At 33.5% G+C, this 40920-nt stretch carries 46 protein-coding genes, 1 tRNA gene and 2 pseudogenes; 30 read left to right on the forward strand and 19 right to left on the reverse strand.

Annotated features, from left to right (window positions below; translation table 11 throughout):
• Position 1: 1 nt before the first annotated feature.
• From CBE70_RS12545 to CBE70_RS12575, 7 genes and pseudogenes are all read left to right on the forward strand, one after another.
• Positions 2-89, forward strand: a tRNA-Ser gene (locus CBE70_RS12545).
• Between the two features lie 149 nt (positions 90-238).
• A pseudogene (locus tag CBE70_RS18760) lies at positions 239-372 on the forward strand (integrase arm-type DNA-binding domain-containing protein); the annotation flags it as partial.
• Positions 373-724: 352 nt separating this feature from the next.
• Positions 725-1081 (forward strand): MmcQ/YjbR family DNA-binding protein, encoded by a 357-nt coding sequence (locus CBE70_RS12555; RefSeq protein ID WP_100159607.1) that lies wholly within the window; start codon positions 725-727, stop codon positions 1079-1081.
• 400 nt (positions 1082-1481) lie between these two features.
• Positions 1482-2681 carry a ribokinase gene (locus tag CBE70_RS12560; RefSeq protein WP_100159608.1) on the forward strand — a complete coding sequence of 400 codons (1200 nt, stop codon included), beginning with the start codon at positions 1482-1484 and terminating at the stop codon, positions 2679-2681.
• 53 nt (positions 2682-2734) lie between these two features.
• Positions 2735-3922 (forward strand): nucleoside transporter C-terminal domain-containing protein, encoded by a 1188-nt coding sequence (locus CBE70_RS12565; protein WP_100159609.1) that lies wholly within the window; start codon positions 2735-2737, stop codon positions 3920-3922.
• Between the two features lie 75 nt (positions 3923-3997).
• Entirely contained in the window at positions 3998-4930 is a 933-nt protein-coding gene (locus CBE70_RS12570) for a nucleoside hydrolase (RefSeq protein ID WP_100159610.1), read from the forward strand.
• A gap of 261 nt (positions 4931-5191) precedes the next feature.
• Complete coding sequence (locus CBE70_RS12575) at positions 5192-6319, forward strand: ABC transporter substrate-binding protein (protein ID WP_100159611.1); 1128 nt, start codon at positions 5192-5194, stop codon at positions 6317-6319.
• Between the two features lie 345 nt (positions 6320-6664).
• Here CBE70_RS12575 and CBE70_RS18710 read toward each other — a convergent pair whose 3' ends face one another.
• Both CBE70_RS18710 and CBE70_RS12585 read right to left on the reverse strand, forming a co-directional pair.
• Positions 6665-7129 carry a DUF4303 domain-containing protein gene (locus CBE70_RS18710; RefSeq protein ID WP_100159650.1) on the reverse strand — a complete coding sequence of 155 codons (465 nt, stop codon included), beginning with the start codon at positions 7127-7129 and terminating at the stop codon, positions 6665-6667.
• A 27-nt stretch (positions 7130-7156) separates the two neighbouring features.
• Positions 7157-7609: a multidrug/biocide efflux PACE transporter gene (locus CBE70_RS12585; protein WP_100159612.1), complete on the reverse strand. Its 453-nt coding sequence runs from the start codon at positions 7607-7609 to the stop codon at positions 7157-7159.
• 99 nt (positions 7610-7708) lie between these two features.
• Between CBE70_RS12585 and CBE70_RS12590 the strand changes: the two genes are divergently transcribed.
• The 4 genes from CBE70_RS12590 to CBE70_RS12605 all read left to right on the forward strand — a co-directional run bounded on the left by CBE70_RS12590 (position 7709) and on the right by CBE70_RS12605 (position 11921).
• Positions 7709-8581: a LysR family transcriptional regulator gene (locus tag CBE70_RS12590; RefSeq protein ID WP_100159613.1), complete on the forward strand. Its 873-nt coding sequence runs from the start codon at positions 7709-7711 to the stop codon at positions 8579-8581.
• A gap of 101 nt (positions 8582-8682) precedes the next feature.
• A complete protein-coding gene (cbpA, locus tag CBE70_RS12595; RefSeq protein ID WP_100159614.1) occupies positions 8683-9624 on the forward strand; it encodes a curved DNA-binding protein in 942 nt (313 codons plus the stop codon).
• On the forward strand, positions 9624-9929 hold the full coding sequence (gene cbpM, locus CBE70_RS12600) for a chaperone modulator CbpM (RefSeq protein WP_100159615.1): 306 nt from the start codon (positions 9624-9626) through the stop codon (positions 9927-9929). The genes cbpA and cbpM overlap by 1 nt, the downstream gene beginning before the upstream one ends.
• 495 nt (positions 9930-10424) lie before the next feature.
• Positions 10425-11921: a C69 family dipeptidase gene (locus CBE70_RS12605; RefSeq protein ID WP_100159616.1), complete on the forward strand. Its 1497-nt coding sequence runs from the start codon at positions 10425-10427 to the stop codon at positions 11919-11921.
• Positions 11922-12000: 79 nt separating this feature from the next.
• Here CBE70_RS12605 and CBE70_RS12610 read toward each other — a convergent pair whose 3' ends face one another.
• Entirely contained in the window at positions 12001-12897 is an 897-nt protein-coding gene (locus CBE70_RS12610; protein ID WP_100159617.1) for an AraC family transcriptional regulator, read from the reverse strand.
• A gap of 372 nt (positions 12898-13269) precedes the next feature.
• Here CBE70_RS12610 and CBE70_RS12615 point away from each other — a divergent pair, with 372 nt between their 5' ends.
• The 5 genes from CBE70_RS12615 (at position 13270) to lpxL (ending at position 17470) form a co-directional block, all read left to right on the forward strand.
• Entirely contained in the window at positions 13270-13602 is a 333-nt protein-coding gene (locus CBE70_RS12615) for an MliC family protein (protein WP_100159618.1), read from the forward strand.
• A 209-nt stretch (positions 13603-13811) separates the two neighbouring features.
• The gene (locus tag CBE70_RS12620; protein WP_100159619.1) at positions 13812-14348 is read left to right on the forward strand and encodes a GNAT family N-acetyltransferase; all 537 of its coding nucleotides are present in this window, start codon (positions 13812-13814) and stop codon (positions 14346-14348) included.
• Positions 14349-14609: 261 nt separating this feature from the next.
• On the forward strand, positions 14610-15467 hold the full coding sequence (locus tag CBE70_RS12625) for an alpha/beta fold hydrolase (RefSeq protein ID WP_100159651.1): 858 nt from the start codon (positions 14610-14612) through the stop codon (positions 15465-15467).
• 395 nt (positions 15468-15862) lie between these two features.
• Positions 15863-16075, forward strand: a complete 213-nt coding sequence (cspE, locus tag CBE70_RS12630) for a transcription antiterminator/RNA stability regulator CspE (RefSeq protein ID WP_006537332.1) — start codon at positions 15863-15865, stop codon at positions 16073-16075.
• 465 nt (positions 16076-16540) lie between these two features.
• The gene (lpxL, locus tag CBE70_RS12635) at positions 16541-17470 is read left to right on the forward strand and encodes an LpxL/LpxP family Kdo(2)-lipid IV(A) lauroyl/palmitoleoyl acyltransferase (RefSeq protein ID WP_100159620.1); all 930 of its coding nucleotides are present in this window, start codon (positions 16541-16543) and stop codon (positions 17468-17470) included.
• A gap of 464 nt (positions 17471-17934) precedes the next feature.
• Here lpxL and CBE70_RS12640 read toward each other — a convergent pair whose 3' ends face one another.
• The 6 genes from CBE70_RS12640 to CBE70_RS18380 form a co-directional block, all read right to left on the reverse strand.
• A complete protein-coding gene (locus tag CBE70_RS12640) occupies positions 17935-18246 on the reverse strand; it encodes a hypothetical protein (RefSeq protein ID WP_100159621.1) in 312 nt (103 codons plus the stop codon).
• A gap of 668 nt (positions 18247-18914) precedes the next feature.
• The gene (locus tag CBE70_RS12645) at positions 18915-19400 is read right to left on the reverse strand and encodes an NmrA family NAD(P)-binding protein (protein WP_456300075.1); all 486 of its coding nucleotides are present in this window, start codon (positions 19398-19400) and stop codon (positions 18915-18917) included.
• A gap of 6 nt (positions 19401-19406) precedes the next feature.
• Positions 19407-19742 (reverse strand): NAD(P)H-binding protein, encoded by a 336-nt coding sequence (locus tag CBE70_RS12650; RefSeq protein ID WP_100159623.1) that lies wholly within the window; start codon positions 19740-19742, stop codon positions 19407-19409.
• Between the two features lie 112 nt (positions 19743-19854).
• Positions 19855-20019: a hypothetical protein gene (locus CBE70_RS18290; protein ID WP_157926009.1), complete on the reverse strand. Its 165-nt coding sequence runs from the start codon at positions 20017-20019 to the stop codon at positions 19855-19857.
• Between the two features lie 560 nt (positions 20020-20579).
• The gene (locus tag CBE70_RS12655; protein ID WP_100159624.1) at positions 20580-22001 is read right to left on the reverse strand and encodes an SMI1/KNR4 family protein; all 1422 of its coding nucleotides are present in this window, start codon (positions 21999-22001) and stop codon (positions 20580-20582) included.
• 388 nt (positions 22002-22389) lie between these two features.
• Positions 22390-22551 (reverse strand): hypothetical protein, encoded by a 162-nt coding sequence (locus CBE70_RS18380; RefSeq protein WP_198585719.1) that lies wholly within the window; start codon positions 22549-22551, stop codon positions 22390-22392.
• A gap of 222 nt (positions 22552-22773) precedes the next feature.
• Here CBE70_RS18380 and CBE70_RS12660 point away from each other — a divergent pair, with 222 nt between their 5' ends.
• The gene (locus tag CBE70_RS12660) at positions 22774-23709 is read left to right on the forward strand and encodes a 5'-nucleotidase (protein ID WP_100159625.1); all 936 of its coding nucleotides are present in this window, start codon (positions 22774-22776) and stop codon (positions 23707-23709) included.
• A gap of 299 nt (positions 23710-24008) precedes the next feature.
• Here the strand turns inward: CBE70_RS12660 and CBE70_RS12665 are convergent, their stop codons facing one another.
• From CBE70_RS12665 to CBE70_RS12710, 10 genes are all read right to left on the reverse strand, one after another.
• Positions 24009-24440, reverse strand: a complete 432-nt coding sequence (locus CBE70_RS12665; protein ID WP_100159626.1) for a hypothetical protein — start codon at positions 24438-24440, stop codon at positions 24009-24011.
• A gap of 978 nt (positions 24441-25418) precedes the next feature.
• Positions 25419-26822 (reverse strand): MBL fold metallo-hydrolase, encoded by a 1404-nt coding sequence (locus CBE70_RS12670; protein ID WP_100159627.1) that lies wholly within the window; start codon positions 26820-26822, stop codon positions 25419-25421.
• Between the two features lie 4 nt (positions 26823-26826).
• The gene (locus CBE70_RS12675) at positions 26827-28002 is read right to left on the reverse strand and encodes a tyrosine-type recombinase/integrase (RefSeq protein ID WP_100159628.1); all 1176 of its coding nucleotides are present in this window, start codon (positions 28000-28002) and stop codon (positions 26827-26829) included.
• A gap of 1 nt (position 28003) precedes the next feature.
• Positions 28004-28216, reverse strand: coding sequence for a hypothetical protein (locus CBE70_RS12680; protein ID WP_060555085.1), 213 nt, complete (start codon positions 28214-28216; stop codon positions 28004-28006).
• Between the two features lie 414 nt (positions 28217-28630).
• Entirely contained in the window at positions 28631-28801 is a 171-nt protein-coding gene (locus CBE70_RS18385) for a hypothetical protein (RefSeq protein ID WP_004250514.1), read from the reverse strand.
• Positions 28802-28829: 28 nt separating this feature from the next.
• Complete coding sequence (locus CBE70_RS12690) at positions 28830-29009, reverse strand: hypothetical protein (RefSeq protein ID WP_049199463.1); 180 nt, start codon at positions 29007-29009, stop codon at positions 28830-28832.
• Positions 29010-29056: 47 nt separating this feature from the next.
• On the reverse strand, positions 29057-29557 hold the full coding sequence (locus tag CBE70_RS12695; RefSeq protein ID WP_100159630.1) for a siphovirus Gp157 family protein: 501 nt from the start codon (positions 29555-29557) through the stop codon (positions 29057-29059).
• Positions 29557-31521: a hypothetical protein gene (locus CBE70_RS12700; RefSeq protein ID WP_100159631.1), complete on the reverse strand. Its 1965-nt coding sequence runs from the start codon at positions 31519-31521 to the stop codon at positions 29557-29559. The genes CBE70_RS12695 and CBE70_RS12700 overlap by 1 nt, the downstream gene beginning before the upstream one ends.
• Positions 31522-31533: 12 nt before the next feature.
• Entirely contained in the window at positions 31534-31866 is a 333-nt protein-coding gene (locus tag CBE70_RS12705) for a hypothetical protein (RefSeq protein ID WP_100159632.1), read from the reverse strand.
• Between the two features lie 401 nt (positions 31867-32267).
• On the reverse strand, positions 32268-32960 hold the full coding sequence (locus CBE70_RS12710) for a S24 family peptidase (protein ID WP_100159633.1): 693 nt from the start codon (positions 32958-32960) through the stop codon (positions 32268-32270).
• A 105-nt stretch (positions 32961-33065) separates the two neighbouring features.
• Between CBE70_RS12710 and CBE70_RS12715 the strand changes: the two genes are divergently transcribed.
• The 13 genes and pseudogenes from CBE70_RS12715 (at position 33066) to CBE70_RS12775 (ending at position 40623) form a co-directional block, all read left to right on the forward strand.
• Positions 33066-33311, forward strand: a complete 246-nt coding sequence (locus CBE70_RS12715) for a transcriptional regulator (protein ID WP_100159634.1) — start codon at positions 33066-33068, stop codon at positions 33309-33311.
• Positions 33312-33359: 48 nt separating this feature from the next.
• Positions 33360-33815 carry a toxin YdaT family protein gene (locus CBE70_RS12720; protein WP_020945464.1) on the forward strand — a complete coding sequence of 152 codons (456 nt, stop codon included), beginning with the start codon at positions 33360-33362 and terminating at the stop codon, positions 33813-33815.
• Between the two features lie 17 nt (positions 33816-33832).
• Positions 33833-34057, forward strand: a complete 225-nt coding sequence (locus CBE70_RS12725) for a hypothetical protein (RefSeq protein ID WP_100159635.1) — start codon at positions 33833-33835, stop codon at positions 34055-34057.
• A gap of 1 nt (position 34058) precedes the next feature.
• Positions 34059-34910 carry a helix-turn-helix domain-containing protein gene (locus tag CBE70_RS12730; protein WP_100159636.1) on the forward strand — a complete coding sequence of 284 codons (852 nt, stop codon included), beginning with the start codon at positions 34059-34061 and terminating at the stop codon, positions 34908-34910.
• Positions 34903-35496: an ATP-binding protein gene (locus CBE70_RS12735; protein ID WP_100159637.1), complete on the forward strand. Its 594-nt coding sequence runs from the start codon at positions 34903-34905 to the stop codon at positions 35494-35496. Before CBE70_RS12730 ends, CBE70_RS12735 begins: the two co-directional genes overlap by 8 nt.
• Positions 35489-36862, forward strand: a complete 1374-nt coding sequence (locus CBE70_RS12740; protein ID WP_100159638.1) for a replicative DNA helicase — start codon at positions 35489-35491, stop codon at positions 36860-36862. Before CBE70_RS12735 ends, CBE70_RS12740 begins: the two co-directional genes overlap by 8 nt.
• A 6-nt stretch (positions 36863-36868) precedes the next feature.
• Positions 36869-37138 (forward strand): annotated as a pseudogene (locus CBE70_RS18530) (hypothetical protein); the annotation flags it as partial.
• A 21-nt stretch (positions 37139-37159) separates the two neighbouring features.
• Positions 37160-38047 (forward strand): AbiTii domain-containing protein, encoded by an 888-nt coding sequence (locus CBE70_RS12750; protein ID WP_100159639.1) that lies wholly within the window; start codon positions 37160-37162, stop codon positions 38045-38047.
• A 113-nt stretch (positions 38048-38160) separates the two neighbouring features.
• Positions 38161-38754, forward strand: coding sequence for a DUF1367 family protein (locus CBE70_RS12755; protein ID WP_100159640.1), 594 nt, complete (start codon positions 38161-38163; stop codon positions 38752-38754).
• 11 nt (positions 38755-38765) lie between these two features.
• Positions 38766-39077 carry a Ref family recombination enhancement nuclease gene (locus CBE70_RS12760; protein ID WP_100159641.1) on the forward strand — a complete coding sequence of 104 codons (312 nt, stop codon included), beginning with the start codon at positions 38766-38768 and terminating at the stop codon, positions 39075-39077.
• On the forward strand, positions 39065-39595 hold the full coding sequence (locus CBE70_RS12765) for an antiterminator Q family protein (RefSeq protein ID WP_049210189.1): 531 nt from the start codon (positions 39065-39067) through the stop codon (positions 39593-39595). Before CBE70_RS12760 ends, CBE70_RS12765 begins: the two co-directional genes overlap by 13 nt.
• Positions 39596-39740: 145 nt before the next feature.
• The gene (locus CBE70_RS12770) at positions 39741-40352 is read left to right on the forward strand and encodes a hypothetical protein (protein WP_100159642.1); all 612 of its coding nucleotides are present in this window, start codon (positions 39741-39743) and stop codon (positions 40350-40352) included.
• Between the two features lie 73 nt (positions 40353-40425).
• On the forward strand, positions 40426-40623 hold the full coding sequence (locus CBE70_RS12775) for a TrmB family transcriptional regulator (protein ID WP_100159643.1): 198 nt from the start codon (positions 40426-40428) through the stop codon (positions 40621-40623).
• Positions 40624-40920 lie beyond the last annotated feature (297 nt).

Consider the following 40920-nt stretch of genomic DNA (forward strand, 5'->3'; position numbering starts at 1 on the left):
CGGAGGGGTGGCCGAGCGGCTGAAGGCAGCGGTCTTGAAAACCGCCGATGGGAAACCATCCGAGAGTTCGAATCTCTCCTCCTCCGCCATCTCAACATCTCCTAGCGTCTCCTGAAGTCTTCTAACCTCAAGTAAATTAAGCATTCCAGCAAAATCTAACTCCACCGAAGTCTACTAACGTCTTTCTAAATCTCTACAATTTGTTGTATAGAAATTCCCTATACAATATTGGTGATTTATGAAGCTAACAGACATAGCAATCAAGCGAGCCAAGCCAAAAGAAAAATCATACACACTGCGGATGGTAGTGGGCTATCTTTGTTAGTTGAAACTAATAATTCCAAAGGCTGGCGTATTTGTTTTTTGTTTAGTTTCGCTTAGCTCATTTGCTGATACCAAAAATACGAGCATTAGTCAGTATCCTGAAATTACAGAGGATGATGTAGTGCCAGACATAGTAGTTACTATTAATCGCCAAAAAATGATTCATTAACTCATTGATTTATATGATAACGCACTTTGATTTCCAATTATAGCAGTCTGAATTAATAGGAAATGGACAAGAGCAACTAATCTATAATGTGAGAATGCGTGAGATGAAAAAAGCGCAGAAAATGGAAGAGGAGCTTAGAAGTAGAGAAAGGGAGGATAGTAAAGATTAATGGAATCTAACATCGCATAGAGCTATATTTCTATATATCTGCTCTATCAACTTGGAGGAGTGATGAATAGAAAAGAATTAATTGAATATATTCAACAGAATTATAATGCAGCTTCTGAGTACCTATGGGCTAAGTATCCTAATTATGCAATTTTTAGACATAAAAGTAATTCAAAATGGTTTGCTACCATAATGGATGTGCCAGAAAACAAACTATTTGATAGTGGTAGTATTAATAAAATCGATATAATTAATTTAAAAGTAAGACCTAATCTTGTCGGATCTTTACGATTAAAAAAAGGCGTTTACCCTGCTTATCATATGAACAAGGAGTATTGGATTTCCATCCAGCTAAACTCCGAATTTGATGATAGTGAGTTAAAGTCATTAATTTTTGAAAGCTATGAGCTAACCCAATAAATGGTTGTTGAAGTAATGGATATTAACCTTGCATGGTTCTTTCCTTTTTCGCTATTTCAACATCTCCTAGCGTATCCTGAAGTCTTCTAATCTCAGTAATATCAAGTACTCTAACTAAATTCCATTATTCCAACATATACTATTATTTGTTGAAAACCTTCTTGTTTTTATATTAAACGTACAAATGAATGAACAAAAATTGCTGGTTCGTCCTTATCAAAGCCTATTTATCTATTTTTCTATAATCAGCAAGACCACATAATTTTCTTAAAATTCAGACAAACGGACAGATAATTGTCCAATTACGACTAGAAAACGTGACTATACTTGCAGAATAAACTCAATTAAACACTATCATCTTAACAGTGTGTAAAACATTATTTAACAAACAAGGGGTGATATGAAAAAAAAGAGCAGTATTGCATTTATCAGAAAAAAATTAGTTAAAGATAATTCTATCTACGTAAAAGAGCTCAGTGCGTTACTTCATGTTTCAGAAAGAACAATAAGAAGATACATAGATGAATTAGAGTTATTAGGTATTGCAACTAAATTTCATGGTGGTGTGAGATTACAAAAAGTTGAACTGGAACCAATAATAAATAAGGCTATTGATGAAACTCGAGTGCTTCAAATTAATAGTGAAAAACAAAATAGCGATAAAAGAAATGAAGACAAATGCTCATTATATATTTTCGGATCTTTCAATTTAGATGTTGTTACAGAAATTGAAAGATTTCCTTTTGTAGGAGAGACAATTAAAGCAATTTCTACGAAATTTTTCCCTGGTGGAAAGGGGGCGAATCAAGCAGTTGCCGCTGCTGAATTAAACGATCATGTTCATTTTTTCGTAAAAGTAGGCGATGACTCATTTGGTGCTACGGCAGAAAAATATTTCAGTACAACAAAAATAAATTCATATACCTTAATAAAAGATGCCAATGCAAAAACGGGAAATGCATTAGTAATGGTTGAGAATGCTTCTGGAAATAATAGCATTATTATTGATCCTGGGGCTAATGCAACAATAACTAAAGATGAAATTCTTTCAGATATAAATAATCTGCAATCGGCAAAGATTTTTCTTACGCAATTAGAAAATAATATAGAAGCCACCAAGTTTGCTATTGAGATAGCAAAGAAATTGGGATGCTTTGTTATTCTAAATCCAGCGCCTTATTCAGATAAAATTGTCTCACATTTGCCATCTATTGATTTATTAATACCAAATGGAACAGAAGCAGAACTAATATCAAATATTAAAATTGATAATGTGATTTCTGCTCAGCAAGCAATAAAAGCGATACATAATTTAGGTGTTAAAGAAATTGTGATGACACTAGGTGACAGTGGTGCACTTTATTTCAATGGTAAAATAATGAAGTATTACAAAGCAATGAATGCGTCTGTTATAGATACAAGCGGTGCTGGTGATGCATTTACTGGTGCATTGGCCGCAAAATTAATAGAAGGTGAAAATATGGATGAAGCTATTAAATTTTCTATTGCTTATGCGTCATTGGCTGTTGAAAAAAAAGGTGCGTCATCCATGCCATCTCGAACAAGTGTTGATGCCAGACTAAAAAAAGAGTGTATGTAAGGGAAGCGTAGAAATAACTCACCCCGTTAATAAATTATATCATCGAGGTTGTTATGAAATATTTAATTTTTATCATTAGCCTTCTCATAATATTTATAGTGGCATCGGCTATTAGTTTTAAAACTCGTGAAATAAAAAGAAAAGCGATACCCATTGTTGTTCTTTTATTAATAGAAGCTATTGTTGCTTTTATATTTTTACATACATCTGTTGGCACTACTATTCTGAATACAACAAGTATGGGTCTAGAATATTTAATACGTCACGCAAATAAAGGAATAGATTTTGTATTTGGAGATATAAGTCATAAAACACCTGTTGTATTTGTTATTGTTGCTTTAATGCCATTAGTCTTTATTTGTTCGATTATTGGGATATTAAAATATTTTGGTATTCTTCGATTAATTATTCTGATTCTCGGATCCCTGATTAATAAGGTAGCCAAAGTTGGTAAATTAGAGTCTTTTTCAGCTATGAGTGCGGTTGTCGTTGGTATGATGGCGGTTTATGTCTCAATTAAAGAATATATACCCAATTTAACCAAGCCTCAGATGTATACAATCGCAGCATGTTCATTATCTACCGTCGATATTGCAATACTCGGTGCATATACTCAGATGTTATCGCCTCAATTTGTCTTTATTGGTGTGTGTTTAAACTTTTTTAGTACTTTCGTTATTATTTCTATTATTAATCCTAATGATCCTGTTGAAGTACCTAGCCATTTTTCGAGTTTTAAAGATGAACACCACAGCTTTTTTGAAGTATTAACAGATCATATGCTGGATGGCTTTAAGCTAATTCTAGCTATAATTCCGATGCTTCTAGGTTTTATTGCCTTAATCAGTATGTTGAATGATATTTTTTCATACATTATAGGAATTAGTTTCCAAGGTCTTCTTGGTTATATCTTCTCACCTCTTGCATTTGTACTTGGTGTTCCTTGGCAAGACAGTATTCAATTTGGGCAAATTATTGCTACTAAAATTTTGACAAATGAATTTGTTGCGATGGTTGATTATATCAAGCTAGAGAATTTAAGCCCAAGAACTGAAGCTATTATGTCGGTCTTTCTTATCTCATTCGCAAACTTTGGATCTATCGGAATAATCATTGCTTGCATTGCCAGTATTAGTAAAGAGCATGGAAAAATAATAGCAGCAAATAGCTTTCGATTGATTATTGGTTCGACATTGGTCAGTTGTTTATCTGCAACTATGGTCGGTATTTTTGTAAGTTAATTCTTATTGTTCAGCCTTTTTTTAGTTCGACACATTATTTATGTGTGTTATATGGGTTATTAAAGGAGAAGTTATATGACTAAAATCATTATAGATTGTGATCCAGGTGTTGATGATGCGATTGCCATTTTACTGGCATTGGCATCGCCCGAAATTAAAGTGATGGGAATAACGACAGTCGCTGGAAACGTTGAATTGGATAAAGTCCATGATAACGCGCGTAACATTCTTTCGTTTGTGTCGCGACCTGATATACCTCTAGCCAGAGGATGTGAACGCCCATTCATTGCTCGTAGAGGAAGTAAAACGCAAGTGCATGGTAATAATGGTCTTGCAGGGGTTACGCTGCCAAAATCCAATTATGTATATCCTGATCAACATGCTGTCGATTTTATTATTGATACAGTTATGTCTCACCCTAAAGAAATTACTCTTTGTCCTACGGCACCATTGACTAATATTGCGATGGCTATGCTCAAAGAGCCAAGACTTAAAGATAATGTAAAAGATATTGTTTTGATGGGAGGTGCTGCATTTTGTAATGGGAATATAACACCTGCTGCTGAATTCAATTTTTATGTCGATCCTCATGCTGCACATATTGTTTTCGATACAGCCGAACATATCACTATGTTGGGATTGGATGTAACCCATAAAGCGGATATTCGAGCAGGTCTATGTCAATCATTAGAACAAGGTAGCGTTATTGCCAGAACAGCAGCTAAAATGTCTCGTGGATATGCTGCATTTGATCCTTATTTACATGATCCTTGTGTAATTGGTTATCTTATTCGCCCTGACATTTTTACAGGTGTTAATGGTCATGTTGATATTGAATATGAATCGCGTAAGCTTTTTGGTTTCAGTTTTGCCACAGTTCAAGATAACACTGCAACATCTAAAAAAGATGATCATCTTAATGAACGCCGCATGAATACGATGATAATTACTGATGTACAGTCAGAAAAATTAATGGCATTAATTTCTGAGCGAATTTTATCTTTATAGATAAAATTCATTTTCATCAAATAAGAACAACTAAAATGGCGTCTGACTCATAAAGGTACTGTTGTAAAATTTCTGATATAAATTGACACATTTTTAGGTATAAAACGCTCAATAAAGGTATTGAGCGTTTTATTGTTGTTTAGTGTTCTGCACAGCAGAATCAAAAATAATGTATAGATAAACAAAGGAGAAAGATCATTTTTTTATTGATGATGCTAATGATAATTGTTAGCATTAACTCTCTATTATGGAGAGTATACTATGAAAAATAAATATCACCTGCTAGCAATATCTCTTTCTGCATTACTTCCTTTTACTGCATCAGCTACAACATATCCAGTTACAATTACGGATACCGATGGGCAAAAAATAACGTTAAAGCATGAACCCAAACGCATTATATTACAAGATGGTAGAGATATTTTAACGCTGGCTTTGCTTGATAGAAATAATCCGTTTGAAAGGGTTGTAGCATGGAATAATAATCTAAAAAAATCGGATCCTCAGACAGTTTCTTTATTAGAACAGAAATGGAAATCTAATATAAATGCGATCCCTGATATGGGATTTAATGACAAAGGTGAAGTTAATGCAGAGCAAGTTATTGCACAACAACCTGATATTTTGATAGCTCAGCTAAGAGCAAAACCTGCATTAGAAGGATCGGGTGTTGCCAGTATTTTAAAAGAGGCCAATATTCCTATTATTTATGTTGATACTTTTTTAGAGCCAGTCAAAAATACAAAGGATAGTGTTGAACTTCTTGGTATCATTTTAAATAAAGAGAATGAAGCTAAAGAATATACAGATTTTTATCAACAACACCTAGATAATATTAAAAATAAAACTCAAGAAATTAAAAATAAACCAAGTGTATTTGTAGAAGCAAAAGCTGGAGCTAATGGTGATGGATGTTGCTTTACACATAATAATGCGGGTTGGGGTGGTTTGATTCAAGCTGTTGGAGGTGACAATATTGGCAGTCATTTCTTACCAGGAGCTTCGGGTGTTATTTCTTTAGAGCAAGTTATTAGCACTAAACCTGATGTCTATATTGTAACGGGATCTCGCTGGATTAATAAAAATAGTATTGCTGCACCATTTGGTTATGGGGTATCTAGCAAAGAGACTCAAGAAGGTTTCAAACGATTGAAGAGTCGAATTGGATTTAATCAGATTGCAGCAGTCGAAAATGAGCGATTATATGGTATATATCATAATTTCTATAATCATCCATATAATATCGTTGGCTTAGAATATTTAGCAACCTTCATTTATCCTGAACAATTTGCAGAATTAAAGCCAGAAAACACTTATAAAGAGATAATAGAAAAATATACCAACCTACCTAAAGCTGAATTTATTTGGGCTGCAAAAGCAGATAAATAGAAATTTATTATAGCCCTTTTTTAAGGGCTTTCTATATTCATTTACATTTCGATCAATCAGAGTATCTGACTTAATAAAGCTAAAATAAGACTAATAACTATAATAATAAGCAATACCCCCAGACACGTTCTTACTAAAAGGCAAGAAAGTGTTGTTGGCGGTGCTTTAGGAAAAAGTGCAGAGAAACACCAATAGGCTAATATAGAGGTCGAAAAAATCGCAAAAAGTATATAACTAATAAAAAAGTTCATTTATTGATACTCTTTTGGTGTTAATAATAAATAACAGTTCGGTTATCACTTTATTTTTGAACATCTACGATATTTATTGTTCTACTCAGTTTTATTAATATTTTTCAATACGTATTAAAGCATCTTCAACTTCTTCGTCATGGTCAATTGTAAAAGCAATAAAATCCTCAGTTTTTGGGATTTTTTTGTAAGTCTCTGTTTGCTTAAACAGGGTTAGAGATTCTGAAAATATTTGAATAACTTTTGTTAAAACGTGAGAGTAAGAACCATCTTCATAAGACGTTTGATAAAGTTGTTCTAAGGATGTTTCATCAATAGGATAAATAGTACTAAAGCATTGGTATTCCCAATCACCTGTATTGTACTTTAAGCTTTTTATCTCTTCATTTGAATGATAAGTGTAACTATTAGATTGATTTTGATAGTATTTTAATGTTTTTTGAAAATGCTCTTCAGTGTTAAGGAAAAGGTTTATTTCTCCATATGCGGCATTTAAATCGAACGCAAAGGCATAAAAGACTTCGCCACTTTTTATTTGTGATAAAAAACACCTAATGATAGTTCAAAAGGTGTTTTTTGCTAGCAGTTATTGGCGTGCAATAATGCGCCTTTCTTTATGGTTAGACCAATTTTCGCGCAATTTATCGTAACTAAGATTAAATGCATAAGTATAGAAAAGGAAAAATACGAAAAATCCCATTTCCAATAAAAAAGCCTCCCACAATGACATATTTAATAAAAATGCTAAAACAGGTAACCCTATAATAATAAAGGTAAGCTCAAAACCTAAAGTATGGATTACACGCACTTTAGTTGTTTTTAAACCTTTAGATAAGGGCCAAAAAAGATCAAAAATCATGTTATAAAATAAGTTCAACAACATCGCTAATGTTGATAAAACAATCGCTACTGTCCCCATTTGAAAAATTGAACGACTTAAAAGCCATGCACTAAGTGGCGCTGTGATCAATATTGCAATTACTTCAAATGAAACTGCATGAAAAACGCGCTCAGTGAATGTTTTTTGATATTTATTCATATACCACCTTAGATTTATTTTCAGCAAAAAACGAGTGCAATTATTGGTGAGATTTTGTATATATACAAAATAGGAGCCATCGAAAAAGCCGATACCATAATGAATTATTCCATAGAGACTTTGCGTATATTTGTTGAAGCCGCATCATTAAAATCATTTTCTGCCACTGCACGAAAATTCAATAAAAGTCAATCAACAGTCAGCAATGCAATTACTGGCTTTGAAGATGATATGGGATTTGAATTATTTGACCGTAAAGGTCGAGAATCCACATTAACATTTGCAGGACAGAAAGTATTGAGTCTTGTTGAAGATATTTTAGCGGCAGATGAGCGATTACAAGCACTAAGAATAGATCTGTCGCCTGAAATGGAGCCACGGTTGAGTTGTGTTTTTTCAGATATGTATCAACCGCCTTATTCTGAATATCTTTTAAAAATGCTAGATAAAGAGTTTCCGCATATTGAGTTTGAATTTTTGATTGCCGAAAATGATGATGTAATTAATATGCTACAGAATAATAAAACTCATATGGGCATGATGGAGTCTAGAATAGAATATCCACCAGATATTGCTTTTGCCAGATTACCTATGCAAGGTGAGCTAGGATTGTATGCACATAAATCCCATCCTTTAGCGAAAGAAAAAACGATCACCTATCAACATTTAACGATGAATCGTCAATTAAGGCTAAGTAGTCGTGCTCAATTTATTATTAATAGTGAAAAGAATTGGTTGGCACCTAACTATTTGTTACTGCTTGAAATGGCGGAACAAGAAATGGGATGGGCAATATTACCTACTTGGCTTGTCGAGCAATTTGGGCATGAGTTATTAGTTAGCTTAAATTACGATCAGTTTCCGAAAAAAATAGATATTGATTTAGTGTGGTCAAGAAATAATCCACCAGGAAAAGCGGGATATTGGATGATAGATAAACTGTTGAAAAACAACATTCTGCATTCTATTTAGGTCTGGAAAATAAATAACTCAACATAATTTCCGTGTTCTATAATTAATAAGGTCAGGGTATTAATATTTAATTCATTATTTAACATAATTGAGATATCACTATGGAATTAAAGGATTACTACGCCATAATGGGTGTCACACCCACTGATGATACTAAAACGATTAAAACAGCTTATCGTCGTTTAGCAAAAAAATATCATCCAGATGTAAGTAAAGAGCCAAATGCAGAAGAGCGTTTTAAAGAAATTGCTCAAGCATGGGAAATATTAGGCGATGAACAACGTAGAGCCGAATATGATGAACTTTGGGCCCATCGCAACGATCCTAAATTTAGGCAATTTACACAACAACATTCAAATAAAGATCAAGAAAACTTTAGCCAAGAAGATTTTGATGATTTTTACTCTTCATTTTTCGGTCAACACTCCCCATTTGAAGGGCATCGAGCTCAACAGGCGACTAAACAGCGTGGACATGATTTAGAAATAGAATTAGCTGTTTTTCTGGAAGAATCACAGGAAGAGCATAAGCGTACGATTAGTTATCACTTACCTGTTTATAATGTTTTCGGCATTTTGGAAAAAGAAATCCCTAAAACTTTGAATGTTAAAATTCCAGCTGGTGTGATTGATGGGCAACGTATTCGTTTAAAAGGTCAGGGAACAATAGGTGAAAATGGAGGAGAGAATGGTGATTTATGGCTAACAATTCGTATTGCACCTCATCCTCTATTTGATATTAAAGGCCATGATTTAGAAATAGTTGTCCCAGTAGCTCCTTGGGAAGCTGCATTAGGTGCAAAAATTCCTATACCTACAATAAAAGAAAAAATATTGTTAACTATTCCAGCGGGAAGTCAGGCAGGACAAAAGCTACGTATTAAAGGAAAAGGGTTAATTAGCAAAAATGTCAGCGGTGATTTATATGTAATTTTAAAAATTGTGATGCCGCCTAAACCTGATGAAAAGATACGCGAATTATGGCAACAAATTGCAGATAGCCAGACCGATTATAATCCACGTAAAGACTGGGAGAATAAATAATGGGTCAATTAACAACAACAGTTTTCACTGTTACTGAGTTTTGTCATCACACGGGAATATCAAATGATGAGCTTAAAGAGTTTGTAGCTCTTGGTGTAATCGAACCGCTAGAAATTGAAACTCAGGAGTGGTTTTTTGATGATAACGCTATTGTGGTGACACATCGTGCATTAAAACTTCATAAAGAACTTGCACTAGATTGGCATGGTATTGCCATAGCACTGACTTTATTAGATGAAAATGAACAGTTAAGACAAGAAAATAAGCAATTACGTCAGCAGTTAATGCGTTTTATAAATGAATAAAGATTAATAAAATAGCCACTAAAACAGTAAACAACTTTAGTGGCTATTTGAATTTATAAAAGAAAAAATCAACTAATAATTTCTAATAAAAGAGTTACAGCAAATAAGGTGTTAGCTCTTTTTTAGGCCGCCATAACAAAATTAACATAAAATATTATCAGATTTAATGTATTGTTATTATCTTTAATATCAATTGTTATTTATATAAATAACATCGTTATTAATTACATGATCGTAATATTAATAACAAATTACATCTGGATTTATTTGTATTTGAAATATGTTTTTCTATAAATCTAACTAATATTAATATGATGCGTGTAATTAATGTTTTTATTTCGAAATATAATGATCATTGAGATATAAATCACGGAAACCCATACTTTTTCATTGTTAATATTTCGCATCAAATTATCTATCTGGTTTTTTATTTTGATTCTAAAAAGATACTTAATTGAACTACAAATTATAAATAACAAGCAAATGGGGAGTTTTATGTCTTTATTCAAAAAGGGTATTATTGCCTTATCCGTTAATATTGCATTAGTTTCTTCAGCTTTAGCCTGTACAACACTGTTAGCGGGAAGTGAAGCAACAAATGATGGTTCGTTGATTATTGCTCGCAGCGCAGATAGCGATGCATTAAAAGCACAACATTTTGTTATTCATCCTGCTAAAACGAATCAAACGGGTATTTACAGTACCAAAGAACATAATGGTGCTAATAATTTTACGTATCCATTACCTAAAAATTCATTACGCTATACCACTGTACCGAATTGGAAAACGCAACTCCATGGTGCAACAGGATTTAATGAACTGGGTGTGGGAGTCAGTGGTACTGAATCTATTTTTGCTTCACCTAAAGCACTCTCTTTTGATCCCTATGTTGAAGAGACAGGGATAACTGAAGATGATATTCCAGACGTCCTACTTTCTAGAGCTAAAACAGCTCGTGAAGCAGTGGAATTATTAGGGAGTATTATTGAAAAACAAGGCGCTGGTGAAGGATTTGGTGTTGCTGTTGTTGATAAAAATGAGCTTTGGTATTTAGAAACTGGAACAGGACATCATTGGATCGCACAAAAATTACCTAAAGATAAATACTTTGCGACAGGAAACCAAGGGCGATTACAACATTATGATATTAACAGTGATGATGTTTTAGGCTCTAAAAATCTAGTGGAATTTGCTGTTGAGAAAGGGCTTTATAATCCAGAAAAAGAAGGGGCGTTTAATTTTTCAAAAGCTTATACTCGAGATGACGAGCGAGATCGTACTTATAACGATCCGCGAGTATGGGTTATTCAGCAACAATTTAATCCATCATTAAAACAAGCTGTGGACGATGGTCGTAATTTCGCGCCTTTATTAACGCCAGAGAAAAAAGTATCTGTTGAAGAGGCTAAAGCGATGTTACGTAATCACTTTGAAGGAACAGAGCACGACCCATATACTAATGGATTAAATGGTAAAGAACCATGGCGCCCAATTAGTGTATTTAGAACTTATGAAGCGCATGTTATGCAAGTCCGTCCAGAACTTCCTCAAGAAATAGGTGAAGTGACCTATGTTGGTTTAGGCATGGCGGATTTAACTGCATTTGTTCCGTATTACAGTGGATTAAAAGCTTATCCGCAACATTATGGAATAGGAAGCAATCAAGCAGACAGTAATTCTATTTACTGGAAATATCGTAAGTTACAAACATTAGTAATGACAGACTATCCAAAACTCGCACCAATAGTGAAAAAAGCTTATCAAGAGTGGGAAGCAAAAACTGCATTAGAGCAAAAAGAAATGGAAGCTAAATATCTCACTATGGTGAAAACAGATAAAGCCGGTGCAGATAAAATGCTTAATGAATTTAATCTACGAGTTATGGCAGATGCTGAAAAATTAACTGAAAACTTAATGAACGAATTGTTTACAGTAAGAACAAAAGATATTCAGGACGATATTTTCTTTGCTAATAAGTCTAAGAAAGATTGATAGAAGACAAGTATTTTAGGTATCTATTTTAATAGAAAGATCCCAGTTAAATTGGGATCTTTTTTGTAGATGAAGCTCATTAAAGAACAGGAATATAGTAGCTAATCTTTTGTACGTAATGATCACTTTGACTAAGTAATTTATCGTAACCTACTGACTCTTTTAATGTATATCGTTCAATGTCTGGGCCGGGTCTACGTAATAAATTCATTTTAGGAAGTACTTTGGTATAGACGGTATAAATAATGTCATCATAGCCAGTTAATGAATCTAAGATTTCATTCATATGAAATGTAATGGCCAGATAGTTGCCACTCGGCAATTCTAGTTGTGACATGGCAGAAACATTTGATGTTTTTGCTAAATTTTCTTTATCAACGGCAGTGCTATAGATATACATAGTATCTTCTAATGTACTTGCAGATGCTCGATGCATTGCATATAGCTCTGTGGGTATTGTATGTACATCTTTTAAAAATTTACGCCAAAATTCTTTTCTGAATTTTTTCTTGTCTGAATCCCATGTTGAAATAGGCTTATTATAATGATGCGACATACCAACTAATTTTTGAGATGGGAATGTAACTACCTCATATTTAGCGCTCAGTTCAACGGTTTCTAATGCAGGGAATATCAGTTCACTAATATCCCACCCTGGTTTTTTTCTATATTCCGAAGGCGTAATATTAAATTGTTTTTTAAAGGCTCGGCAAAAAGTTTGTTGGGAATCAAAGCGATACTTTAATGAAATATCTAACAGGCTACAACGTGTTACTCTTAACGCGTAGGCGCCACAAGATAAACGGCGAGCGAGTATGTATTTTCCTAAAGATATTCCTGTATACGCTTTAAATAAGCGCTGAAAATGCCATTTTGTATAGCCTGATTTTTCAGCAACAATATCTAACGATAAACGTGAATCGAGGTTTTGCTCAATCCAAACGATGATATCTTTAACAACATTCTCTTGTAGCATGAATATTCCTATTATTTTCTCTATCGATATATTTCAACAGGATCGACTTAATTTATTGAACTACAATAAATTTATAGGTGTTAGGATAATAGCATATCGTATAATGATAGTTACATTGAATAAAGTAAAATAGGCGGGCAATAATGTAAAGTTATGTATTGCAATTTATTTGAATTAAAATTGACTTTAATTAAAAAATTGTATTTTAACTAACTCATCAATGATTGATGATTTTTTATTAAAATTAATCTTAAATTAAAATATTAATATATATTTTAATAAAATGCGGAGATATCTTATTTCATCTTTAAAAGATAATGCCTAATCTAATTTTATTAGTAAAACCTTACTTGGTTATTTTAGGAGATGTAAATGAACAAGTTGCTTTCTATTTCTGCTATTGCTTTAGTTTCTTCATTAATAACAGCTCCTGCTTTTGCAGCTAAAACGGATACTTATAACTGTGAAGGTCAAAAAATTAGAGTTTCTTTCCCTACTGAACAGCTAGCTGTTATGTACTACAGCGATGAAATTATTGTTTTAAAAGAAGCTATTGCGGCTAGTGGTGCTCGTTATGTTGGTGAGAATTTCCAAATTTGGGGTAAAGGCAAAGGTGAATTTAATTTAGCAACGATTTCAGAAGATGATGCAGTTAATGGACGTGTTGCTGAAGATAAAGGACGTACTTGTAAATTAGTAAAATAACGTAGACATCAGTCATAAATAAAAAAGAGGACAATTTTATTGTCTTCTTTTTTATAAGAAAAAGATTAAGCAAATATAATAAAATTTGAAAATAAAAACGATTAGGATCGACAAAGTAATAACGCATTTTTTATCACACAAATAAGTTGGTCATAAAAAATAAATCAGTTATAAAGATAGTCTTATTGTGATTTATAAATGGTTTTTTTATGATTATTGAATACACATCTAAACATACTTTTCACTTATCTAAAATAGAAAAAGAGATACTGTATTCCTTGTTAACCGAAAGCTTTGGTGATGATTTTTCATTAGACGATTTTCAACATGCATTAGGTGGCATGCATATTTTGGCTTACTATCAAGACAAGATGGTAGGGCATGTTGCTGTAGTCCAAAGAAATATGGCGATTAATAATAATCCTATTTCGGTGGGATATGTTGAGGCAATGGCTGTTTTAAAGGATTATCGTCGACAAGGCGTGGGGAAAGAATTATTGATTCAAGCAAATGGTATTATTAAGTCTTGTTATCAACTTGGCCTACTCTCTGCTTCAGAAAAGGGCGTGCCACTCTATTCTCTGTTAGGTTGGCGTAAATGGGAAGGTAAACTCTTTGAATTAAACCAAGGTGTTTACAAACAAACAGAGGGAGATGATGAAGGAATTATGGCATTGAGCATCATAAATGAAATAGATTTAACTTCGTCGTTATATTGTGATTTTCGCAATGGAGATCAATGGTAGCTCTCTTACCTATTACGGCTTATTCGGTTATACTAATAGAGCGTAGTATTAAATTTACTTATTTTTATTTTTAAAAAAACGAAAAATAAATCTCGGTTTATCCATTTATCTGCAACAAAACAAAATTTATTGCGAGTTTATATGAAGTCTTACCCTTAGCTAGTCTCAACATTAATTTTTAAAAGCCAAACTTAAAAAAATACATTGCTATCTAAATTGGCAGGTAATGTGTTATCAAAAATTAATAAAAGACAAAATCTAATGAAAATTAAAAACTCAAGAAAATATAATGTATCATTACCAGATAATAGGATTTTAACGTGGTATGAATCAGGCTCAGTACAAGGTAAGCCAGTGTTATTTTGTACTGGTGCAGGTATGAGTGGTTTATTAGGAGTAGACGTTAACATTTTAAATAAGCTTAATATTCGATTGATCACACCCACTCGGCCAGGATTAGGCGATTCCACTTTTGATCCTCAAAAGTCGTTAAAATCTTTTTCTAAAGATATTTCATTTTTATTAGACCATCTTCGTATTAAAAGTATTAATGTAATGGGATTTTCACAAGGTGCTGTTTTTGCTATGGCTCTTTGTGTTTATTGTCATGTTGATAAACTACTTATTGTCGCAGGACAAGATCAATTTGATTATCCTGATACACAAAATAAGCTAACAGATGATGTTGTTAATATGCAGTGTCAAGCTGTTGGATCACCCAATTCGTTAACCAGCTGGGTTAAGCAAAATATTACAGCCAAGTGGTTAATGGATTTTATTCTAAATAATAGTGCCGATGTTGATTTGGCTGTTTATAAATCAAATGATTTTCTCCCAGTTTATCAAGAATGTATGACAGAAGCCTTTAAACAAGGCAATGACGGATATACGCAAGATTTGCTGATTGCTATGCAACCTTGGGGATTTTCACCTGAAGAAATAAAGACGCCAACCACCTTATGGTATGGAATGAAAGATACCAGTACAGTTCATTCTCCAGACTTTGGAGATTTATTATTTCAACGTTTTCCTAATACTGAGCGGCATTTATGGCCAGAAGAAGGTGGTTCACTTCTATGGACAAAAACAGAAGAAATTTTATTAGAATTCGCTGATTAAAATGATGTAGTACATTAATGATAGAGTAGATACTGGTTATCTTAAAAAATAACAGTATCTACTTTTTTATTCATGTTCTTAAATTAAAATAATGAGATAGGTAAAATAGATAATTATTTTTATCTTATAATTATTTTCTAATTTTGCGTGAGAAAAGTTTTTTTAAAATAAAGATGAAAATAATTTGCTATAAACCGAATTATATGACTTAATAGCGCCACTGGTTTGGAAGTACAGACCTATTTATGTTAGTGCAGTTTTAAGTAGTTCACCGTTTAGCGTTATCCCTGATACCTCTTCGTTGCGAATTCCTTCAAATAGTGACCATAAGTAAAAATCCGAAATCAAACCGCAAACAATGCCTTATGGCAAAATAATTAATTAAAGGAAATCTTATGTCTAATACAATGACTGGTACAGTAAAATGGTTTAACGATGATAAAGGTTTTGGCTTTATCACTCCTAAAGACGGTAGCAAAGACGTATTCGTACACTTTTCAGCGATCCAAAGCGATAGCTTCAAATCTCTGAAAGAAGGCCAAGAAGTTTCATTTTCTATCGAAAATGGCGCTAAAGGTCCAGCAGCAGCGAACGTAATCGCTCTGTAATCTATTGAGCCGTTATTACTGTATATATTGCCTAATGCAATATTGATACAAGTAAGATCTAAAAACCTCACTTCGGTGGGGTTTTTTTATATCAATTTCTAGTATTATTTAAATTTGATGTGTATTTAATAAAGCGTATAAAAAATAGCATTATTAAAGTTATGTAAGTGTTTAATGTAAATTATTTGAATTTTTAGAAAGTTATTTACTTTAATACCTAATGATTTTTACAAAGAAATAAACTAGTAGATAAATAAATTCTTATAATGGCAAAGTAAAGGCATTAAGATATTGTCTTCTCAATCAAAAGAAAGAAAAAAATTTTATTAAAATAAAAATATATCAGATAAATCATAAAAAATAATTTAAGATAAAATTTAAATTAATATTTAATGACTTATCTTAAAAAATTGCTGTCTAATTCAATGTGGCTTAAATGCTTTTTAGTTCCTAAAGGACAAACTTGTGTACGCTAAAAATGTTTTTTCATTACATCTATTACATCCAAAATATTTCTTAACTTGGTTTGGTGTCTTTATTCTTTTTTTATTAGTACAACTTCCTTATTCTTGGTTACTTTTTTTAGGTAAACATCTTGGGTTGTTATCTCGTTTCTTTGTGAAAAGAAGAGTCTCTATCATAAAGAAAAATTTAGAATTATGTTTCCCTAATAAAGATAAAAATGAAATTAACAAGCTTGTTATGGATAATTTATCGTCACTAGGTGTCGCATTATTTGAAACGGGCATGGCGTGGTTTTGGAGTGATCGCCGATTAAAAAATCTCTTTGAAGTACAAGGGATCTCTAATTTTACTGATGCAAATGATAAAAAAGCTGGAATTCTATTAATTGGTATACATTCTATGTCACTAGAGCTGGGAGGGCGCATTATGGGGCTTTGTTTTCCTGTGAATGCAATGTATAGACCACATAATAATAAAGCGATGGAATTTATCCAAACTAAAGCAAGATGCCGTTCAGATAAGGGCATGATAGATAGACGTAACTTAAAGTTTATGGTTATGGAGTTAAAAAAAGGGAAAGCAATTTGGTTTGCTCCTGACCAAGATTTTGGTTTAAAAGGTACAACATTTTCTCCATTCTTTTCTGTTGAAAAAACATCAACCTCAAAAGGAGTTGCTATATTAGCAAAATTATCAGGGGCACCTTCTTTAACTGTTACTTTGGTCAGAAATGAAAATCAAAAAGGCAAAAAATACAGCTTAATCATTGGTAAAGAACTGATTAATTATCCTTCTGAAGATATTCAAAATGACACAGATAGAATGAATAAGTTGATTGAAACAGAAATTATGCGAGCACCAGATCAATATTTATGGGCTCACCGTCGTTTTAAAACTCGACCAGCAGGTGAAGCCAGTTTTTATAATTGATTATTAATATATTATATAAAAAAAGACCAACACATTATGTGTTGGTTACAGTAAATACTGGAAGCAATGTGAGCAATGTCGTTGTGAAAAACCAAGTAAAATACTCAACTATTCACAATGTAAAAGATAATCATTATCACTTGTGTAGTCAACCCTAAGATTTGTATGGATTTAGAAGATAAAGATAGAGTACAAAATAAAGATAAGAAGATAAGAAGATAAGAAGATAAGAAGATAAGAAGATAAGAAGATAAGAAATTTTATAAATAAGTTAAAATAGAGTAAGCAGATATAGAAATAAGCTATATCTGCCTAATATATTATAACCATAATAGAAAATACCATTTATATAGTAATAAATTCTAATTCTTGGAAAATATATACTCGTTATTTAATAATAAATATTACTTCTATTTGATAGAGATTAATGTTTATTAAAAATATAGGGTTTTTAATTTGCTATATTAATTGTATACGATATCCATTATTCCTACATTTTCTTTTATCCAATTTATGCTCATTGAACCTTTATTTTCACCTAATTGAGCATTAAACATTTTATTTGGTTCGATTTTATGTAAAGTTTCTTCCATTTCAGTTCCATTCCAACAATTTGCTTTAAAAGTATTTCCTACTGAATCGGTCATACAATTTCCTTCTACAATTGAACCTGTGAACGTAATTGTTCCTGAACCGATTACTTTATTATTATTTGCCATAGTTGGAGATGATAATAAAAGTGCTAAACAAGTTCCGATAATAAAATTCTTTTTCATTTTATATTCCTCAAATATTCTTTCTTTGGTTAATTTTTTTGATTTATTTTTCTGTGTACGATGAATAAATATTTTTTCGTACCGAGTTGATGGAAGGAATATTAGAGGAAAAAAATATATCAATCTGTAAAAAATCTTGATGGTTAATGACAGGTAGATAAAGATTTGTGAATGAATTTATGACTTCTTTAGTACTGAATTATTAATTTAAATGGACTATTTTTTGTTTAATTGCTTGAAATTAAACAATTAAATTTATTTTTGATTATTTTTGATTATTTTTGTTAATAAGTTAACTTTTTTTATTATTAGTTAAATTGCTTAGTTTTTTAGTGATACATTTTGTCGTTAAAATTGAAAACTTATAAAATGAGTAATTTCAGAGTTCAAAAAAATTTGTCAAAGTATTACAAATAAATAATTATTAAGAATAAAAATTCATCTTTATTTGATGATTTTTAGATTGATAAGATAGAGACTGACATTGAAGAAAACCAAATTACAGACAAGGTACTTTATATCTATACATGAAATCTGAAAAGTTATGAATGCCTGCAAAATAAGAACACTAAAATAATTTACAAGCATTGGATATAGAGTAATGAGCGAGTGGAATAATAAAAAGGCCATAATATGGAATGGCAAATTTAATAATACATTTTACATGACTAATTGAAGTGTTTTTTGTTATTGAGAATAAATTGTTTCAGTGTCGTCGCAGGTTTTCCTGTTATCTTTTCAAAGTTATCAAATATTTCACCATTTCTAGATAATTTTCCAGAGGTAAAATCAATATAGTGATCGTAAATGCTCTTCATATAAGCAAGCTCAAGCTTACTTTCTTGTGCATATTTCCAAAATTCATCAGGAGGATCTGCTTGATATTGAAAATGAACTCCTAATATTTCTGTAATTAATTGAGCGATTTGTTGATAACTTTTGTTCTCGTATCCTAAGCGGTAGGTATTACCAGTATGTTTATTTGGTGATAACAAACAATGAACCGCTATTTCAGCAACGTCTGTACAGTCAACCCAACTCAAAATAGCATCACCAAAATAAGAGCGAAGTATATTTTTATTTAAATTATTATCTCCTTGATAACCTAATATATTTTGCATATATGACTCGGGGCGAAGATGAGTGAACCTAATGCCAGATCACTCAATATATCTTTCAATAAGCTGATGCCACGCCCAATGTGAAACTTGAGCATTATCATCGCCACAAGCACCTAAATGAACGATATAATCCACACAATGCTGTTTGGCAATATCAACAAAAACTTTGCTTTGTTGTAGCATATTAATTGTATAACCCGTCATCATAAAGACAGAGTTAATACCAGTTAAGGCCTGCTTTATTGTTTCCGGTTTATCATAGTCCATTAATACAGTGGGATAGGGGAGATGAGTATTCTCCGCAGGTTTTCTAACAGCCAATACCACATTATTATATCCTTTCTCTTGTAATGACTTTACAAGTAATCCACCCACTTACCCCGTTGCACCTGTAATTAAAATTTTATTTTCCACAATAAATTACCTATGGTAAGTCAACTAAACCAATTTAGTCATAATAGATTCTGTGCTTTGTTATGTAGTACTTTTAAAAGTAAATTCTTTTATGATTTCCATACTCATTGTTTAAATATTCTTCTAATTCTTTATCTTGATGCCAAAGATTAGCAAAATGATAGCGATAACTTTCATTCCCCATTTTATGAAGGCATTGTACATCTTGCTCTGTCACTAATCTTAGTGTTATTGCCATATACCCTCCCGTCGATTACAAAAGATATAACAGGCATAATATGTTTGCGCTATGGGAAAAAACAGGAAAGCACGTTTAGTTTGAAAATAGTGAGAGTTTAGCGATTGAGCATCTTAAGAGGATAATTTAGATAAAAAAATCCCCGCATGAGGCGGGGGGAAATTAAATATCTATCAGTGATGAAATACTGAAACCAATAGTAAGGGAAAAAAAGATATCAATCTGTAACAAACTTTAAAAAGAAATAATAAGAATAAGTGCAAAATTAGAGTGATTTTCTAAAGAAATAAATTATTTTTTAAGATTTTCATTTTAACTATTTGATTTTATTTAACTTTAATTTCACTTAATAGTGGGGCTAAATGATATAAACTAAAAATCATCTTGGTTTAACTATAAAGTTTGCATACATTTAGTTGAAAGTCTTGATAATTTATTTCGTGGATTGGAATAACAATGTGTTTATTTATAATGATATTGGAGTTAAAAATAGACAATAATAAGATCTAATTATTGTCTATTTAAAATAAATAAAAGAAAAATATCTATTTATCTGTTAGTTACCATTTTGTTACATCAATTTCATTGTTCTGATATACCTTCGCAATGTAAGAAGAGATATTGTTGCGTATATAAGGATTTTTTTCTTTGGGATACATTTTCCAAGATTGTTGTAAATAAGGCAACAACTCACTATCTATGTAATTTGATCTCGATAATGCCTGAATTGCACCTAAGCTGATCTCTTCATTTTCAGAGATTGCGAGCTCATAAAACGCTGATGTTTTATCTTTTAAATTAATGTCATGAGAAGCTGCATAAATTGCACTTCTTATTATTTCTACGTTTGGGTGAGTAAAGAATGGTTGAAAATCTTCAACTAAAATGGCTTTTAATTCGGCTAAAGAATAACCGATAAAACGCAATGTATCTTCGTTATTCGTTACTTTAAGAATTGGGAAAAGGTTATCTTTGAAAAGAGAACATTGATCTCTATATTTAAAGTAAATAATAGGAATAACAATATCTGTTTTTTCATCAAATGGAGCTGCTAAAGCTTGCTGAATATAAGATAAGGCTTGTTCTTTAAAATAAGTGGCTAAAACATTTAATGAAACTTTATATAATTCAATATCTTCAGTTTGTAGTTGTTGCTCTAAAAAATATAAACTGCTGTTGGATAATTCAGGTAACTTAGTTAATGAGTTGATAGCACTAATTTTTTTCGAAATATCTTCATTATTTTTGGCAAAATGAAGTAACGTTTCTTCATTACCTCCCATTCGATGACCAAACCAGCTTGTGTCATAACCTAAAATTACTTCATCTAACCAACGTTCGTACCATTGTGTAAATGAAGTTTCATAGGAAAATGTGTAAGGAGTATCTGAATTAACCCAATCAGATGTATATAAAATATGACCCTTATATTTACCATTGACCACTAATAAAAGATCGTACTCACATCCACAAGTACCTAAATAAATTGTACCTTGATGAACTCTATCACAAATAATATCAAAGTCTTTATCACTACAGTCTTCGGGTACATGACAAAGTGCTTTCCACTCATCGATATCCATTTGAGGACTAAGTAAGCAGGGTAATGCACAATTTTGTACGCCATTTCTATCTATTGCGTCATCAAAAGCATATAGACCATAGTAAGGTCCCGCACCACCATAAGAGCCTGTACCACCGTTGCCAATTTGAGTTACAAAGGCGATATAATCTTCGGGAAATTCACATCCTGTCTTTGCTTGTAGTTGATTAACTTTCTCTATTGAGAGTGGAGAATTTAGTTGATATTTATGATTATCTGCACCAAATTCTTTATATTCATGATCAATACTAGCAACTAGTGCTAATTTCTCACGGATACGCTTGATAGGATTATCTGCATATTTTTTATTAAGTTGTTTCCATTGTTGCTCGGGTGTTCGCTTTTTATCTTTTCCAATGATGGTGGAAATAAAATCCATAATTTAAAATCCCTATTGATGATATGGTTTAGTTATAACGTGGTTATTTCATGATTCTTTTTAGATAGCGATAACTAAATACAATATTATTATCTTGCGTTAAATTCACTATAAACTATTTTGACTTTAACAAGATAATAGTATTTTGAAGGAAAGCATCTCCTTCATTTAGGGTTAAGTAGAATATGGCGTAATACAGATAAAAAAAGACCAACGCTAGGAGAGTTGGTCAATAAATACTAGAAGCAATGTGAGCAATGTCGTTGTGAAAAAACCAAGTAAAATACTCAACTATTCACGAGTTAAAAGATAATCATTATCATTTACCTTGTCAACCCTATGAAGACTGCGGTTATTATTTATTCACACTAAAAGCCAATAAATTATCTTACTTTATAGAAACTAAAGTTGAAATTTTATTATTAATAACAACAAGATCACTATTTTCTGATTTAGTGTTTATTGTATTTTTAACTGCATTCATTTTTTTCATTTTATTGACTAAATCTTTAAAGTGCTGGGAGCGTAAATGTATCGTTTTTTTAACCATGAGTTTTCTCCTTATGAATTGTAGTCATAACAATAGTAAGGATATCATTTAAATGCAAATGATAATCAATATCGTTTATTGGCGTGTGATTTGATGATAAAGTGCTTATGCTTAGGTAAATACTACGATTTTACCTGCTTTTTTGTATAATTTTTCTTATCTTCACTCTCTTAAAAGAGTGATATTATGAATAATAAAAGGAACTAATAGGAAATTTTTGCGATGGCATATGATTTAACGAAGAGATTAGTCATAGGGCTTTCCTCTAGTGCATTATTTGATTTAGAAGAGTCAGATAATATTTTTCGTACACAAGGAGAGGAAGCTTATCGAAAATATCAACATAAAATGCAGGATGTATCTTTGAATAAAGGTGTTGCATTTCCTTTTATTAGCCGGCTTTTGAAACTAAATAATATTAGACCTGACGATCCATTAGTTGAAGTTATTTTGTTATCTAGAAATGATCCCGATACTGGATTAAGAGTAATGAATTCTATTGAACATTATAAACTAGGGATCACCCGAGCTGTATTTCTTCAAGGAAAATCGCCTCATATTTATATACCAGCATTTGATATTGAGTTATTTTTGTCTGCTGATCATAACGATGTTTTACAAGCAATTAATGCAAATTATCCAGCAGGGCAGATATTAGCAGGCCATGTTAATGATGATGATGCTGATGAATTAAGAATTGCGTTCGACTTTGACGGTGTGATCGCTGATGATGAAGCTGAAGCTATTTATAAAACTTCAGGTGAGTTGTCTCAATTTCATAATCATGAAGCTAAAATGGTTGATGTACCTCATAATCCAGGGCCATTAAAAAAATTCTTACTGCGTATTTCTGATATTCAAAAATTAGAATTAGAAAAAGTAAAACAGGATCCTGCATATATTCCATTACTTAAGATCTCTATTGTGACTGCGCGCAACGCACCATCTCATAAACGTGTTATTAACACGATGAGAGCATGGGGAATTTCTATTAATGAAGCCTTTTTTATGGGGGGAGTAGAGAAAGCCAATGTTCTGAGAATTCTAAGACCTCATATATTCTTTGATGATCAAAAACTGCATTTAAAATCATCATCTGAATTACCTTCTGTACATATTCCTTTTGGAATAGCGAATAGAAACATAGAGAATAAATAAAATATTGTTAATTGCGGTGCCTGATATTTATATCATACACCTTTTTTATTTTGTCTAATATGGTCTTTATTTAATATATTTTTATTTATTATTGATGACTCTTTTGGCGGGGTATTTGCCGATTGTATGGCGAAATTTTAAAAATTTATCGTGTGCGGAATAAAAATAAATAAGATGAAGGTGATATTGTTATCGTAAAAGGTGAGTTATTTATATAGAAAACTCACCTACTCAATATGAAAATTTATATAATATGAAGCTACCTTGTTAGTTTTATCATATTATTTTGATGTGATTTATTATCGGTGCTCCCAGCATCCTGAATAATTCCAATCTGTAATGGTTCCTTTTTTATTAGCAACAAAATTATTTGTGCAAATCGTTGATTGCCCCCATCCATTATTTTGTGTCCATTGCCATGTGTATTGTGTGCCACCATCTGTTCTTTTATGTGTGTTACTAGGGCTACCCCAAGACATAACGAGGTCATCCACTGACTTGCCAACCCAATACGACCTACGTGCTTTGAACTCTTCTATCTGTTTTAATCTCTCTAGTCTTTCTTTACTTGGCGCTGACTCTTGGTTTTGTAAAGCTTGTTTATGTTTTGCCCCTGGTACTCCAGTAAGAGCATAAGTTAAGTCTGAGATAGCATCACGATCTTTTTGGGTACAACCGCTTAGCATGATTAATGAGGAGAAAAAAATTGCGAAACTTAATTTATTAATCATAATAGTCCTTTATTGTATTAGGAATTTGTGTGATATATTTAATAATCATATATTAATTTTTATAATAAAACATTTAATAAGTTTGTTTATATTAAATAAATGCTTGTGTAATGATAATTAACTGAATCTGATGCTCTTAATAAGACAATTATTTAATGAGAGTTTAAATTAGAAAATCTTATTTAGAATGTGTGAGTTTTTATTTATAAGAATGAACATAAAAGTGAATTTCTTCCAGAATATACTATTTTTTATCTTCTATTAACTAAGTAAAAATTTTCCTGCTAATAATAATGAATGTTCCACTAGAAAATTCAATAAAGAATAATAAATAAGTAAAATGCCAAGTTGTCATTATCCATAAATAATAAAATTATATGAGACATAATTATTCGTTTAACGGTAACTATCATATTCTTTTAAAGGCTTAGCATATCATTAATACAATAGTTAGGATCTTAATTTTACAAGCCTAATCAATGAATTTAAGCGAGATTATCGCATAGGAATAGGGCGAGAATTGGGTTATTTTAGCCAAGTACCCTTTATCGAATACGCCTAAAATTGGTGACTATGAAGTTAGCAAAGAGGCGATGCTTAAAATGAGAGCTTCTTTGCCGTCATCATCTCAGCCGGTTTCGCCACGCTCACCGAGCTCAAAACGTCAATAGATTTAGAAGAGGCATTTGATTTTGAGAGATGATTTGTCGTCGTTTTACCACAGTTTTACCACAGTTTTACCAGTAGCAAATTTCAGATATAAAAAAACCAACCATAAGCGGTTGGTTTTTCTAAGGAATTTTGGTCGGCATGATAGGATTTGAACCTACGACCCCTGACACCCCATGAAACCGATTTTAATTTTACTAACACTTTGATTATAAATACAAATAATACATTTACATGTAATTGCATACAGTGCTAGATATACAAAATATGCATTATAAGAATCAATGAGTTAAGGGGAGTTTTACCATATCATTTAGTGCTTATTGCTATTTTAATAACTGAACATTGCTTATCATGTATTACTTTAAATCCTTTTTCCTCGTGACCTTGTATAGATTCTTTTCTCGGATGATTATATCCTAAATGAGTTCCAGCAGAAAAATATGCTTGTGAATTATCATCTAAAGGAGTTGGTATTTTTTCTGAGCTAGCTTCATCTCCATGATGAGGAACAATGATGATATTAAATTTTTCAGTAGGGATCGATTTTATATTATCGTTATTATCTTTATTCATTTCTTTATAGACATAATCACCAGGAATTAAAATCGTATTATTATTGAAATTAATTTTAATAATAATGCAATCATTATTTTTTTTAACTTCATTTGGATTGCTTCTATATATGTTCATTTCAATTAAATTGTTTTTTATGAAAATATCCTTATCTATTTCTATGACTTTTTTTATTATTTCTTTATTTTTAAAAGATAAACTTTTTTGCATGTGAGGTATGAATATATTTATTATTTTTTCTTGAAAATCTTTATCTTTACCTAAAGATATTTCCCACTCCATTAACCTCGAATGATCAGAATCTAAATGTGATAAAAAAACATATACAGCATTTAATTTACTCAATAATACATTGGCAAGCTCATTCGTAATTAATGTAGTGTAGTTCTTTCTAAGTATGGGTTTACCTGCACCCATATCAAAAAGTATTCCTTTATCACCACTAGTTAGGAGTGAACACATCCCTTGTCCTACATGGAATGAATAAAATTTTATATCTATATTTTCCATGAAAACTTTTAACTTATTTTCCTCTTGTATAGAAATACTTTCACTTCTATTTAGTTCTTCTCCAAGGATAAACTCTATACTTGTTATTGCTATATATTTTATTTCTTTTTCATCAGAATTAAATGTTTCATAGAAGTATGAATCTCCATTATTATCTAAATTAGCTTTTATTTTCATCCAAATATGTTTTTTTTGTTCTTCTACTAATATTAAGTCTGATTTTAAAAAAACCATTCTTTTTTTCATGATAATATAATTTATTAAAATAATTGCATTAAGACTTCTAATGGATGGGGTGATGGCTTCTAATTTACTTATATCAATCTTATCTTTAGGTTCATTTTTTTCAAATATTGAAATTAATTTTTTAATAAGATTTAAATTAATTTTGTCATAACTAAAAATAATGGATCTATACATTATATCTTTATTTTTATCACTGATGTTTATATCTATATTTTGAGTATTACAGCCATCTACTTTATTAAAACTATTATTTAAATAATTATCTTTTATAATTGTTGTAAGTTTAAGGCTTTTTTCATGGGGGAAATAATCTTGGTAACCGATTTCTAAAAGTTCATCAACATAAGCATATAAAGTAATTTCTTTTGATTTATCATTCATATTATCAACCAATCTCACAATGAGGCACTTCAACCCATTGTACATGGTTTTCTGTATAAATCTTGGTTGACTCTGCATCACTGTGAGCCATTCGAGCTTGTGGATCAAAACCACGCTGTTTAAACATAAAGGCCGCCAATGCTCTTATTTCATGAAAGGTTGGTCTTTCATCTAAAGGCAAATGACTAGCAACGCCAACCCGATCACGTAACGTGGAAAATGCACGGCTAAGGTAATCAGGTGCAACTTGTGTTGGATGATTAACTTCTTTACTCACCTTATTTGGAATACGAGTAGGTAGTCTATGCACAATATAAGGGCTTGCCACATTGTCACGGCTATTATCGATGATTTCCTTAAGTGCTTTGCCTATGGGGATCGCAATATGAGATGCCTCTTTATGTTGCACTTTTTGTCTGTGAATATAAATCATCCCGTATATTCCATTTAAGGGTTCCTCATACCATAAACATCCACAGATGCCTTCTTTTGGGGCTTTGATATTGTATTTTATGCGTGATACTTCAAGCCTTGCTTGTGTTGTTTGTAACGCCAGATCCATTGCTGTTCTTAACCAAGGTTCTGCAGATGCTCGAATTTTAAGAAAATCATCATAAGATAATCTTCTACGTTTTTTCCCATCGACTCTTTTCATTTTCTTACGTTCAGCGGGATTATCAAACATAAGAGATTCATCCATTGCGTAACTAAAAATTTTCTTTAGAAAACTGACCTTGCGATTTTGTACATTAGCGGAAGCATCGGCATGATATTCATTAATATAGCCATTTACATGTTCTAGTGAGATTTCATTCGCGGGGATATCTTTAAAAAAGATCTTAATTCTTTCTAAGTCATTAACCCAGTTACTAAGTGTACTGTCTGATGGTTTCTCATCATTAGTGATCCGCAAAAATAACTTATCTAAATGTTCTGAGAGAGGGAGGGCCTCTCCATATTGCCCTCCCGAGTCAATAATTAATGAGTTAACAGAAACGCATTTTTCTGGTCGCATAATATGGTTGTATTCTCTGGCTATTGCGATAGCTTTTGCTTTATCAGCACCAATGCATTTTCTTAAACCATTAGTTAATGTAAGGCGATATTGTTTGACTGATTTATCAAAATAAAGAAAGTCAGGTAGATGCCTAAATTCCTTTCTTCTCGGTCTACTGGCCATATCACGAAGCCCTTATTAACTCATCGACACATGAAGAAATAACGGACTCGATACCCCAACGTTCGGATGAATATATCCAAACAGAACAATCAACGATTTTGCCTTTTAATAAGCCAGCTTCTACCCATTTTTTTATGGTTCTATTATCTGGAATAGAACCTATTTCAAATTCTCGTTTAGCCCACGCACTAGCTTTCATCAGTTTTCCGCTCATTTTGGTCTTGCCTCATCATTAATAAAATAAGCCGGTCTGCTGTATCACAGGAGTGTTTGATTTCAGCATCAGTGCATGGTCTATTTCTTACACTGAACGCTAACCGACCTAATTTAATATCAAAATTTGTTAATAATTGGTTCCCTGGTTTCCAAGGTGTTAATAATTTCATGATGGTTACCCATTGGTCTTGAATAAACCACCATGCTAATAACAACGAAAAGTAAAAACTGATTATGCTTAATCAACTTTTTACCCGAATAATTCCCTCCACTGGATAGCACTCTGCAATTTTCCCTTTGATCGCGAGTAATTCCTTATCAATTAAACAATTTTGTTCATTGGGATAAATATAACCGTAGGGTTCAAACTGACAATTTACCGAACTACATATCAAAAGGAATAAACCAAACATTATTGTTCACTCCTTTGTTGCTCAGCGGGAGAGGGTTGAAGTTCAATTTTGACGTGTGCTGGAAAGTCGTATGAAACATGGCAACGTCTATCTGTTGAAACAAAGCCATGTGTACCATCAGGTAATGTGATCTTTACGGCTTGGTCTTTCTGTTGAGAGTGTCTAAGCATTGGTCTTGCCTCTTTGTGACATGTCACGCTAATGAATGATAGCTGTATTAATGGGATGCCCCAGTTGTAGCAATAACGCTTTTTGCATCGATGAAAGGGCTTGCTGTTCTTGCTCTGTGACATTTTTTGTTGATGCCGTAGACCATTCGATACTGCATTTATTTGTTGTTTCATCATGAGTGATGACAACTTCTAACTTCATGGCCATAACGTTTATCTCCTGATAATGCGCCCGATAAAGGGCGCTATTATGAATTAACGAACCATTAATGAACGTTCACCAACTTCAAGATGTGCTCCGGGAATTTCAAGGCCATTTTCAATCGCTTCTTTAATGCCTTTTTTATCTGGCGCGGTGATGGTTTGAACATCAACCAACTCATCTGGCAACAAAGCTTCATTGTCGATAATGACTCGAACAACACCAGCTCTAGCTGTGAATGTGTTTTTTGTTGTTTTTAATTTATCTAATCCTGAAGCTAATAAGCAGTTAAGAGCATATTTCTTTAGGTTTTTAGCTTGGTTTTCGAATGATTTCTTACGATCAGATAAACGTTTAGATTCTTCATCCAGTGTTTTAGCTTGACCTTCGATATTGCGAACGTGGTGCATAATTGCATCCAATTTATCACCTAACTCGCCCTCGATACCTTCTAAAGTATCTGCGATATCTTCAGGAGAAAATTCTCCTGTTTCAACGAGTTGTTGTAATTTTTCGTAATTGGTCGCCAGTGCGATAGCAGTAGTATTGGTCATTAGATTGCCTCTTCTTTCTGTTTCAGTTGGTCTAAACACTCTTTTTCGATTTGGTTTAATCGACGTAAACGGCCGGACAAATATTTCTCGTAATCGTTGTCACGACGTTCTTGAGCTGATTTGATATGTGCAGAAATTTCTCGCGTTAATGTGGATGCAATGCCTCGCAATTCATTCTCAGTAACAGCACTACGCATAACTTCCGTATGTTTAGTAAATTTCTCGTCTAACTCTTTACGAATGCGAGTAATATCTTCAGCTTTCTCGCTCGCATTTTTAATTTCAAACTCAAGCTTATTACTCGCTAAGTATTCAGGGTTATCATGCATACCCATAAAGACATCAGAGCTAAAGCCAAGCATTGACAGGGCTTTTTTGATTGCATCAGTTAGTGATTTTTTAATAGCTTCACCGTCAACCTTAATGCCATAGTTAGTTTGATAGCGGTATGGTGTTGCACCATAACTTTCAAACTCACCGCGGGTTTCACATTCGATGATGTACCAAAAACGGATCTTAATTGAGTGGTTTTGTTCGCAGAATAACGCTCCATCACCATCACGTAAAAAACGGGTTGCAACTTGTTTATTACGTTCATCGAGAACAGGTTCTACAAGAGGCTTTCCATCAATAAATTTTTCTTCAAGGACTTCATAACCCCAACCTTCACCAATAGGGCCGAATATTTCAGTAGCGCGCATAAACATGTAGGTACTGTTTATGCTAGTTCCTACAAATCCCATACCTTCTAATGGTTTAGTAAAGCGAGGGTCTGTACGTTGTACTCTTTTCCAAATATTAAGATTATTTGCATCACCTAAGTTAAGAACTTCCTCAAGCACACTCGCGCGTTGCTCAAAATTATCGTGTTGTACTGATGGTGTTTCTGGTTCTTTAGGTTTTTCAGTTTGCTCAATCACTTGAGCTGTTTCTGCCTTAGGCGCTACTTCTTGCTTTTTACGCGAACGTTTAGGCTTAGTTTCTTTCTCAACTGTATTTTCTTTGGATACTAAAGAGGCATTATCTGTTTGAGTTAACTTAGTAGTAATTTCTTCTTTTTTAGTGTTGTTAGATTTGCTAATACCCAAATGTAGATCAATAAGTTCTTTTCGCGCGTTGGGATTATCTAATAGCTCAGGCTGTTTTTTACTTTCAGCTATTAACGAGAAAATCTTTTCACGAGGTATATCCAAGATGCCAGCTGTTGTGCGTAAATCCATTGACCAGCGTTTCCATGCTTTGTCGTCATCATCTATCAGCTCTTTGGCTTTCTTTACTTGAGAGGGAAGAACATTATTAGGATCAAAATCATCTAACAGTGCTAAGGCGATTTCAGTATCTATGGTTGAATAGTTACGCTTGATAGAAGATATCTCTTCTTGTCGTTGCTCTGGTTCTTCTGTTAGCCAGCTTTCACCTAGCGATTTAGCTTCTTCAACGGTGACATCTTCATTAGCAAACTCATAGATAGCCTGTGCTATTTCCATCGTTTGCTCAGCATCCATCAAAGATAACTTTGTTATTTCAGCAAGGCCTGTGGCGATATTACGAATTTTAGGATTTTCTTGGTCTGCCAAATATTCCAGAGCAGTTGAAAATTCATTGTTCGTTATTTGAGTTTTTCCAAATAAAAGTAAACACGCAATACGAGGTTTTGTTCCTAATTTTTTGAAATTTTTATATTCAATAGGTTTCCATTGAGTACCGTCATACTCATTTTCAACAGCAAATTTTTCATCGAAAGCATCTAAAGTAGGGCATGCAGAACCGTCAATATGTTCGCTAATTAACGGCTCATCAGTATTAAAGTTATCCATAGCTTCTGGATATGCTTCAGACAATTTCACTACTGCAGTTGCTGTTGCCAGCTTTGCATTAGCAGTGCTTAACGCTATGGCTAAAGGTACAGCACCGTTGGTACGAGCCTCGGTCGTAGGCTCAAATACACAGATAAAAGTTTTCATTGGTCTTGCCTCTTAATAAGGGATTTCTTCGTCAGTTTTCGAAATGGGTTTGCCTTCCAAGCAAAGTAACATTTGGATTTGATCTTCTAACAAGCTTGATTTCACTTGGGCATCAGAAAGAATTTTATCTTGCTCATTGCGTAGAAAATCAATTTCAGCGTGAACGAGATCAGTTTGAGTTGGCTCTTTAAAAGGAACATCAACAGTGTGTTCTGCAATAACGAAACCTAGTCCATCATTAGGATCTGCTTTAAATGCGTAGGCGTTATATTGATAAGAACCATCGAACTGTTTTTGAGCGTGAATATAGAGTGTGACGGTTAGGCTTTCAGGTTGTGCTTTCATAGCAACTCCTTTAAAATAACTGCGATCAGTGATTTATCATTGGTCTTGCCTCTTCTAGCGTTTGGTCGCGCTAGTAGAACTCTCGGTTAGCTTTGGTCGGCGACCCGAGGTAAAGGAACCCACTTCGGTGGGTTTTTTTACGTCTGTAACTTATTGCTCGTCTTTCCGAGCTGTCATGGTCATGTCTTTGTAGCTTTGGTCTGAAATATTCCCTAGTGCTGAATAAGAAGGTCTGAACACTTACCTAAACACTTGCTGTGTTGTTTTTGTTGTTAGTAAATCTACAAGTTAAAATTGAATATTGCAAGTCTATTTTACAAATAATTCTTGTAATTATGTGTGTAAAAAATTACAAGAGCTATTAAGCCCCTGTAATTTAGTTTGAATTTTATGAAAGGATTTTAAGCGTAACGCTTGTATGTTCTAGATTGACTGAGGAGGACTTTACCAAAAATGAAGAATTGGTCTTCATCTTCTTTATCAATATCCCAATCTCTGTAATTGGGATTATCAGAGATAACGGTTAATTTATTCTTTATCATTTGAAGTCTTTTAATGTGCAATGTTTGACCAAAAATGAAAACGTAAATGCCATCACCATCAAAATAATCTATGTGAACATCTATGAAAACCTGATCTCCTGGTTCAATAGTATTTTGCATACTATCACCAACTACAGTGATCATTTTTATATTAGCACTAGGTCTGTTGCCAAATAAGCGGAGTGCTTCATCAGATGTATATTCAATAGCTCTAATTGTTTCAATAAATTCACTTTTATTAATAATGCCAGGGCCTGCGCTTGCTTCTATATCAAGTAGTTCAACAAGATAAGAATCATTCTTACGGACAACTGGCTTATTCATTACTTCAGTTGAAACATCACTCATAAAAAACCAATGTTCTGGATATCCTGAGAGACTAGACAATGCTGTTAAATTATTACCTCTAGGTGCTGTTTTACCGCTCACCCAAAATTGCACTGATTGAGGGCTAACACCGAGCCTACGAGCTAATTCTGATTGAGACCAGTTTCGCTCGGTTAGTATTTGGCTAATACGTGTAGCTGATACTTCATTCGGATTCTTTTTCATAAAATTATATTACAAGCTTTCCTTGTAGGGATCACTTCAAGAAAAACTTGATATTGTTGTGTGTTTGATTGTAAGATTAACTTGTAATTCAAAAAGGAGAAAACAATGACACCTTGTATAAAAAACAAAATTATCAATCTAGCGAGCCAATCAGAGATTGCTCGACGATTAAATACGAAGCCTCAAACAGTGCATTTATGGTTCAAAAATGGCGTTCCTGCTCTAAAGGTTTTAAGCCTGTGTGAATGCTTAAATTGGCAAGTAACACCTCATGAGGTTGCGCCAGAAATTTATCCAAATCAGTTTGATGGGCTTCCTAAATCATCATCAGTATTACAGGTATCAAATTAAAAAACTGATTATGCGTAATCAATTTTTCTAGCGACAGGAGACGCAAAAATGAATTTTGATATCAACATTATCAGAGCTGAAATTGAGGACTGGGCTGTAGAACAAGGGCAAGAACATGTTGCTATTGAGATTAGCCGAGCTTACTTACGATTAGTGATTAATCAAGAACATGGTCGATTACATGCCATTGAGGATCAAACGGGTAAGGCAGACTGGAAAGCAATAAACAATAACCGGCAACAGATATTCCGTTGGTTACGTGGTGATTCTCGCGCATCTCAAAGAAAAATTGCGGAGTTAATGCCTGCGATTGAAATGGCACTACCGGCTTCAAGGTTAGCTCGAGTACGTGGAGATACAAAAAACTATTTAGCAACCGTGGCCATTCAGCGTTTTGCTGATGCTATGACTGAAATTTTATTAGAAGGTCGTGACATGTCACACCAAATAAACAATGTAGTACGTGCATTAAATGAGATATCACGCCCGACCAGCGTGCATTAATTCAAGAGGCAAGACCAATGATTAGATCAACTGAAAAAATCACATACCGTAATGGGTTTATGCTGAATGATAAACCTGCCCATATATCAGAAATTAGGGATATTTTTGAGGGTAGACGTGTTATTGCGCTGTTAGTTTGGGAACAGTATGAAAAGCAAAAACAAAAATTACTGTCAAAGAATTTAACGCCTGCGCAGTATCAAAGTGCATGTCGCTCCATAGCTAAATCATTGGGGGTGTAACGTGAGTAATAAATTAACGGGCTATGTATGGGATGCATGTGCTGTTTCAGGTGTTAAAGGTACCAAATTAATGATCATGGTACGACTAGCTGATTACTCAAGCGATGAAGGGATCGCTTATCCCAGTGTTGAAACAATCAGTCGTCAAATTGGTGCTGGAATTAGCACAATTCGCAATGCATGTAATGAACTTGAAAATGATGGTTGGTTGGTTAAAAAACAACGTAGAAATGGTAATCGAAACGCTTCAAATTTATATTTTTTAAATGTCGATAAATTAGAAAAAATTGCATTAGAAGAAAATGCAAAATTAAGAAAACAGCGTGAAAAACTATCAAATTATCACCGTCCAGATTCTGACCGTTCAGATTCTGACCGTACAGAAAACGATAAAAATATACGTTTTGACCCTCCAGAATCTGGCGTTCAAGTGGGTTTTCACCGTCCAGAATCTGGAGGCGATCCACAAGTAAATTCAAAACATGATCCACAAGTAAATTCAAAACATGATCCACAAGAATTACTCGAGGGGAAAAAATCGAACAATAAATTCGATCCAAAATTATCTAAACCGTCAAATGTGAGTGATGAGGTTTGGCAGGATTGGATTAACTTCAGGAAAGAGATTAAAAAACCGCTGACAGAAACCATGTGCAAGCAACAAGCAAAAAAATTATCGCTTTGCTCCGATGCCAATGCTGTGATTTGCAATTCAATTGCTAACGGTTGGCAGGGGCTATTTCCTGAAAGACCAGTAGTACAAACTCAAAAAGTAAATTCTCACACTGGGTTTAGCGAAAAAGATTACCAGTCTCAAGATCCGCATTGGTTTGTGGGAGGTGGAAATGTCTGAACAAAATTTACTAACTGCGGTGAATATTCCACCTCGCTTTGCTAATGCGACATTTGAATCATTTGTAGCCTCAACGCCAACAGCAAAACATAATTTAAAAATTTGTCAGCAGTACGTTGAAACTTGGGGTGACCGAAAAAACGCAGGAGAGGGGCTTGTGCTGTGTGGAACACCCGGAACTGGTAAAACACACCTTGCAGTATCAATCGCTCGTCAGATTGCCGGAGAATTGCAAGAAACGGTATTCATTACCACAGCCTCACGTATCATTCGCGCTTTTCGAAGAACATGGGCTGGAAATTCAGAATTCAGTGAACTTGATGTACTTGAAAAATACTGCACACCTGATTTGTTAATTATTGATGAAATTGGTGTTCAGTATGGCACTGATTCTGAACGTAATATCTTGTTTGAGTTGATTAATGATCGCTACGAAGATTTGCTACCTACAATTTTGATAAGCAACTTGCCCGTTGTTGATCTACAAGAAATGCTTGGTGAACGAGTCGTGGACAGATTATTACAGGGTGGAACGGTATTAACGTTTAACTGGCCAACATATCGCAGAGGTAATCATCATGCATGAGAAAGAATTAGAACATGCGGTGATTAGTGGTTTGTTAGCTGGTGGTGCTAGTCAAGATGCATATGAGGTATTAGCCACATTACCTGAAGAAGCCTTTAGTTCTAGATATTTTCGTAATGTCTACAAAGAAATTAAAAAACAAGCGCTAGCAAGTTCTTTAATAGATCCCTTTTTTATTGCTGATGCGTTAGGTGAAAAAGGCGATTTAGCAAATTTACTTGAGCTATCTAAAACACCTATTTGGACAGCAAATTTAAAAGGCTATGCCTCAAAAGTTTATAGTTATTATCGTGTTAGAGAAGTAATTCAATTAATTTCCAAGTATCAAAATGATATTACTACTGCAAATAATCATGAACAAGCTGAAGAATTTATTCATCAATTTGCAACACAAATTGGTCAGCTGACAATTGGTAGTCAGAACCTACTTCCTGTGCATTTAAATACACTACTTGAAGGCTATGTAGATGTTTTAGAACGCAGAAACAAAGGGGAAGATGCTGTTGGGATGATTAAAAGTGGTATTGAAGCTTTAGATGACAAAATAGGAGGCTTTAACCCAACAGACTTAGTTTTTATTGGTGGTCGTCCGGGAATGGGAAAAACAGAGCTTGCACTAACGATGACTGAAGGTATGACCAGAGATGGAGGCGGTGCATTGTTCTTCTCGATGGAAATGTCTAATCAGCAAATCACTGAGCGTTTAGTTGCCGGTTCTGCACAATTGCCAATATCAACATTGAGACATAGTGGGCGATTGGATGATGAAGGATGGGGGCGTTTAAGTTCAGCACTAGGCCATTTAATGGATAGAGATATTCATATCATCGATGCGAGTAATCTAACTATTGAACAAATATGTGCAATCAGTGAAAACCACAAACGTAAATATCCAAATTTGAAAGGAATTTTTGTTGATTATTTAGGGTTAATTAAAAAACCTAAAGCGGAACGTAATGATTTAGCAATTGCAAAAATCTCTGCATCGTTAAAAGGGTTGGCAAAGCGATTACACACGCCAACTATTGCGTTAAGCCAGCTATCTCGTGATGTTGATAAAAGACCTATTAATCAACGCCGTCCTGTTTCTGCTGATTTACGCGACTCTGGTAGCTTAGAGCAAGATGCTGACTTAATTTTATTTACATATAGGGAGGCCGTATATAACCCAAATAGCCCCGCGAAAAATTATGCCGAGATCATTATTGATAAATTTAGGCATGGAGAAACTGGCACAATATATCAAGAATTTAAGAATGGCCACTATCTGCCTGCCGACCAAATTACAGCGTCAGAAGTGTCCAAAATGCAACAGCAATCACAGCAAAGTGATAAACGCCGTCGTTACGCAGAAAAAGCATTTTAGTTAAAACAGAGGCAAGTTGAATCAGAAGAACATGAAATGATTAAGCGAAATTGTGCATTGCGCAGACCAGGACGTGATCCATATGATGAAAGTGAATATATTCAAATGCTCATACGAAATGATGATGCGAGACTTAAGCGCGAGATTGCGGAATTATCCAATCGTTGTTGTGGTAAATGTGGTGAACGGTTACCAGTGATGGAATGTTGCCTTGATGGTGATTCTAAGTGCTGGGTAACCAAGGGGTGGCACAAGCTTAAATTGGGGGTAGAATAGAAAGAAAAATAGGAGCTAATAATGCCATCTCTTTTCTCCGAAATACAAAATGATATTTTAAATCCAAGTTCAAATATAACGGATATTTTACGTAAATGTTCAGTGTTAGCATATAAGATAAACAACGACACATTTATTAAATGGACTGAGTTAGAGTTAGATGGATATGATGGTGATGATGCAATTCCTGATTACCGCATAGTAGGCACTGTAATTAGAGGGGACTTCTCTAATAGAGCAGGTGCGAATCACTCTGCACTGCAAATTGATAAGCATTTATTGCCAGATTTTTTACAGGATAGTTTTGGCTCAGGGAAAGTTTACTATCCAGTGTCATATATAGAAAGTCTACTTTCGTACTCAGCTGATGATGATCCTGTAAGAGATATACCCATGTCAGCTTTACCTCTATTCAATAGGTTATATCAAGGTTTCTTTTGCACTAGGGCATATGAGATTTTACCAAGGATGGCTTGTTATAGCGTAATTGATTCTATAAAAAATAAAACACTTAGGTTTTTATTGGAAATAGAAGGAAAAATAGAGAATATAGAGGATATTAAATTGTCAAAACAAGACGAAAAAATAGTGACTCAAACCTTTAATAACCATATTTATGGTAATGCTAATGTTGCTAATGCCAGCGAAAATTTTAATCAAAATTTACAAGTTCAATCTCATGATTTAATAGATAAACTACTTTCTGAATTATTAGAGATAAAAAAGCAGGGAAAAGACTCTCAAATTATTGATGATATAATCCCACATATTGAGTCGATGAAAAGTGTTAAAGACCAAACGGGTGTTATGACAAAACTAGTCGAAATAATGACTATTGCTGGTGGTTCTGCATCTGTTCTATCTGTAATAACACCTTATGTATCTAAACTTAAAGAATTATTTATTTAATTTTTTAAATTTAAAATTATCTTCTTTTGAAGAAATAAGTATTTCTGATAAAATAATCCCATTGGTCTGAACACCCAATCTTAAACATTTGCTGTGTCAACTGAGAGTCAAGTATGGCACAGCATAGCTTTATCAAAATGTCTAACGATACTCTTGTACCAGCTAACCCTGTTACGAGAGATTTTCTGCATTCAAAAATCAAATGTGGTGATGTGCTTTCAGCGAATTTTAAGAAAGCCCGTAACCCTCGATTCCATCGTAAATACTTCGCATTACTCAACTTAGGCTATGAATATTGGGAACCAGTTGGCGGTACCATTTCACCTGAAGAAAAAGAGCTTGTGCGTGGTTACATCACATTCCTTTCATATTACACGGATAATGCTGACGCGCTCTTATCAGCATCCGATATCTATCTAGAAGAAGTCGCACAAAAACGTGCACAAAATATCTCAGCAACAAAATCATTTAATGCTTTTCGCTATTGGGTTGTAGAGCAAGCCGGTTATTACGACACGTTTGAAATGCCTGACGGTAGTTTACGTCGTGTCGCTAAATCAATCAGTTTTGCAAATATGGACGACTTAGCATTTAGCGAACTCTACAAAGCCACACTCGATGTGCTTTGGAATTTTATCCTTCGTAAGCAATTCCCCACTCAAAAAGCTGTAGAAAATACAGTATCTCAATTATTAAGTTTCACATAGAGGCAAGACCAATGATCAAATCAAAGACCAAAGAAGAAAAGAAGTGGCTATCAGATGTAGCAGAACTCGGTTGTATTTGTTGTCGTAATATGGGACTTGGGGCAAGTAGAGCGGAAATACATCACGTTAGAACAGGGCAGGGAATGGCACAGCGAGCCAGTCATACAGATGTTTTACCACTGTGTCCTCCACATCATAGAGCGTGTTACGAAACCGGCTTTCACGCTTCGCCTAAATCGTGGCAAGAAATTCATGGTACCGAGATTGAGTTATTAGAACAGACTAAGCAAGAAGTAATGGAGTTACGAGTATGTCGAGTATAAAGAGTATATCTGATGGGTTAAAACTTGATAAAACACGAGAAGCTTGGCTTCAGAATTGGTTAACTCGATTTGGTACATGGGTACATAGCGGACGTATAGATAAACGACAGAGTAGTATGATCGCTCAATTTATGGAAAGAGTAGAACGACGTGATTATCCGTATAGACCTACGTGTAGTGATGAAGATGGTCTACTTATTCAGAGAGTTGTTGACAGTATATATCACATAGATATTCAGGCATTTAATATGTTACTTAGTCGATATGCTTTTTGTGCATCGGATAGAGCTATAGCTCGTCATTATCATAAGAATAGTGAACCAAGAATAATGGCTCGTAGAAATGGCATGTTAAGAGAAAGAAAGCCATCTATGTCTACATGCCGTAGAGAGGTAGAAGAAATATTAAATGCTGTTGAATATTTATTATACCAACCTCTAGTAGATGCATTTAAAAATAGAGAAAAAGAGATGATCGAGAAGCGAAATAGCAAAAACGTGTTGACATCTTTGAACTAATGAGCCACTATTTCAAGGTAAGTTGCCTTTTTTGTAACTTCACCAACTAACCCAGCTAATGCGCTGGGTTTTTTGCTTTTATCTACAGACAAAAACTTATGCTTAAGTAAAATATAGTTTTTATATTTTACTTGAGGATGAGTTAATGTCGTATTGTGTTGAAAGTACAATAGAAAAACTGCTCTATGATGCCTATAACGAAATGTTTTCTAAGAAAAAAAACTATTTTTTGTATTTTGCAGAGGAAGGTATTTCGTTTGAATTGTGGCTAACCACTGAGCTAGCGATGTATTTTAGGAATGAGAAATACAACGTTGATTTCACACCAGGAGTGGTTATTAAAGAAGAAGTTGTTGGTGTTGAGAATCAAATTAGAACTAAATATAGCTGTAGATACCTAGATTTATTTGTTTCAAACGAAATAGGTCAGTGTGCAATTGAATTAAAAATAGCAACGCCTGCAACTCAATCAAAATATAATATAGCTTGTAGAAATGATATCACTAAGTTATCCAACATAAGTAAGATATCGACTAAAGCGAAGATTGCAGATTATAACAAAATAAAGAAACTATTTATTCTGGTTGTTGTTTCTAAGCGTAATGAAGTTGGGTACAACGCTAACTGGAATGAATGGCTAGATAAAATATACGAAGACTCAAATGAAAAAGCAGGGTCTTTAATCAAATACAAAAGATATTCAAAAGAAGATAATAAAGACTTAACTGCGGTGGTTTACCACAAATTTGTCAAGTAAAGCTTGCTGTTTCCTTTGTTCAGAGTTACATGTGTGTTCACGACCAATAACTGACCAAAGGTATTAAAATATCATGTTAAAACATAGTGATATGACAGAAGAGGCAAGACTTGTTTTTGAAGTTGTTCCGCACACGATGGAGGTTACGGTAAATGAAGTTGCAGAATGCACCTATTTAACTGAGGAACGTTGCCAATTGATATTAACGCAGTTGGCAATGGCGGGACTAATCAAAGAAAACATCAAAGGAAATACATTTCAAAATATCTAATACTGTGAAAATGGGCGACTGTAAAAGTGTTGGTAGCACCTTTACAGTCATTCACCCGTTCTGGTAGATCACGGACAAACTAAAGCCCACTGCTTATGTGCACAAAGCATGGTGAGCTTATCAAAAAAGGTTCTCCTGATCTATGAAAAATACTGTGATTTTAAACAGTGTGAATTTAGTCAATGATGACTCACTCAGCTATATAAAAACACTTCCCTTTGAACTGCACCCCAAAAGTTGGACACCAACTTTGGGGTGTTTTTCTATGGCTAAATATTCTCTTGATTTTAAACTCAA

The organism is Proteus columbae (assembly GCF_002777965.1).
Taxonomy (GTDB): Bacteria; Pseudomonadota; Gammaproteobacteria; order Enterobacterales; family Enterobacteriaceae; genus Proteus; species Proteus columbae.

Coding starts and splice junctions, on each gene's coding strand:
- CBE70_RS12690 (WP_049199463.1), bottom strand. CDS start 29,009: ATGGCCATGAAGTTAGAAGTTGTCATCACTCATGATGAAACAACAAAT.
- CBE70_RS12695 (WP_100159630.1), bottom strand. CDS start 29,557: ATGACCAATACTACTGCTATCGCACTGGCGACCAATTACGAAAAATTA.
- CBE70_RS12770 (WP_100159642.1), top strand. CDS start 39,741: ATGTCGTATTGTGTTGAAAGTACAATAGAAAAACTGCTCTATGATGCC.
- CBE70_RS12760 (WP_100159641.1), top strand. CDS start 38,766: ATGATCAAATCAAAGACCAAAGAAGAAAAGAAGTGGCTATCAGATGTA.
- CBE70_RS12765 (WP_049210189.1), top strand. CDS start 39,065: ATGTCGAGTATAAAGAGTATATCTGATGGGTTAAAACTTGATAAAACA.
- CBE70_RS12665 (WP_100159626.1), bottom strand. CDS start 24,440: ATGATTAATAAATTAAGTTTCGCAATTTTTTTCTCCTCATTAATCATG.
- CBE70_RS12755 (WP_100159640.1), top strand. CDS start 38,161: ATGGCACAGCATAGCTTTATCAAAATGTCTAACGATACTCTTGTACCA.
- CBE70_RS12640 (WP_100159621.1), bottom strand. CDS start 18,246: ATGAAAAAGAATTTTATTATCGGAACTTGTTTAGCACTTTTATTATCA.
- CBE70_RS12710 (WP_100159633.1), bottom strand. CDS start 32,960: ATGAAAAAGAATCCGAATGAAGTATCAGCTACACGTATTAGCCAAATA.
- CBE70_RS12610 (WP_100159617.1), bottom strand. CDS start 12,897: ATGCTACAAGAGAATGTTGTTAAAGATATCATCGTTTGGATTGAGCAA.
- CBE70_RS12565 (WP_100159609.1), top strand. CDS start 2,735: ATGAAATATTTAATTTTTATCATTAGCCTTCTCATAATATTTATAGTG.
- CBE70_RS12555 (WP_100159607.1), top strand. CDS start 725: ATGAATAGAAAAGAATTAATTGAATATATTCAACAGAATTATAATGCA.
- CBE70_RS12715 (WP_100159634.1), top strand. CDS start 33,066: ATGACACCTTGTATAAAAAACAAAATTATCAATCTAGCGAGCCAATCA.
- CBE70_RS12705 (WP_100159632.1), bottom strand. CDS start 31,866: ATGAAAGCACAACCTGAAAGCCTAACCGTCACACTCTATATTCACGCT.
- CBE70_RS18290 (WP_157926009.1), bottom strand. CDS start 20,019: ATGGCAATAACACTAAGATTAGTGACAGAGCAAGATGTACAATGCCTT.
- CBE70_RS12725 (WP_100159635.1), top strand. CDS start 33,833: ATGATTAGATCAACTGAAAAAATCACATACCGTAATGGGTTTATGCTG.
- CBE70_RS12775 (WP_100159643.1), top strand. CDS start 40,426: ATGTTAAAACATAGTGATATGACAGAAGAGGCAAGACTTGTTTTTGAA.
- CBE70_RS12680 (WP_060555085.1), bottom strand. CDS start 28,216: ATGAGCGGAAAACTGATGAAAGCTAGTGCGTGGGCTAAACGAGAATTT.
- CBE70_RS12560 (WP_100159608.1), top strand. CDS start 1,482: ATGAAAAAAAAGAGCAGTATTGCATTTATCAGAAAAAAATTAGTTAAA.
- CBE70_RS12590 (WP_100159613.1), top strand. CDS start 7,709: ATGAATTATTCCATAGAGACTTTGCGTATATTTGTTGAAGCCGCATCA.
- CBE70_RS12670 (WP_100159627.1), bottom strand. CDS start 26,822: ATGAATGATAAATCAAAAGAAATTACTTTATATGCTTATGTTGATGAA.
- CBE70_RS12605 (WP_100159616.1), top strand. CDS start 10,425: ATGTCTTTATTCAAAAAGGGTATTATTGCCTTATCCGTTAATATTGCA.
- CBE70_RS12575 (WP_100159611.1), top strand. CDS start 5,192: ATGAAAAATAAATATCACCTGCTAGCAATATCTCTTTCTGCATTACTT.
- CBE70_RS12740 (WP_100159638.1), top strand. CDS start 35,489: ATGCATGAGAAAGAATTAGAACATGCGGTGATTAGTGGTTTGTTAGCT.
- CBE70_RS12675 (WP_100159628.1), bottom strand. CDS start 28,002: ATGGCCAGTAGACCGAGAAGAAAGGAATTTAGGCATCTACCTGACTTT.
- CBE70_RS12585 (WP_100159612.1), bottom strand. CDS start 7,609: ATGAATAAATATCAAAAAACATTCACTGAGCGCGTTTTTCATGCAGTT.
- CBE70_RS12615 (WP_100159618.1), top strand. CDS start 13,270: ATGAACAAGTTGCTTTCTATTTCTGCTATTGCTTTAGTTTCTTCATTA.
- CBE70_RS12660 (WP_100159625.1), top strand. CDS start 22,774: ATGGCATATGATTTAACGAAGAGATTAGTCATAGGGCTTTCCTCTAGT.
- CBE70_RS12720 (WP_020945464.1), top strand. CDS start 33,360: ATGAATTTTGATATCAACATTATCAGAGCTGAAATTGAGGACTGGGCT.
- CBE70_RS12655 (WP_100159624.1), bottom strand. CDS start 22,001: ATGGATTTTATTTCCACCATCATTGGAAAAGATAAAAAGCGAACACCC.
- cspE (WP_006537332.1), top strand. CDS start 15,863: ATGTCTAATACAATGACTGGTACAGTAAAATGGTTTAACGATGATAAA.
- CBE70_RS18380 (WP_198585719.1), bottom strand. CDS start 22,551: ATGGTTAAAAAAACGATACATTTACGCTCCCAGCACTTTAAAGATTTA.
- CBE70_RS18385 (WP_004250514.1), bottom strand. CDS start 28,801: ATGCTTAGACACTCTCAACAGAAAGACCAAGCCGTAAAGATCACATTA.
- CBE70_RS12570 (WP_100159610.1), top strand. CDS start 3,998: ATGACTAAAATCATTATAGATTGTGATCCAGGTGTTGATGATGCGATT.
- CBE70_RS12625 (WP_100159651.1), top strand. CDS start 14,610: ATGAAAATTAAAAACTCAAGAAAATATAATGTATCATTACCAGATAAT.
- cbpM (WP_100159615.1), top strand. CDS start 9,624: ATGGGTCAATTAACAACAACAGTTTTCACTGTTACTGAGTTTTGTCAT.
- CBE70_RS12620 (WP_100159619.1), top strand. CDS start 13,812: ATGATTATTGAATACACATCTAAACATACTTTTCACTTATCTAAAATA.
- cbpA (WP_100159614.1), top strand. CDS start 8,683: ATGGAATTAAAGGATTACTACGCCATAATGGGTGTCACACCCACTGAT.
- CBE70_RS12735 (WP_100159637.1), top strand. CDS start 34,903: ATGTCTGAACAAAATTTACTAACTGCGGTGAATATTCCACCTCGCTTT.
- CBE70_RS12700 (WP_100159631.1), bottom strand. CDS start 31,521: ATGAAAACTTTTATCTGTGTATTTGAGCCTACGACCGAGGCTCGTACC.
- CBE70_RS12750 (WP_100159639.1), top strand. CDS start 37,160: ATGCCATCTCTTTTCTCCGAAATACAAAATGATATTTTAAATCCAAGT.